General features: G+C 66.4%; 50 protein-coding genes and 1 tRNA gene (1 of these 51 running past the window's edge). 24 read left to right on the forward strand and 27 right to left on the reverse strand.

Annotated features, from left to right (window positions below; translation table 11 throughout):
* Positions 1–316: 316 nt before the first annotated feature.
* Both ACYVN4_RS00010 and ACYVN4_RS00015 read left to right on the forward strand, forming a co-directional pair.
* Positions 317–5773 carry a FliH/SctL family protein gene (locus tag ACYVN4_RS00010; protein ID WP_460717124.1) on the forward strand — a complete coding sequence of 1819 codons (5457 nt, stop codon included), beginning with the start codon at positions 317–319 and terminating at the stop codon, positions 5771–5773.
* A gap of 72 nt (positions 5774–5845) precedes the next feature.
* A complete protein-coding gene (locus ACYVN4_RS00015; protein ID WP_460717125.1) occupies positions 5846–6013 on the forward strand; it encodes a hypothetical protein in 168 nt (55 codons plus the stop codon).
* Between the two features lie 648 nt (positions 6014–6661).
* On the opposite strand, the gene ACYVN4_RS00020 is transcribed toward ACYVN4_RS00015, so the two are convergent.
* The 3 genes from ACYVN4_RS00020 to ACYVN4_RS00030 all read right to left on the reverse strand — a co-directional run bounded on the left by ACYVN4_RS00020 (position 6662) and on the right by ACYVN4_RS00030 (position 8268).
* Positions 6662–6734, reverse strand: a tRNA-Ala gene (locus ACYVN4_RS00020).
* Between the two features lie 96 nt (positions 6735–6830).
* The gene (locus ACYVN4_RS00025) at positions 6831–7445 is read right to left on the reverse strand and encodes a TetR/AcrR family transcriptional regulator (protein ID WP_460718309.1); all 615 of its coding nucleotides are present in this window, start codon (positions 7443–7445) and stop codon (positions 6831–6833) included.
* A 94-nt stretch (positions 7446–7539) separates the two neighbouring features.
* On the reverse strand, positions 7540–8268 hold the full coding sequence (locus ACYVN4_RS00030; protein ID WP_460717126.1) for a uracil-DNA glycosylase: 729 nt from the start codon (positions 8266–8268) through the stop codon (positions 7540–7542).
* Between the two features lie 121 nt (positions 8269–8389).
* On the opposite strand from ACYVN4_RS00030, the gene ACYVN4_RS00035 reads away from it, so the two are divergent.
* The 7 genes from ACYVN4_RS00035 (at position 8390) to ACYVN4_RS00065 (ending at position 16261) form a co-directional block, all read left to right on the forward strand.
* Positions 8390–9061: a trimeric intracellular cation channel family protein gene (locus ACYVN4_RS00035; protein ID WP_460717127.1), complete on the forward strand. Its 672-nt coding sequence runs from the start codon at positions 8390–8392 to the stop codon at positions 9059–9061.
* A gap of 124 nt (positions 9062–9185) precedes the next feature.
* Entirely contained in the window at positions 9186–9629 is a 444-nt protein-coding gene (locus tag ACYVN4_RS00040; protein WP_452395423.1) for a GyrI-like domain-containing protein, read from the forward strand.
* Positions 9626–10060, forward strand: a complete 435-nt coding sequence (locus tag ACYVN4_RS00045) for an effector binding domain-containing protein (protein WP_460717128.1) — start codon at positions 9626–9628, stop codon at positions 10058–10060. Before ACYVN4_RS00040 ends, ACYVN4_RS00045 begins: the two co-directional genes overlap by 4 nt.
* A 301-nt stretch (positions 10061–10361) precedes the next feature.
* Positions 10362–11060: a hypothetical protein gene (locus tag ACYVN4_RS00050; protein ID WP_460717129.1), complete on the forward strand. Its 699-nt coding sequence runs from the start codon at positions 10362–10364 to the stop codon at positions 11058–11060.
* 2 nt (positions 11061–11062) lie between these two features.
* Positions 11063–13195 (forward strand): Rv1355c family protein, encoded by a 2133-nt coding sequence (locus tag ACYVN4_RS00055; protein WP_460717131.1) that lies wholly within the window; start codon positions 11063–11065, stop codon positions 13193–13195.
* A gap of 64 nt (positions 13196–13259) precedes the next feature.
* Positions 13260–15083 (forward strand): putative bifunctional diguanylate cyclase/phosphodiesterase, encoded by a 1824-nt coding sequence (locus tag ACYVN4_RS00060; RefSeq protein WP_460718310.1) that lies wholly within the window; start codon positions 13260–13262, stop codon positions 15081–15083.
* Between the two features lie 206 nt (positions 15084–15289).
* Positions 15290–16261 (forward strand): SDR family oxidoreductase, encoded by a 972-nt coding sequence (locus ACYVN4_RS00065; RefSeq protein ID WP_460717132.1) that lies wholly within the window; start codon positions 15290–15292, stop codon positions 16259–16261.
* A 9-nt stretch (positions 16262–16270) separates the two neighbouring features.
* Here the strand turns inward: ACYVN4_RS00065 and soxR are convergent, their stop codons facing one another.
* Positions 16271–16777, reverse strand: a complete 507-nt coding sequence (soxR, locus tag ACYVN4_RS00070; protein WP_460717133.1) for a redox-sensitive transcriptional activator SoxR — start codon at positions 16775–16777, stop codon at positions 16271–16273.
* 75 nt (positions 16778–16852) lie between these two features.
* On the opposite strand from soxR, the gene arcA reads away from it, so the two are divergent.
* Positions 16853–18097, forward strand: a complete 1245-nt coding sequence (gene arcA / locus ACYVN4_RS00075) for an arginine deiminase (RefSeq protein ID WP_460717134.1) — start codon at positions 16853–16855, stop codon at positions 18095–18097.
* Positions 18098–18104: 7 nt separating this feature from the next.
* A complete protein-coding gene (locus tag ACYVN4_RS00080) occupies positions 18105–18479 on the forward strand; it encodes a GntR family transcriptional regulator (RefSeq protein ID WP_460717135.1) in 375 nt (124 codons plus the stop codon).
* A 12-nt stretch (positions 18480–18491) separates the two neighbouring features.
* Here the strand turns inward: ACYVN4_RS00080 and ACYVN4_RS00085 are convergent, their stop codons facing one another.
* Positions 18492–20099 carry a dolichyl-phosphate-mannose--protein mannosyltransferase gene (locus tag ACYVN4_RS00085; protein ID WP_460717136.1) on the reverse strand — a complete coding sequence of 536 codons (1608 nt, stop codon included), beginning with the start codon at positions 20097–20099 and terminating at the stop codon, positions 18492–18494.
* Between the two features lie 107 nt (positions 20100–20206).
* Between ACYVN4_RS00085 and rsmI the strand changes: the two genes are divergently transcribed.
* Entirely contained in the window at positions 20207–21064 is an 858-nt protein-coding gene (rsmI, locus tag ACYVN4_RS00090) for a 16S rRNA (cytidine(1402)-2'-O)-methyltransferase (protein WP_460717137.1), read from the forward strand.
* Between the two features lie 33 nt (positions 21065–21097).
* Here rsmI and ACYVN4_RS00095 read toward each other — a convergent pair whose 3' ends face one another.
* Entirely contained in the window at positions 21098–21907 is an 810-nt protein-coding gene (locus ACYVN4_RS00095; protein WP_460717138.1) for a helix-turn-helix domain-containing protein, read from the reverse strand.
* A 110-nt stretch (positions 21908–22017) separates the two neighbouring features.
* On the opposite strand from ACYVN4_RS00095, the gene ACYVN4_RS00100 reads away from it, so the two are divergent.
* A complete protein-coding gene (locus ACYVN4_RS00100; RefSeq protein WP_460717139.1) occupies positions 22018–23262 on the forward strand; it encodes a cytochrome P450 family protein in 1245 nt (414 codons plus the stop codon).
* Between the two features lie 75 nt (positions 23263–23337).
* Here ACYVN4_RS00100 and ACYVN4_RS00105 read toward each other — a convergent pair whose 3' ends face one another.
* Entirely contained in the window at positions 23338–24495 is a 1158-nt protein-coding gene (locus ACYVN4_RS00105; RefSeq protein ID WP_460717140.1) for an alpha/beta hydrolase fold domain-containing protein, read from the reverse strand.
* Between the two features lie 98 nt (positions 24496–24593).
* Between ACYVN4_RS00105 and ACYVN4_RS00110 the strand changes: the two genes are divergently transcribed.
* The 3 genes from ACYVN4_RS00110 to ACYVN4_RS00120 are packed head-to-tail and all read left to right on the forward strand — an operon-like array spanning position 24594 to position 26523.
* Positions 24594–25175 carry a dihydrofolate reductase family protein gene (locus tag ACYVN4_RS00110; RefSeq protein ID WP_460717141.1) on the forward strand — a complete coding sequence of 194 codons (582 nt, stop codon included), beginning with the start codon at positions 24594–24596 and terminating at the stop codon, positions 25173–25175.
* On the forward strand, positions 25172–25717 hold the full coding sequence (locus tag ACYVN4_RS00115) for a dihydrofolate reductase family protein (protein ID WP_460717142.1): 546 nt from the start codon (positions 25172–25174) through the stop codon (positions 25715–25717). Before ACYVN4_RS00110 ends, ACYVN4_RS00115 begins: the two co-directional genes overlap by 4 nt.
* Positions 25717–26523, forward strand: coding sequence for an alpha/beta fold hydrolase (locus ACYVN4_RS00120; protein WP_460717143.1), 807 nt, complete (start codon positions 25717–25719; stop codon positions 26521–26523). Before ACYVN4_RS00115 ends, ACYVN4_RS00120 begins: the two co-directional genes overlap by 1 nt.
* Here ACYVN4_RS00120 and ACYVN4_RS00125 read toward each other — a convergent pair.
* From ACYVN4_RS00125 to ACYVN4_RS00165, 9 genes are all read right to left on the reverse strand, one after another.
* Positions 26469–28607 (reverse strand): MMPL family transporter, encoded by a 2139-nt coding sequence (locus ACYVN4_RS00125; RefSeq protein ID WP_460718311.1) that lies wholly within the window; start codon positions 28605–28607, stop codon positions 26469–26471. The two genes, ACYVN4_RS00120 and ACYVN4_RS00125, sit on opposite strands and share 55 nt — an antisense overlap.
* 239 nt (positions 28608–28846) lie before the next feature.
* On the reverse strand, positions 28847–30031 hold the full coding sequence (locus tag ACYVN4_RS00130) for a peptide synthetase (protein ID WP_460717144.1): 1185 nt from the start codon (positions 30029–30031) through the stop codon (positions 28847–28849).
* Between the two features lie 12 nt (positions 30032–30043).
* Positions 30044–31084: an NAD-dependent epimerase/dehydratase family protein gene (locus ACYVN4_RS00135; protein ID WP_460717145.1), complete on the reverse strand. Its 1041-nt coding sequence runs from the start codon at positions 31082–31084 to the stop codon at positions 30044–30046.
* Complete coding sequence (locus ACYVN4_RS00140) at positions 31081–31350, reverse strand: hypothetical protein (RefSeq protein WP_460717146.1); 270 nt, start codon at positions 31348–31350, stop codon at positions 31081–31083. Before ACYVN4_RS00140 ends, ACYVN4_RS00135 begins: the two co-directional genes overlap by 4 nt.
* The gene (locus ACYVN4_RS00145) at positions 31347–33170 is read right to left on the reverse strand and encodes a fatty acid CoA ligase family protein (protein WP_460717147.1); all 1824 of its coding nucleotides are present in this window, start codon (positions 33168–33170) and stop codon (positions 31347–31349) included. The genes ACYVN4_RS00140 and ACYVN4_RS00145 overlap by 4 nt, the downstream gene beginning before the upstream one ends.
* Positions 33167–34078 carry a hypothetical protein gene (locus ACYVN4_RS00150; protein WP_460717148.1) on the reverse strand — a complete coding sequence of 304 codons (912 nt, stop codon included), beginning with the start codon at positions 34076–34078 and terminating at the stop codon, positions 33167–33169. Before ACYVN4_RS00150 ends, ACYVN4_RS00145 begins: the two co-directional genes overlap by 4 nt.
* Before the next feature lie 11 nt (positions 34079–34089).
* Entirely contained in the window at positions 34090–35142 is a 1053-nt protein-coding gene (locus ACYVN4_RS00155) for a 3-oxoacyl-ACP synthase III family protein (protein ID WP_460717149.1), read from the reverse strand.
* 376 nt (positions 35143–35518) lie between these two features.
* On the reverse strand, positions 35519–36211 hold the full coding sequence (locus ACYVN4_RS00160; protein ID WP_460717150.1) for a TetR/AcrR family transcriptional regulator: 693 nt from the start codon (positions 36209–36211) through the stop codon (positions 35519–35521).
* A 119-nt stretch (positions 36212–36330) separates the two neighbouring features.
* A complete protein-coding gene (locus tag ACYVN4_RS00165; protein WP_460717151.1) occupies positions 36331–36999 on the reverse strand; it encodes a TetR/AcrR family transcriptional regulator in 669 nt (222 codons plus the stop codon).
* 192 nt (positions 37000–37191) lie between these two features.
* On the opposite strand from ACYVN4_RS00165, the gene ACYVN4_RS00170 reads away from it, so the two are divergent.
* Together ACYVN4_RS00170 and ACYVN4_RS00175 are read left to right on the forward strand one after the other, a co-directional pair.
* Positions 37192–37977: a helix-turn-helix domain-containing protein gene (locus ACYVN4_RS00170; RefSeq protein WP_460717152.1), complete on the forward strand. Its 786-nt coding sequence runs from the start codon at positions 37192–37194 to the stop codon at positions 37975–37977.
* A gap of 50 nt (positions 37978–38027) precedes the next feature.
* Positions 38028–38780, forward strand: coding sequence for an MmyB family transcriptional regulator (locus tag ACYVN4_RS00175; protein WP_460717153.1), 753 nt, complete (start codon positions 38028–38030; stop codon positions 38778–38780).
* 269 nt (positions 38781–39049) lie between these two features.
* Here the strand turns inward: ACYVN4_RS00175 and metG are convergent, their stop codons facing one another.
* Positions 39050–40609 (reverse strand): methionine--tRNA ligase, encoded by a 1560-nt coding sequence (metG, locus tag ACYVN4_RS00180; protein WP_460717154.1) that lies wholly within the window; start codon positions 40607–40609, stop codon positions 39050–39052.
* 88 nt (positions 40610–40697) lie between these two features.
* Between metG and ACYVN4_RS00185 the strand changes: the two genes are divergently transcribed.
* Both ACYVN4_RS00185 and ACYVN4_RS00190 read left to right on the forward strand, forming a co-directional pair.
* Positions 40698–41525, forward strand: a complete 828-nt coding sequence (locus ACYVN4_RS00185) for a TatD family hydrolase (protein ID WP_460717155.1) — start codon at positions 40698–40700, stop codon at positions 41523–41525.
* 210 nt (positions 41526–41735) lie between these two features.
* Complete coding sequence (locus tag ACYVN4_RS00190) at positions 41736–42863, forward strand: transglycosylase family protein (protein WP_460717156.1); 1128 nt, start codon at positions 41736–41738, stop codon at positions 42861–42863.
* Here the strand turns inward: ACYVN4_RS00190 and ACYVN4_RS00195 are convergent, their stop codons facing one another.
* From ACYVN4_RS00195 to ACYVN4_RS00205, 3 genes are all read right to left on the reverse strand, one after another.
* Positions 42864–42995 (reverse strand): hypothetical protein, encoded by a 132-nt coding sequence (locus ACYVN4_RS00195; RefSeq protein WP_379359760.1) that lies wholly within the window; start codon positions 42993–42995, stop codon positions 42864–42866. It abuts the gene before it with no gap.
* Between the two features lie 87 nt (positions 42996–43082).
* Positions 43083–43964 carry a 16S rRNA (adenine(1518)-N(6)/adenine(1519)-N(6))-dimethyltransferase RsmA gene (gene rsmA, locus ACYVN4_RS00200; RefSeq protein ID WP_460717157.1) on the reverse strand — a complete coding sequence of 294 codons (882 nt, stop codon included), beginning with the start codon at positions 43962–43964 and terminating at the stop codon, positions 43083–43085.
* A 13-nt stretch (positions 43965–43977) separates the two neighbouring features.
* Positions 43978–45156, reverse strand: a complete 1179-nt coding sequence (locus tag ACYVN4_RS00205; RefSeq protein ID WP_460717158.1) for a lipase family protein — start codon at positions 45154–45156, stop codon at positions 43978–43980.
* Between the two features lie 212 nt (positions 45157–45368).
* Between ACYVN4_RS00205 and ACYVN4_RS00210 the strand changes: the two genes are divergently transcribed.
* Positions 45369–46880, forward strand: coding sequence for an alpha/beta fold hydrolase (locus ACYVN4_RS00210; protein WP_460717159.1), 1512 nt, complete (start codon positions 45369–45371; stop codon positions 46878–46880).
* Here the strand turns inward: ACYVN4_RS00210 and ACYVN4_RS00215 are convergent, their stop codons facing one another.
* Positions 46881–48038, reverse strand: coding sequence for an alpha/beta hydrolase family protein (locus ACYVN4_RS00215; protein ID WP_460717160.1), 1158 nt, complete (start codon positions 48036–48038; stop codon positions 46881–46883).
* 164 nt (positions 48039–48202) lie between these two features.
* Here ACYVN4_RS00215 and ACYVN4_RS00220 point away from each other — a divergent pair, with 164 nt between their 5' ends.
* Positions 48203–48970, forward strand: a complete 768-nt coding sequence (locus ACYVN4_RS00220; protein WP_460717161.1) for an SDR family NAD(P)-dependent oxidoreductase — start codon at positions 48203–48205, stop codon at positions 48968–48970.
* 6 nt (positions 48971–48976) lie between these two features.
* Here the strand turns inward: ACYVN4_RS00220 and ACYVN4_RS00225 are convergent, their stop codons facing one another.
* The 6 genes from ACYVN4_RS00225 to ACYVN4_RS00250 form a co-directional block, all read right to left on the reverse strand.
* Positions 48977–50314, reverse strand: a complete 1338-nt coding sequence (locus tag ACYVN4_RS00225; protein WP_460717162.1) for a 2OG-Fe(II) oxygenase — start codon at positions 50312–50314, stop codon at positions 48977–48979.
* 102 nt (positions 50315–50416) lie between these two features.
* Complete coding sequence (locus ACYVN4_RS00230) at positions 50417–50917, reverse strand: LpqN/LpqT family lipoprotein (protein ID WP_460717163.1); 501 nt, start codon at positions 50915–50917, stop codon at positions 50417–50419.
* 81 nt (positions 50918–50998) lie between these two features.
* A complete protein-coding gene (locus tag ACYVN4_RS00235) occupies positions 50999–51460 on the reverse strand; it encodes a phage tail protein (RefSeq protein ID WP_460717164.1) in 462 nt (153 codons plus the stop codon).
* 106 nt (positions 51461–51566) lie between these two features.
* Positions 51567–53807: a heavy metal translocating P-type ATPase gene (locus ACYVN4_RS00240; protein ID WP_460717165.1), complete on the reverse strand. Its 2241-nt coding sequence runs from the start codon at positions 53805–53807 to the stop codon at positions 51567–51569.
* Positions 53804–54703 (reverse strand): hypothetical protein, encoded by a 900-nt coding sequence (locus ACYVN4_RS00245; RefSeq protein ID WP_460717166.1) that lies wholly within the window; start codon positions 54701–54703, stop codon positions 53804–53806. The genes ACYVN4_RS00240 and ACYVN4_RS00245 overlap by 4 nt, the downstream gene beginning before the upstream one ends.
* Entirely contained in the window at positions 54700–54906 is a 207-nt protein-coding gene (locus tag ACYVN4_RS00250) for a heavy-metal-associated domain-containing protein (RefSeq protein WP_460717167.1), read from the reverse strand. Before ACYVN4_RS00250 ends, ACYVN4_RS00245 begins: the two co-directional genes overlap by 4 nt.
* A gap of 122 nt (positions 54907–55028) precedes the next feature.
* On the opposite strand from ACYVN4_RS00250, the gene ACYVN4_RS00255 reads away from it, so the two are divergent.
* Positions 55029–55964 carry a 4-(cytidine 5'-diphospho)-2-C-methyl-D-erythritol kinase gene (locus ACYVN4_RS00255; protein WP_460717168.1) on the forward strand — a complete coding sequence of 312 codons (936 nt, stop codon included), beginning with the start codon at positions 55029–55031 and terminating at the stop codon, positions 55962–55964.
* A 66-nt stretch (positions 55965–56030) separates the two neighbouring features.
* On the forward strand, positions 56031–57671 hold the 5' portion of the coding sequence (locus ACYVN4_RS00260; RefSeq protein WP_460717169.1) for an ABC-F family ATP-binding cassette domain-containing protein. The gene runs 156 nt beyond the window's last position; 1641 of the gene's 1797 nt are visible here — the first part of the coding sequence; the start codon lies at positions 56031–56033; the stop codon falls past the right edge of the window.

Genomic DNA, 57671 nt, shown 5'->3' on the forward strand with positions numbered 1-57671 from the left:
CCGAACGCCACCCCCACCACCCGAATACCTCCCCCCACCCCGGCATCAGTCGAACCCTTCCACGCACCTCCCCGCGACCCCAGCCCAAGCCCCACCTGAATCCACCCCCTCACCCAAATACGCAACCCCACCCAACCCCAATACCCCTGGCGCACCCCAAAATCCATCCCAGCGCCCCCAACCCCATCCCGACGACCTCGGCTACGCCCCCAGCCCCTCTGCCCTTCCCGACATAGGCCATCTCCCTTCACGCCAACTAGCCCCCCAACCCGGCCCCGCCGTCGAACCCCGCCCAATCCCGTGGACCCAGGCCACCATGGGCGGCGGCAAACGCAAGCGCAAGCGTAGGAGGATACAACCTCCCGCGCCCGCTCCAATGCCCACACCATCAAGCCCGCCACGCCCCACACCGTCGAGAGCAGATCCGCAGCCCATCTCGACCACCGCTATCCCCGGCAAGAATACTGATCCGAAGGTGCGTGCCCGCGCAGCGAAATCCCTCGGCGTTCAGCGATATCCGAAAATCATGACTCCCGGACGGGTTGCGCAAGCAGTCCGACAGGTCGCTGATCATATGCGGTCGATGGACCACGACTCTGTCTTCACCGCCGAACAGGTTTCGGACATCGCTGAGTGGATCCGGGAACGAATGAAGCTGGATCGCCGTGCGCAGAATCGCCATCTTCCGCTGGCCTCGCGGACAGCGATATACCGGGAACTCGATGAACTGGAGGAACGCCTACCGGGTATTCTCGGATTGTCGCAGAGTTCTGATCGACACATCCCTTCGGATGTTCCGGATGATCCACTTCACGAATTTCGCAGGATGGTGCGCAATCCCAACGCGCCGATGCCACTGAAGAAATTCGTCGCAAATCTCACCGAGTTTCTGGATCTCGGAAACATCGCTTCTTCCATTGAGCGTATATTCGAACCCGACCTCATGGGCGGATGGCGCATCCAGGGCGAGGTGGACGCTGCGCAGCGGATCGCATGGCGTTTGGCGGCTCGCGCCAAGGTGGAGTCCGGACTCGATCCGGAGATCGCAATACGTGCCCGCACCGGAGATTCCGATAATCCCGGCGAGCGTTTTGTGGAGCTTACCGTCTCCTACACGCGCCGGAGTTCCATGACGCATGCTCCGGAAATTATTCGACATTCTCCGGTTTTCGATGAACTGGGCATGGACACTCATGCGTATCAGATCGTCGTCGATGGAGCAGTGGAAGCCGTGAAATTCTGGTTCTTCGAGGGATTCGATATCGACGACCCATCGCGTATTGCGCCTGAATATTCCCGATGGACCGGCACGACTGTTGGCCTGGAGGAAGGTGCATCGGTTGTCCAGGGCATCATGACAAAAGGCGAATGGCTAATCGATCAGATCCGTATTGCTAATCATTTGACTGCAGACTGGGCGTCGGTTGTGATGGAACAAACCGGCGAAGGCACAGTCCAAGTTTGGGATAACGGCAACACGCTGCGTGTTGCTGTCGTTGGCGAAGTTGCCGGGATTCCCATCGGATATCCGGGAAGAGTTCACGTGACATTCCCTGATTCGAGCCATGCCGCCGAAGGGGTCAGGCAACTGGTGGAGAAGTGGGGAACCAGTGTCGACCGCGACGGCCGTCAAACCCTTTGGTTCGAGATCGAGAAGGATCATAACCCCTCGAAGTCGGACCCTTGGCTGTCCCTGATCCCCACAGAGCTCTCCGAACCCATTCGTGCACGGCTGGAAGCCGAATTCGTCGAGATGGATCCCATCATTGATGCGGGATTGCGCGGGTTTACAATGATCGGCTACGATCCGGCGCTGATTCGTCGCCAGGCCGACAAGACCGCGGCGGTAGATGAAATATATAATGAGCACCGGCGAAAGCTTGTTTGGGCTTTGCGTCGCGGAGTGCTCGATGACCTGGCGATTCGCATTATTGCAGCCTCGTTTGTTTTCAAATATCCAATGAAGATGTGGAATGATCTGCTGCCGTTCATCAATGCGACAGCAAAGCGTGCAGGTCGAATCCGGCACGGACTGTCCATACTTTCGAACAATGAGGTTCTCGATTCGCTGGGTGGAGTCAGAAACTCGCCGATCAGTACACAGTTGCAAGACGGCACCACCATCGTATTGTCGCCATTCGATGCACAGGAGGATCTACTCGGAATTCTCGCTCCAGGTATCCAGGTCGATCCAATTGGTAATAGTATTCGATACTACAAGCGTTATATCGACGCGGGAGGTCGGGTAAAGTGTAGTGAAATCACTGGATTGAGTACGGGCCGCGACGACTACCTCGATCTCACAGTTTCGCCTGTGGGTCGATATTGGACGGATTCTCTTATCGACACGCGCACGTTCGCCGAGAAGGTTCGTGAGGGCAGGGCGTCGGGCGAAACCAAGCGCGTCTTGCTCGATAGCATAGAACCTGTTCCCCGAGAGAGCCCGTTGTATGGCATCGCCGATTGGGTTGAATTGGTAACCTATAGCAATCACCTCAGGGCGATCGAATTGACGATCTACGATGAACTTCCCAAGAATGCGTTTCTCTTTGGTCTGGCCTTTGCGCGTGCATTCGGGGCATATGTTCCAGACTACTTTTTAGACGGTGACTCCAGAATTATTTTGGAGTACATCCCTGGATCTGAACAGCGCGAGCACACCACGCTTAACAACCGTCTCGGCAGGGCCGATGACGCGATGTTGTGGAACAGGATAGGAAGCCTACCGAGTGCGCAGATACAGGGGATGGTCGATGCTATCCTCGGTGTCCCTTTGCGTCCTGGCAGTGAGAATTGGGGCGATATTGATGGGGCCAAAATCTACGGTTTGTACTATCGCGATATATTTGGGGATGAATATGGTGGAGGTGGCCTCTCTTGGATCTATACTCAGATGTCGGGAGGGGAACGAACCTGGAATCAGTTCACTCATTCGCTTTCGGATTTGGAAGATCGTGAACGGCGCGTACTCGAGGCGCGAGAGGAACTCGAGCGCATCAATCCGGAATGGTATCGGCTCGCACTGCAGAATCTGACAGAGCTGAAGTCCAGGGCGACCGAGTATCCCAACTTGAATATGCTGAATATAGACGATGCCGTGCGTTTTCTATTTCGGGAGAAGAATAAGATCCTGAGAGAATTGGGGATCAACTACGTACCGAATATTTTGGAACAACGTCAGCGCGACAAATTCTTTGGTGATTTGCGAAGTATGCACGCTGGCGACCCCATCAATCTCGATTTGATTGATATTCTTGAGAATGTTGTCAATATGGAACGGGCTGGCATTGTCAGGCGGCGTACCGGCCTTTATGTAGTTCCTCATGCGCGTACCGGAGTGGGTGGTATTCCGCCCGGCCTGGATGATCAGGCCGACGTGTTGGACTTGCCGAACAGACGGCGTAGGCGGCGACAGGGCGATTCACCGATCGCGCCAATACATGGATTCGGTGTCGAGGTGCTGCCCACGGTGACCGCCTTCGGAGAGGGCAACCCGGTATCGCCCGACGGCGCACCCCATACAGAACCTCCGAAGACCGCGGAATCAGAAGGCAAAAATGAATCGACAGATCGAACGGCAGGCAATGAGTGGCCACGTACCCCGTGGTCCGATAGTCCGGTGCCTGCGCGCGACGTCCAGGTCACCGATGTTCTCGATCTGCCGAAACGAAAGTATCGGCGCCCCTGGATGCCAGGGCGCGCTCGGGGTGTGCCCGATCAATCGATGGCGCTGCACAATGATCCCGACGACCCGATCGGAACACCCTGGAGCACAAACGTTCCCGCGGTACCGGCGCCTGAGATAGTACGAGCGCTTCGACGAGCGCTGGCTGAAGCGGACGAGATGGTCGCCGCGGCCTTGGAAGCGGCCCGTGACCTGCAGGTCGATACGGACGGTCTGTTGCGCCAGGCCGTTCCCGAGATCTCGAGGGCAATTAGAAATTTGGAGGGCCGACAGCGCGACCGGTTCGAGGCGATACTCCGCCGAAGTGTCTTCGACCGACTGGCTGTCCGCGTGATTTCTGACGAGCCGATTGTCGCCGAAGTTCGCCCTCAGTTCGAGCATTTGCGGCCGCATATAAAATCGGTACGAGCATATGTATCAAAGGTTCGTAAGGCATTGGAAGTGCTGGCCGCCCAGGAGGTGATCAAAGCAAATGGTGCCGTGCCCGCGGCGCCAGGTATCGGAGTAATACCGGGTAAGCGTGTAATAGTTGTATCACCGCTGTCGGGTCAGCGTGATCTGCTGGACCGTTTGGTGCCAGGCTTGCGCCAACAGGCCGCACAGGACGGCATGTCAGTCGAATATCTCCGCCTGATGGTCGACCACAACGGGCGATTGACCGCTACACCCGTAACAGGGATTCATCATGGGAAAGAAGCTGGAATAGAATTCTATACCGACCCAGACCAGATCGCGTGGATGAAGAATCTGGTCGACGAAAGAACATTTGCCGAAAGGCTAGCCGAAGCTGAGGCGGCCGGTGAGAGAAGTCGCGAACTTCTCAAAGGTGACCTAGGCGACGGAACAATGTCCGAGCGAGTAGAGAAGATCATATACAATAACGGCTTCATTGCGGTTGAGAAAAAGGTTCGAACTGTCGAGCAAGCCCACGCGGAATGGTTAGGTCGGCGGACGCTCGCGGACGTTGGGGCACACGCGCCGAATATGATACAGCTATCAGAGCTCAGCTTTATCATGGAGTTCATTCCAGGTGTTCTGGCCAACGCCACAGCTGAATCGCGTCGTAGGGACGCGTGGCCGATATTTTTCGATACGCCGAGTGCGAAGAGGTTAGGTCTCGGCGATGCTCTTATCCGCCCATGGGATAGGCATGAGGGAGCAAACTGGATGCTTGTTGACGGATTCCGTGTGTTCGGAATCGACGGCAGCATGGCATATCAAACACTGGAACCGCCAGGTGGATTCTCCAGCCACTATGTGGAGTACATTGAAGGCGATGGGTCGAATTTTCTGCCACACACTATCCCTGCAGAAGAGCTCGATAGGATCGCCGATCGGGTAAAAGAATCCCAGTCGGAGTATCGGCGCCTGGGCGAGCTTATCTGGTTCTGTGAAGTGTGGTCCATTCTGCAACAAATCAGACAAAACGTTCCGGCTGATCTAGAAGAACGTCGCTTGACAGCCGATGGTGCGGTAGCATATCTCGAGTCGGTCCGAGACGGCCTGGCAGAAAGCTTCATGGTGGACCCGCCGCATTCGGGCCGTACCCGGGAACAATGGACAGAGCTGTTTGCTGGTCTCCGCGCAGAATACGCCGCCAGCGCCACCTCTTCCGCACGCGATTTCCGAGATCTTGATCATCTTGAGGGTGTAGTGAAGTTGCTTCGTGATGTGAGATTGAAGAACCTCGATATCGAGAATGTCGATAGATTGATGCCAGGAATCATGGAGAAATTCGGCGATGAGGCTAAGGAATCGATTGTTGCAGAGGTCGAGAAGCGAATCGATGAATATCTGTTAGCTTTGAGAGAGAGGCTTGATGATCTAAATGAGGCTGTAGGATTTACAAATCCGCAGACTGTATCGGATGAAGAATGGGATGCCCGTTTCGGGGCGGCTGTTCAGAAATATGAAGTGCCGCCCGAAACTAAAGGCGATGCACCGTCACATGGACGGGAATCCGGTGGAGACTCCGGGTCGTCCAACCCTGACCCGGGAATCGAATCCTATCATTCCTTCGATTATCGAGCGGCATTAGATCTTCCAGGCACCCCGTGGAATTCTTTGCCCAATCCCAAGGATCGGTGAACCGATTCGGAGATACCGCCGGCGGTTGGGACATCGGAAGACCTCCTGGCGCAGACTGCGCTGCGGTCGAAGATGCTGCTTGCGACGATCCAACCCGAACGTGTCATGGATTCCGCCAAACATGTTGATTCAGCCGAGCGGGCGTATCTCGATGCCGAACTGAAGGTCCGTGAAATTGCGATCCAGCTGGAACGGATGCGTGTGGACGATGCTCGGCAACAGGAGGATCCGACGATGTGACCACGCCGTCCGCGCGGTCATCGAAGACGCCGCCGACGCGCCAGACTGTGCTGGGTCCGGTTCTTACGGCTGCTGAGTTCGCGGAGGTGTCCTCCCGCCGAGGCCAGCACATCCCGTATCCGCTTGGACAGACAACCCTCCGAGAACGCTATTCGCGCGATCCGGACCTCGCCTCAGGAACCGATCCGGACCATCGCCTCAGGAACCGATCCGGACCATCGCCTCAGGAACTACGTCCAAGCCGTGGATCACTTGGCGTACATACGATTCCGGCACTTGCGTCAGCTTCGAGATGAATCCGACCGGGTGATGCTGCGCCGAGGCCACCACCGCGCGCCGCATCCGGATCGGATGCTTGCTCCGGCGCGCGGATTCAGCAACGAAATGTCCCGGCGCACGGAGAGGCCGCGGTGGGTCAGGTCAAGGACCTGATCAAGCCGAGAAGATGACAAATCTCAGATCCTGGGAGCGTGCGGTGGAGGGTGCTCCGTCCGCGTTCATAGGACACGCTGCCTGGATCACCACAACCACCGGACCATCCGAAGAATCCGATACAAACCAGAATGCAAACTGCGGGGTTCCCGTTGGGCTGAGCCAAGCAAAACAGGTCAGGATCGGTTAGAAACCGAGCCTGACCTGATAGTTTTGTGGAGCTAAGGGGAATCGAACCCCTGACCTTCTCGATGCGAACGAGACGCGCTACCAACTGCGCTATAGCCCCGCGGGGTCGTTTCCGGCCCGCGGTGGAAAACTTTAGCAGGTGGGTTGGCGTGGGGACGAATCGGCTGGTTGGGGGTGGTTTGGGTGGGGGTTGGGGTCAGGGGGTGGGCTCGCTGTAGGACTCGAGGACGCGGAGGAAGAGGTCAACTCGGTAGGTGCGGATTGCTGGGTTGTCGGGTTCCAGGAGGCATTGGGCGAGGGTGCCGTCGTGGACGGCCACCAGGGCTCGGCCCAGGGCGGTGGGGTCGGGGATGCGGCGGCCGTTGCGGCGCATGAGGGTGACCACCACGGGGGTGAGGGCTGCGGAGATGGCTTCCTCTCGGGCGACCACCACCTGTTGGAGGGCGGGGTTGCGGAGGGCGTGGGCGGTGAATTCGGAGGTGATTCGGAACCACTTGTCGTCCACGGGGACTGCGGCCAGGAGTTGTTCGACGGCTCGGCGGGGGTCGACGGCGATGCCGCCGGGGGTGTCGAGCATCGCGGTGGCTTCGGCCAGCATGCGGGCGGAGCGCTGCTCCCACATGGCGAGGAACAGTTCCTCCAGGGAGGTGAAGTTCGAGTAGAAGGCGCCGCGGGTGAATCCGGCTCGCTCACAGACCTGCTCGACCGAACAGCGGCCGAAGCCCTCCTCGGCGAACGCTTCGAACGCGGCGTCCAGCAGTCGCTGCCGGGTCTCGGCTCGCTTCGGGCGTGCGCGCACGGTTCCGGTCACCTCGTCGTCGGTGACCTCCCGCGCGGATTCATCATCAGCCCTGCTCACGACCGCATCCTATCGGTTCGGGGGTGGCTCTCGGCTCGACGCGGGATCAGGGGAGGCCCGCGGTGCGGGCGGCGGCGGTGAGGACTTGTTCGAGCATGGCGGGGGTGAGACGGCCCGTGAAGGTGTTCTGCTGGGACGGGTGATAGGTCCCGAACAGGTGCAGGGGGAAACGGTCCGGGCGCGCGGGCGCCAGTTCGACTTGCGCGCCGTGCGCGAACTTCGGTCTGGGTTTGGGTATCTCCCAGCCGGATTCGGCCAGCGCGGGCAGCAGCGCCTGCCAACCCCAGCCGCCCAGCACCACGATCGCGCGCAAAGTGGGTGCGAGCAGCCCGAGTTCGGTGATCAGCCAGCGGCGGCAGGTGTCGCGTTCGACGGGAGTGGGTTTGTTGTCGGGCGGGGCGCAGTGCACGGGGGCGGTCATACGGGTGCCGAGCAGGCGCAGACCGTCGTCGGCCGACACGCTGGTGGGCTGGTTGGCCAGCCCGGCCGCGTGCATGCACGCGATGAGAACGTCCGCACTGCGGTCGCCGGTGAACATGCGGCCGGTGCGATTGCCGCCGTGCGCGGCGGGCGCGAGCCCGACGATCAGCAGCCGGGCATCGGCGGGACCGAAGGCCGGAACCGGCTTACCCCAGTAATTTTCGTCACTGAAGGCGGCCCGTTTCTCGTGTGCGACCTGTTCACGCCACGCCACCAGGCGGGGGCAGGCACGGCACGCGGTAAGTTCCGCGTCGAGCTGGGCAATTGTGCGGCACACGAGGCGACTCAAGCACATGCCGGCTCGAACCGTGCGGCGACGCGGCGATGTCATGAACCGGGCAGGGCGGCCAACCCCGCCGGGCATACTGAGCGCCGATAGCCGAAAGTTAGCGACTGGGAAGGAAACCGGGCCCGCCATGAGCGATCTCGTCGAACTCGGCACCCCCGTGGATGCGGCGCAGAGCATCGGAAACCTGGTGGGCGTGTTCGCATTCGGCCTCTCGGGCGCACTGCTCGCGGTGCGCCGCCGATTCGATGTGGTGGGCATCGCGGTACTGGCCGTGGCGACCGCCACCGGTGGCGGCGTGATCCGCGATCTCGTCATCGGCCGCACCCCGCCGCTCGCCTTCGTGCAGGTCTCCTACGCCGGAATCGCGCTGCTGGCAGCGGTGCTCATCTTCTTCTGGCATCCTCCGGTGCGGTTGGTCCGCGTCCCGTTGAACGTCGCCGACGCGATCGGCCTGGGCATCTTCTGCGTGACCGGCACCGTCACCGCCTTCCAGTACGGCATGTCGGCCACCTCGTCGGCGGCGTTGGGCTTGGTCACCGCGGTGGGCGGCGGTGTGATCCGGGACGTGCTGGCCGGTGTCACCCCGAGCGTGCTCAGCGATGGCGAGCTCTACGCGGTCCCCGCCCTGCTCGGCTCGGCCGTCACCGCGACCCTGCTGCACTACGGCCAATACACCTATTGGACAGGCGGTTTCGCCGGTGCGGGCGCGGTGATCCTGCGCCTGATCGCGCTGCGCCGGCACTGGCATGCCCCGATGGCCCGTCCGCATCGCCGCCGCGACGACACCCCGTCCGCCTGACCGCCCTCGTCCGGCGCGCCCGGCCGCCGCTGTCGTGTCGCGGAGCACGCCCCGGAGTGATTGATAGCATGGCGAAGGCTTGGCCGACTGGCTGTGAATCACACCTCGAGAGAGTTCCTTACCAATGCAGTTCGAGATCGTCGAGCGGGACGAGACGTGGGTTGCCGGGTTGCCGGTGCGCAGCCCGAAACGTGCCCTCGGTGAACTGCGTGACCACGATCTGGAGGTGGCCTGGGCCGCCGTCCTGCATCAGGAACTCGGTGGTCCGCTGGCCTCGGCCTACACCGATTACGCGGCCGAGCTCGGCACCTACAACACCCAGATCGTCGGGTACGAGTGCGGCTCGCTCGACGAGGTGACCCGCGGCCACATCGTGGCCCGCCTGCCGCGCGGCACCTACGCCCGCTTCTCCTCGGTCGGTAACTTTCCGCAGGTGATGACGGATCTGTGGACCCAGATCGCGTACGCGGAGGAGCACAAGCAGATCAAGCGCATCCACACCGGCGACTTCGAGACCTACCCGCACGCCTACAAGATCGATCTCTATCTGGCGGTCGAGCCGTCATGACCTATTCGATCGTGGTCCGGCCCGGCGGCGTCTACGGCGGCCTGGTGGTCCCGCGGGTGCGCCCCAGCTTCAAGGTCTCCAACAGCGAGCTCATCGAGTTCCTGCGGGATCGGCTGCGCGACCGCGACGACACCGTGCGCCCGCTGGCCACCGTCTACGTCCCCGACCCGGCGGGCAACTACAACGTCGTGGTCGCCTACGAGTACCCGGGCCCCGACGACGTCCCCACCGGTGACGTCCTGATCCGAGTGCCGAAGGGCGTCTACGCCCGCTTCCGCCCGAACGGTGACTACCACGATCCGGCCGAGGACGTGTGGGCCCAGGTCGATGACGCGACCGCGTCCGCCGAGATCACCCGGGCGTACCGCGAGGAGATCGAGATCTGGTCCGGACCGGCCGAACTGGAGCTTTTCATCTCCATCCTGGTCTGATTGCCGACAGTTAACTAGTTCGGAACCAACTGGTCTTGTCGCTGAAATTCATGACTGATAGCAATGGTTTGACCTGGGGGAATTTCCGGAGGCCCGTTCGGGTTTCGGGGGATTAGCCGGATGCCTGGACAATTTCAACGGGCTGGCGGATACTCCCCTAGGCACCCACGTCCGCTGCGGTCGATACACGGCCGTATCGAGTGACGACGCGGCAATCGCGCGGGTCTGTTCTTTAGTGGAGTGGAACTGTATGGCAGTCGAACCGATCGTGCATATCCCGGCGGAAGGTCCTGGTGCAGGCATGCTCCGATTTCGGGAGGCGCAAACGGGATACGCCATCCTGGTCGGCCCGCCGGATGCGGATCCGGGTCTGTGGCGCCAGTACATGGATGGTGCGCTCGAGGCGTATCGCCGTTTCGATTCCGAGGATGCACTCGATTACGACGCCGTGATCGATGGTCGTTCCACTTCATTGTTCTTCGTCGCCCTCGACCCGGACGGCCGGGTGGTGGCGGGAGTTCGCGCCGAGGGCCCGCACAAGCACGTCGACGAAATGCGGGCCGTGGCGAGTTGGACGGGGCGGGAAGGCGGACCGTCTTTTCGCCGTCTGGTCGCGGATCAGATTCCGTACGGCGTGATCGAGTGCAAGGCGGGCTGGGCGGCGCGCGACTCCGAGCATCGGCACGCGCTCGCCGATTGGATGGCGCGCGCCTGCGTCCATGCCGCGGTGCTGTTGGGTGTCCGTTATGTCAGCAGCCATGCGCCCGAACACGCGTTGCGGCTCTATCGGAGCAGTGGGGCGAAGGTGGCCTGGTGGATTCCGCCGTCCTCCTATCCGGACGAGCGCTATCGCACCTTCGCGGTCTGGTGGGATATGGAAACCTGCGATTCGATCGCCACCGAATCGCAGGCGCGGTTACTCGCGGCCGAATTGTCGGAAATGCGGGAAAATGAACTGCTGCCAACGATTTTGTGGTCACCCACCCGGGGGTTCGCATAATCATGATCGAACCTGGTGTCGCGGGCCTCGATTATCGCCCGGTCCAACTCGATGAATTCGATCCCGCCGATGCCTCGCAGTTAGCCGCACTGCGGTCGGACGCTTCGATCGAATCCACCGACCTCCGGGATTTGCTGCGGGCCGAGTTCGCGGACCTGGTAGCCCCGCCGGAGTTGTCGGAAGGCACGGGATCGGACAGGTGGTTCTACTACCCCTGGCGACGCCGCATCCTCGCGTTACCCGGCCCGCAGCTGCTGCGCGCCGTTCGGTTGGATCGCAATCGCAACAACCTCACTCGCGCCGAGCAGGACGCCCTCGGAGCTCAGGCGATCGGTGTCGTCGGTCAGAGTGTCGGACACGCCGTTGCCCACGTGCTGGCCATGGAGGGCACCTGCGGTCTGCTGCGGCTGGCCGACTTCGACACCATCGAACTCTCGAATCTCAACCGCGTACCCGGCACGCTGTTCGATATCGGCGTGAACAAGGCCGTCGTGGCGGCCCGCCGGATCGCCGAGCTCGATCCGTATCTGCCGGTGGAGGTCTTCGCGGGCGGGCTCGATGACGACAATCTGGACGCCTTCCTGACCGGCTTGAACGTCGTTGTCGAGGAATGCGATTCGTTCGATATCAAGCTCGCGGTGCGCGAGGGCGCTCGACGGCACCGGCTGCCGGTGGTCATGCATTCCAGCGACCGCGGTCTGCTCGATGTCGAGCGTTTCGATCTGGAACCGGGGCGCGAGCCCTTCCACGGCCTGCTCGGCGGTGTCACCGCCGCTGAGCTGCGGGGACTCTCCACGCGTGAGAAGGCGCCCTATGCCATCCGGGTGCTGGACGGTCGCAATCTGTCCGCCACGCTCGCGGCGAGCATGGTCGAAATCGGCGAGACCCTCAGCAGCTGGCCGCAACTGGCGTCCGATGTACAGGGCGGCGGCGCCAATGTGGCGGCGGCGGTGCGCCGGATCGGGCTCGGACAGAAGCTCCCCTCGGGCCGTACCCGCGTCGACATCGAGAAATGTCTGGACGAGATCGTCGAGCCGGATTTGCCCGAAGATCTGGAGTGGCCGGATGAACCGGCCGCGCACCAGCCGACCTCCGATCTCGCCGCCGTACTCCACTGCGCGCAACGGGCGCCCTCCGGCGGGAATGCGCAGCCCTGGACGCTGCGGGTGGAATCGGATGAGATCGCGATCGAGCTTGCGCCCGAACGCTCTTCACTGATGGACATCGGCTACCGGGCAAGCGCGGTCGCCGTCGGAGCGGCGCTGTACAACGCTCGGGCGGCTGCCGCCGCGCACGGTTTGCTCGGTGCCACCGAACTGCGTGCGGGCGGCCCGAATCTGCTCACCGCACGGCTGCGTTCGGGGTCGGACGCCGATCCCGAACTCGCGCGGGCCTATCCGGCGCTGCTGGCCCGGCACACCAACAGGCGCGACGGGAACGGCACGGAAATACCGGCGACCGTGCTCGAGATCCTCGCAGCGACCGCCCGCCAGGCGGGTGCGGAGCTGCGCCTGGTGACGGATCGGGACGGTATGGACGCCGCGGCGCGGATTCTCGCCGAATCCGAGCGGGCCAGGTACCTGACCCCGGGTTTACATGCGGAGATGATCTCCGAACTCCGCTGGCCCGCCGATGATCTGTCCACCGGAATGGACCTGCGCACGCTGGACCTCGCGCCCGATGAAGTGGCCAAGCTCGAGATCGCCCGCCGCGCGGACGTGATGGCTCAGCTGCGCGCCTGGTCGGGCGGCCAGGCGCTGGTGCGGGCGACGTTGGAGAAGGTGCGGTCGAGCTCGGCGGTGGTAGCTCTGACCATTCCGACGCCGCCGCTGGACGACCGATCGGAACTGGTCGCGTATGCCCGGGCGGGGGAGGCGCTGCAGCGTCTCTGGATCGCCGCTGAACAGCACGGTCTGGCGGTCCAACCGGTATCGCCGATTTTCCTGTACGCCCGACGCCCCGAGGAACTACATACGGTTTCCGCGGAGTTCGCCGATACACTAACGTCACTTCAAGGAAGCTTCCTGGAGCTGTTGGAAGTGCCCGGGTACGAAACGATGGCGTCGGTACTGCGCTTCGGGTACGCGGCGGAGCCCACGGTTCGCAGCAGGCGACGGCCCGTACCGGGCGAGTGAGATCGGAGAGAACGTGCCTCGGCGAACGCTCGACTCACTGGTGACCCAGGTCGCCTCGGAGTTGATGGCGGTCGAAGCCTCGACGATAGCGGCCGCGAGTGAGCGAGTGCTGGCCTGGCTGGTGGAGCATTTCGACGTCGATTTCAGCTTTCTCCGCTTCACCGACGAGCCGCGGCAGGCATCGGTGCTCATCGCGGAGTGGCCGCGTCGGGCGGTTCCCGAAGACGGTGATCCTTTGCAGGTCGCTCATTTCGACGATCCCAACGCGGTCCTGACGCGATTCGGTGAGATCACCGAGCCGATCATCATCAGGCCGGTCTCCGAATTCGCCGATTATCAGCGGTTGATCCAGGAGGCCGCCGGTCTCGAATCCGTCTCCGCCGCCGCGGTGCCCCTGGTATCCCGCGGCCGGGCGACGGGAATGCTCGGCTTCATCAAGGAAGGCGACCGGGAGTGGAGCACCCGGGAACTCAACGTGCTCAAGGCGATCGCCGCCCTGTTCGCGCAGCTGCAGGCGCGCGTAGTGGCGGAGGAGCGGCTGCGGTATATCGCCATGCACGATGATCTGACCGGGTTGGCGAATCGGCGGGCGCTGCTCGAGCATATGGAGGACCGGCTCAGACCGGGGTGTGCGGGGCCGGTGGCGGCGTTCTTCCTGGATCTGGATCGGCTCAAGGCGCTCAACGACTTTCTCGGGCATACGGCCGGGGACAATTTCATTCGCACGCTGGCCACGCGGTTGCGCGACAACCTGGATGCCGGGGACATGATCGCGCGGCTGGGCGGGGACGAGTTCGTCATCGTGCCAGCCAAGCCGATGGATGCCGCGGCGGCCGAGCGGGAGGCCAGCCGGATCCAGCAGTTGATCGCGCGGCGGGTGACCGTCGGCGAGGAGACGGTCAGTCGTGGCGCGAGTGTCGGTGTGGCGCTGGGGATTCCGGGCGAGACCACGGTCGCCGATGTGCTGCGGCGCGCGGATCACGCACTGCTGTCGGCGAAGTCGAGCGGCGGCAATGGGGTCGCGGTGTTCACCGATGCCATGCGGGCGCAGTTCGAACTGCAGGACGACGTCGAATTGAATCTGCGTGGCGCCGTGTCGGACGGTTCGCTGCTGCTGCACTATCAGCCCGAGGTGGATCTGCGCACCGGGCGCGTGGTCGCGCTGGAAGCCCTTGTGCGCTGGCAGCATCCGACCCGTGGACTGCTGCCGCCCGGCGCGTTCGTGGGGGTCGCGGAGGCGACCAATCTGGCGGGTGAACTCGGACGTTGGGTGATCCGCACGGCCGCAGAGCAATTCGCGTCCTGGCGGCGGCGCGGGCTGGCCTCGAATGTCGTGATCCGCATCAATGTGTCTCCGGTACAGCTGGTTTCGCTGGATTTCGTGGAGACCATCGAGGGGATTCTGCGCCGCTACGGGATCGACGGTTCCTCGGTATGCCTGGAGATCACCGAACACGTGGTGGTGCAGGATCTCGCCCGCACCCAGGTGACCCTGCGCGGGCTCAAGCGGATGGGCGTGCAGATCGCCATCGACGACTTCGGGACCGGGTACTCCTCGCTGTCGCATCTCAAGGCGCTGCCGGTGGACGCGGTGAAGATCGACCGCGGTTTCGTGCAGCGGCTGGGCGCCAGTGCCGACGATCTGGCAATCGTGAAATCCATTGTGGGGCTGGCCGGTTCGTTCGGCCTCGGGGTGGTCGGCGAGGGCGTGGAGACGACGGTGGCGGCGCGCACGCTGGTGGCGCTGGGCTGCTACCGCGCGCAGGGCTTCCTGATCGCGCGGCCGATGCCGGCCGAGGAAGTCGAGGAGCATCTGGCGGCCGGGCGGATCGCGCTGGATCTGGACCTGCCGGGTACCAGCCGGTCGGTCATGCCCGGGCCTTCCTGACCCGATTCCCGGCGTGTCCGGCCCCGATTCGGGGTAGTCGTGAAACCGATCCCTTAATGTTCCCGAGCCGGGTCGTGAATCCTCGGCCCGCGGGTTCGGTGCCCAGGAAAATAGGGGCGTAACGGGTACTCACCCGACATGCGAACAACTCTGTTCGCGTAGTAGCGTGCGGTCTGACAAGGCTGTCAATCGAGGGATGGATCGACGTGCGTGGACGTGGCCTGAGTGGCAAGAAGACCCTGGTAACCGGCGCGGCGAGCGGTATCGGCCGGGCCACGGCGCTGGCCGCCGCCCGCAAGGGCGCGCGCCTGATCCTCACCGACGTGAACGCCGACGGGCTGGACGCGACGGTGGAGTCCATCCGTTCCGGGGGCGGCACGGTCGAGGTGGCGGCGGCCCTTGATATCAGCGACTACGACGCCGTCACCGCCTTCGCCGAGCAGGTGCACGAGCAGCTCGGTTCGCTGGACGTGGTGATGAACGTCGCGGGTATCTCCACCTGGGGGACGGTGGAGAACCTCGAGCATCGCCACTGGAAGCGGCTCATCGATGTGAACCTGATGGGTCCCATCCACGTCATCGAGAATTTCGTGCCGCCCATGATCGCGGCGAAACGCGGTGGCGCGCTGGTGAACGTGTCCTCGGCGGCCGGTCTGCTGGCCTTCCCGTGGCATGCGGCCTACAGCGCCAGCAAGTTCGGGCTGCGTGGTGTCTCGGAGGTGCTGCGCTTCGATCTCGAGCGGCACGACATCGCCGTGCACCTGGTGGTGCCGGGTGCGGTGGACACGCCGCTGGTGCAGACCGTCGACGTGGTGGGCGTGGATCGGGAGGATCCGCGAATCCAGGCGTGGATCAAGCGGTTCCGCCGCCACGCCAAGTCGCCCGACGAGGTGGCCGAGACCATTCTGCGCGGTGTCGAGAAGGGCACCTACCTGATTCACACCCAGTTCGACATCCGCTTCGGCTACTGGTGGGCCCGCAAGTTCGCCTGGCCGTACGAGTTCGCCATGCGGCGGGCCAACGATCTGTTCACCACGTTCCTGCCGCGGCCCGCGGTGGATTCCGGCCCCGGGCACGCGGGACTGACGGGTGTGAGCGTGGCGGCCGAAAAGACCGATGTGAGTGCGCCCGAACAAGCGAACGCGCCCGAGCACACGGCCGTGAGCGCCCCCGAATAACGGCCGGGGTCAGGCTGGTTCGGCGGGCCCGCAGATATCCGGCTTGGCGCAGTTCTCGGCCGCGTGGGTGTCGAGCACGCGTGCGCCCGGCCCTTGGTCGCCGAGGTGGTCGTGGGCATTGAAGATCTTGCAGACGCCCAGCGAGAGACAGCCGCAGCCGATGCACCCGGTGAGGTTGTCGCGCAGCCGGACCAGTTGCTCGATGCGGTCGTCGAGGTCCTCGCGCCAGGTGGTCGACAGGGTTTCCCAGTCGCGGCGGCTGGGGTTGCGGCCGTCGGGCAGGTTGTCGAGTGCGCGCCGGATTTCGGCCAGCGGGATGCCGACACGCTGTGAGATCCGGATGAAGGCGACCCGGCGCAGGGTTTCCCGGGGATAGCGGCGTTGATTGCCACTGGTTCGGCGGGCTGTGATCAAGCCCTCACGTTCGTAGAAATGCAAGGCGGACACCGAAACTCCGGCTCGCTGGGCCAGCTGACCGGGGGTCAGCTCCTTCGCCTGCCACGACGCGGTTTGCACACCTGAACATTACTCCAGGTTTTTCGCGGGTGCGAATTGCATGCCATCCGTGCCGAAGGGAACTACCGTCGTGTCATGGGAACAAAGGCCGCACCCACGGCGCGACCGTTTTCCGTGACCTCGGAGGTCGGCGCGCTGCGCACGGTGCTGTTGCACCGCCCGGGCGACGAGCTGCGCCGGCTCACCCCGCGCAATAACGACCAGTTGCTGTTCGACGCCATTCCCTGGGTCGAGCGCGCCCAGCAGGAGCACGACGCCTTCGCCGAGGTGTTGCGCGGGCGCGGGGTCGAGGTGCTGCTGCTGGCGGATCTGCTGACCGAGACCATCCAGCACAGCGGCGCGGCACGGATTCAGGGCATTTCGGGCGCGGTGGACGCGCGGCGACTCGGCCACGTGCTCGCCGACGAGCTGGCGGCGCACCTGAGAAGGGTGCCCGCACCGGAGCTGGCGCAGATTCTCATGTCGGGCATGACATTCGACGAACTGCCCTTCGGCGCGGACGCCACCTCGCTGGTGCGGCGCATGCATCACGGGCACGACTTCGTCATCGACCCGCTGCCCAATCTGCTGTTCACCCGCGATTCCTCGTTCTGGGTGGGGCGGCGGGTGGCCATCACCTCGCTGGCGCTCCCGGCGCGCGCCCGCGAAACCTCGCTCACTGACCTGATTTACGCCTTCCACCCGCGCTTTCTGGGGGTGCGGCGCGCTTACGAATCGCATCAGGCGCCTATCGAGGGCGGTGACGTGCTGCTGCTCGCACCGGGCGTGGTGGCCGTCGGGGTGGGGGAGCGCACCACCGCGGCGGGTGCGGAAGCCTTGGCACGCAGCCTCTTCGAGGACGACCTGGCGCACACCGTGCTCGTGGTGCCGATCGAGCAGACCCGTGCGACCATGCATCTCGACACCGTCTGCACCATGGTGGACGTGGACGCGGTGGTCATGTACCCGGCCATCCAGAATGAACTGTGCGCCTTCACCATTCGCAGGGAGGACGGCGGTGCGGGCGAGAAGCTCGGGGTGAGTATCGCCGGGCCGGATCCGTTCCTGCGGGTGGCGGCCGAGGCCATGGGCATCGGGAAGCTACGGGTGGTCGACACCGGTCTGGACGGCGTCACCGCCGAACGTGAACAGTGGGACGACGGCAACAACACCCTCGCCCTGGCCCCGGGGGTGGTGGTGGCCTACGAACGCAATGAGAACACCAATGCGCGGCTCGAAGACGCCGGAATCGAGGTGCTGCGCATTCCCGGCTCCGAGTTGGGTTCCGGCCGTGGCGGTCCGCGCTGCCTGTCCTGCCCGTTGTCGCGTGACGAGGTGTGATGAAGCCATGCTGGACATCCCGGTCGACCACCACTCGACGGTCCCGCCCTACGAGCAGTTGCGCCAGGGCATCATCGCCCGGGTGCGCTCCGGGGAACTGGCCGCCGGGACCAAGATCCCCACTGTCCGGGCCTTGGCGGCGACGCTGAAGCTGGCTCCGAACACGGTGGCGCGGGCCTACCGTGAGCTGGAGCAGGACGGCGTCCTCGAAACCCGGGGGCGGCTCGGCTCTTTCATCGCCTCGTCGGGAGATCCGACGCGGGACCTGGCGGGCCGGGCGGCGACGGAATACGTCGCGGTGATCCGCCGCCTGGGCCTGGGCGACGAGGCGGCCGTGCGCTACCTGCACGCGGCGCTCGGCGAAACCCGAACGATCAGTTAGCGGTTCGGGTTCTCAGCGCCAGCTGGGCAGCCACAAGTGTTCGTGCCAGCTGCTCGGCGTGATCGGCATGCCGGTCAGGATCGGCCAGAGCCAGATGAAGTTGGCGATGACCAGCGCCAGATAGACGCAGACCAGCAAGAGCCCCAAGCCTTGTCGCTCGCTCTGCGGCGCGAAGTACTGCCATCCGGGTGCGCCCGAGAGCCGTCGCCCGCTGGGTGGGGCGTGCCCGAGGATGTCGCCCAGCGCCAGCGCCACACCCATGGCCAGGAACGGCGCGAGCGGGACGGCGTAGAAGTAGTACATCTGCCGGTCCAGATCCAGGAACCAGGGCAGGATGCCAGCGCCGTAGCCGACCAGGACGGCGGCATAGCGCCAATCCCGCCGCACCGCGCTGCGCCAGATGGCCCAGCCGAGCACGGGGAAGCAGATCCACCACAGCGCCGGGGTGCCGATCGCCATGACGGCCTTCACGCAGGTGGCCTGGCCGCAGCCGCTCACATTGGTGTCGGCGTAGTAGTAGAGCATCGGCCGCAACCCCATGAACCAGGTCCACGGCTTGGATTCCCACGGATGGTGATTGCCCGCGGAGTTGGTGAGTCCCTGGTGGAAGGTGAGCACCTCGCCGCCGTAGTACCAGAGTCCGCGCAGGGCGCTCGGCACCCAGGAGAAGTCGCCGCCGCGCCCGACCCGGACCCCGACCGCGTAGCGGTCGTAGCTGGTCTCGCTGGCGAACCAGCCCCAGAAGGAGGCCAGGTACACGAAGAGCGGGATGACGCACAGTGCGTAGATGGTGGGCCCGAGGTCGCGGACCGCGACGCCCGCCCAAGGGCGCCGTACCCGGTAGCCGCGCCGGGCCGAAAGGTCGAAGGCCAGGCTCAAGGCCGCGAAGCCGATGATCCAGTACGCGCCGGACCATTTGGTGCCGCAGGCCAATCCGAGCATGAGGCCCGCGCCGAACCGCCACCAGCGCACCCCGAATCGAGGTCCGTAGTCGCTGTCGTCGATGCGGCCTTCGGCGGCGACGAGCGCGATCCGGGTCCGGATATCGTCGCGATCCACTACCAGGCAGCCGAAGGCGGCGACGACGAACAGGGCTTGGAAGATGTCGAGCATGCCGATGCGCGAGGACACGAAGGTGAGTCCGTCGCAGATCAGCAGGATGCCCGCGAATGCGCCGATCAGGGTGGACCGGGTCATGCGCCGCACGATGCGAATCGTCAACAGCACGATCAGGGTTCCGGAGATCGCGGCGGTGAAGCGCCACCCCCACGGCGAATACCCGAAGATCGCCTCCCCGATCGCGATCATCTGCTTGCCGACCGGTGGATGCACCACCAGCCCGTAGCCCGGATTGTCCTCCACCCCGCCGCCGGTGAGCACCTGCCAGCCCTGCGGCGCGTAATGCTTCTCGTCGAAGACGGGTGTGTGCAGATCCGTCGGATAGTTGAGGAACAGGAACCGGGTGATGGCGGTGATAACCGTCAGAAACAGCGTGACCGCCCACCCCCGGGCCCAATCCGTGGGCCCGAAATCGGGAGAGGGCAGCAGCGGAGCCGGACTCGACAGCCCCGCCGTCTCAGCCCCCACCGCTGCCGGTCGCACGTCGGTCACCTGGGTCACGCCGTCGATCGTAAGCGCAACCGGCCTCCGAGTCCCGCCCCGGTGAGCCGTGCGGGCGTGGATAGAGTCGGTGGCAGGTTCTCCGACCATCGACGAAAAGGAGCGCAATGAGCGCGGATCCCACCTCCTCCCGGGGGCGGCTGGTGCTGGCGGCGACGCCGATGGGGGATGTCGGGGATGCTTCGCAGCGGTTGCGGGAGGCGTTGGGGGCTGCGGAGGTGGTGGCCGCGGAGGACACTCGGCGGACGAAGTCGTTGGCCAAGGCGATGGGGGTGGAGATCGCCGGGCGGGTGGTGAGTTTTTACGACCATGTCGAGACGGCTCGGATTCCGATGCTGCTGGAGGAGATTCGGGGCGGGAAGACCGTGCTGCTGGTGACCGACGCGGGGATGCCGTCGGTGAGTGATCCGGGGTATCGGATGGTGGCGGCGTGTGTTGAGGCCGGGTTGCCGATCACATGTCTGCCGGGGCCGTCGGCGGTGACGACGGCGTTGGCGTTGTCGGGGCTGCCGGTGGAGCGGTTCGCATTCGACGGGTTTCCGCCGCGCAAGGGTGGGCAGCGCAAGGAGTGGTTGCGGTCGTTGACGTCCGAGGCGCGGGCGGTGGTGTTCTTCGAGGCTCCGCATCGGCTGGCGGATTGCCTGGCCGACGCGGTCGAGGTGCTCGGTCCGGATCGGCGCGCGGCGGTGTGCCGGGAGCTGACCAAGACCTATGAGGAGGTGGTGCGTGGCACGCTCGCCGAGCTGGCCGCCTGGGCGGTCGAGGGTGCGCGCGGCGAGATCACCGTGGTACTGGAAGGCGCGCAACCGGTTTCGGAGGCACCTGCCGATCTGGTCGGACAGGTGGAGGCGCTGATCGGGTCGGGGCTGCGGCTCAAGGACGCGTGCGCGGAGGTGTCCGCGGCCACCGGGGCGTCCCGGCGGGAGCTGTACGACGCGGTGCTGGCGGCTCGCTCCGGCGAGTAGCACCGCGCCGAATCCCGCACGGGCAGGCCGGGATTACGCGCAGCGCTCCAGGCGGCCACGGGAACGCGTGATGGGCAGGTGATGCTGCAACTGCCAGTTCTCCATGATCATGATGAATTCGCCGTCGGCCCGGCGAACCCGGGTTTCGGCGCTGAGCGCACGGGAGTACGCGACCTCCACGTTCTGCCACTTGTGCCGGAATTCGGGGAACTCCCACAGCCTGCGGTGCTGCTCCTGCGCCCAGTCGGTGTGCCCGTAGCGGCCGATGATGCCGCGGTGCCAGGCAACCCCGACATCGGCCTGATCATCCCAGTTGATCATGACCTGCTTGGCCTCGTCGGTGAACGACCACTCCAGTAGGTACATCCCCGGCCGATGCGTGGGGAAGGTGTCGTAATAGGCGGCGTTGGCGGCGAGCAGTCGCCGCTGCGGCGTGTAGAACGACACCAGATCACCGGTGGCCTCGGCCATTTCGGTGTGCATGATCGGGGTCAGCGCCGCCTGGAAGACCTCCAGAGCCGGCATGTGCTGGGTGGTATCGAGGCCCGGCCAGGCCGGATAGGGCGAGGCGTACCCGGCGAGATCGCAGGCGTAGCGCCACTGCTCGTCATCGGCGCGATAGGTGTCGGTGAGCTGACGCAGGATCCCGATATCGACCCGCCCGACCTCGTCCCGCTCCAGCTTGGTCAGGTAGCTGGCGGTGATGTGGGCTTCGCCCGCGGCCTTCTCGCGGCTGAGTTTTCGATTCGGCGGCAGGGTACCGGCGTCGTGACGCCGCTGCTCCTCACGCTGTCGCAGCAAGGTGAAAAACTGTCCCAGCGTGGGGTTTTCGGGTTCGTGCATGGTGTAGCGGGTTCTCGATCCTTCGGGGTGTATGCACTGCGAGTGTATGCAGTGGCGAGGGAGGTCGATGGCCGGGCCGCTAACGCCGGGCACTGTTAGAGTCCCCGATCATGGGGCACGAGACCGCTGTCGCGGCAGGCGAATCGGCGCTCGAGCCGTTCGAACTGACCGAGGACTTCTACCAGCACCCGCACGCCGCCTACGACCGGCTGCGCGCGCACGGTCCGGCGCATCTGGTGCGTTTCCCCGACGGCGGAACCGGTTGGCTGATCACCGATTACGACGCGGCCAAGGCGACCTTCCTGGATCCCACCATCAGCAAGGTGCTCAAGTCCGAGGGCGCGCGTGCCGCGCTGTCGGGGGAGGGTGCGGGCGCGCAGATCTCCGCCGCCATGTTCGGCGACATGATGGTCTTCTACGACCCGCCGCAGCACACCCGGCTGCGTACCCTGGTCAACCGGGCCTTCAGCGGCCGCGCGGTGCGCGAAATGGCCCCGCGCATCACCGAGTTGGCCGATACCCTGCTGGCTGGTCTGGCCGCGTATTCGGCCGTCGATCAGGATCTGCTGGACGACTACGCTTTTCCGCTGCCCATGCTCGTCATCTGCGAGCTGCTGGGTGTGCCCAACGAGGAGCGCGACAACTTCCGAGCCTGGTCGACCACCCTCGTGTCCAACGACGAGACCATGGAGGCCCGCGGCGCGGCCGTACAGCAGTTCGTCGCCTACATCGACGCGCTGATTCGCGCCAAGCGGGACGCGCCCGCCGACGACCTGCTCTCCGAACTCATCACGGTCAGCGAGGACGGCGACCGGCTCTCGCATCGCGAGCTGATCAGCATGGTGTTCCTGCTGCTGGTCGCCGGTTTCGAGACCACGGTCAACCTCATCTCGAACGCGGTCGCGATTCTGCTGTCGGACAAGACCCTTCGGGACACTCTCGTCGAAGACCCGGAACGGATACCGGATTTCGTAGAGGAGGTGCTGCGCTACGAGTCCCCGGCGAGCGAGGCCACCTTCCGCTACACCACGGTCCCGGTCACCCTCGGCAGCGTCGAAATCCCGGCCGGGCAGCGCATTCTGGTGTCGATGGCCGCCGCCGACCGCGACCCGGCCCGCTTCACCGACCCGCATCGGGTGGACCTGGATCGCGCCGACAAGAACCATCTCGCCTTCGGCTACGGCATTCACCGCTGTGTCGGTGCGCCGCTGGCGCGCACGGAGGGCACGGTCGCGCTGACCCGCCTGCTGGCCGCCTACCCGGACCTGGAATTGGCCGCCGGGGCCGAATTGTCCTGGCGCAAATCCCTGATCGTGCGCGGTCTGACCGGTCTGCCGGTACGTCTGCGCCCCTGAGCCGGGCGTCGGCCCGTCGAGATGTGCGCACGACGAAGGGGGTTGTGCGCGCATCTCCGCGGGCCGAGGCAGGGCTCAGGGCGTGACCGGGGCCGGTTTCTGCAGAAAGTCGCCGACCTGCTGGACGGCCTCGGCCGCCTCGGGGTGGAACGACCAATAGATCTGGAAGGCGTGCCCCTCGACCGGGAAACTGGTGTGCCGCAGCGCATTCCCGTGCTCCTGTAGCCGTGCGACGAGCAGGTTCGTATGGCGTCCCAGCGCGTCGAACTCGCCGTACTGCACCAGGGTCGGCGGCAGGCCGCGCAGATCCGCGCACATCGGGTTGGCCTCCGGATCGGTGGCCGGGATCCCCGCCAGGTAGGCGTTCTGAAATCGCATGTGCTGCTCGATATCCGCGGGCGGATCGTCCTCCGGCGCGTAGAAATCGACGGCGGGACACATCAGGACGGTCGCGCGCGGCATCGGCAGCCCGTCGTCGCGAGCCCGTACCAGCGCCGCCAGCAGGAGCATCGCTCCGGTCGAATCACCCACCAGCGCAATCTGTTCCGGTCCTCGACCGGTGTTCAGCAGCCACCGGTAGGCGGTGAGCATGTCGTCGCGCGCGGCCGGGAAGGGATGTTCCGGCGCGAGCCGGTATTCGGGCACCAGCACCCGGGTCCGCCCGGCCTGCGCGACCGCGCCCGCCATGCCGCGGTAGCCGTAGGCCGACCCCATCATGAAGCCGCCGCCGTGTGCGTAGACCGCCACCGTGTCGGCGTCCCCGGCCGGAATCAGCTGAATGCCCGGCACTCCGCCGGCGTTCACCGGCTCGAGCGTGACGCCTTCGGGCAGCGGGAACTCCGCGTGCATGGCCTCGAAGGCCGATCGCATGGGCGCGAGGTCGCCGTTGAAGGTGTCCTCCACCGGACTCCACAGCCGGTCCATGCGCGCGGTGAGTTCCCCGCCCGCCGCGCGGGCCGCCATCAGCGCACCGTCCAGGTCGGCGAGCACGTCGCGGGTCCGATCCAGGAGCGCCGCGCCCGCCGGGGTGAGGCCCACGCTGCGGGTATTGCGATGGAACAGATCGCAGCCCACCAGCTTCTCGAACGAGCGGATGGTCCGGCTCAGCGCGGGCTGGGTGACATACAGCCGCTGCGCCGCGCGGCCGAAGTTCAGTTCCTCGGCGACCGCGACGAAGGCGCGCAGGTGCCGGAGTTCCACGCCCTCGGGGGTCTGAGGTAGCGGCTCGACCATGGCCCGAGTATGCCCCTCCCGCATTCATGCCGCAGCGGCATCGCTGTCTTGCTGACCCGGCAATTCCTTGGGCTTCTCAAAACTGCGACCGTAGACGCATGGGAAAAATTGTTGCAGGGCAGTACCTTTCACTCGACGGCGTGACGGAGAGCGGCTGGACCGGTCTCAGCCCGTCGATCTCACCGACCGACCCCCACACCGGGGCCTATTTCAACGACGCGCAGGTACAGCAGGCGGTCGGCGAGCTGATGGCGGGCAATGACGCCATGCTGCTGGGCCGCACCACCTACGAGAACCTGAAGATGTTCTTCACCACCCAGTCCGGCCCGTACTTCGACGCGGTGAACGCCATGCCCAAGTACGTCGTCTCCACCACCCTGGAGTCCTCGGACTGGAACAACACCACGATCCTGCGGGACAACCTGGTCAAGGAGATGACCGCGCTCAAGGACCGGCACAGCCAGATCGGCATCGGCGGCAGCGGCACCCTGATCCGCTGGCTGATCGCCGAGGACCTGCTCGATGAGCTGCTGTTGCTGGTGTTCCCGCTCATCCTGGGCGGTCCGGGAGCGCGGTTGTTCACCGCGGATCAGCTGCCCGCCACCTTCACCCTCACCGATTCCCGCCCGCTGGACTGCGGTGTGGTGGCGCTGACCTACTCGCGGCAGGCGCAGGCATGACCCGCCGCGTCACCGCCAACGTCTACGTCTCCCTCGACGGCGTGGTGGAAGCGCCGGAGAACTGGCACTTTCCGTACCACGACGAGGCCACTCAGGAGGCGGTGATGGCCGGTCTGCGTGCCGCCGACACCCTGCTGCTGGGCCGCAAGACCTACGACATTTTTGCGGGGGCCTGGCCGGACCGCGACGGCGAGATGGCCGACTGGTTCAACCTGACGCCGCGGCTGGTGGTGTCCTCGACGCTGCGGGATCCGGACTGGAAGGGCACCACGGTGCTCGCTCCGGAGCGGCTGGTCGAGGAGCTCACCGAGCTCCAGGCTGCACCGGGTCTCGCGATCGCGGTGCACGGCAGCATCAGCCTGGTGCGGACACTGCTCGAGCATCGACTGCTCGACGATCTCACCCTCATGGTGCACCCCCTCGTGGTGGGCTCGGGCGAGCGGCTGTTCGCCGACATCGGCCCCCGCATTCCGTTACGCCTCTCCGCCGCAACCACTTTCGGTAGCGGTATCCAATCCCTGACTTACACGAAGGACATCTGATGGAACCCACCAAAGGCATCGTCGACTCCAAGGACGGCACCGCCATCGCCTACACCCGCTACGGTTCGGGCCCGGTCGTGGTACTCGTCGACGGCGGGCTGGCCGCGCAGGAATTCGGGCCGAACAAGTCACTGGCCGAGGAACTTTCGAGCAAGTACACCGTCTACACCTACGACCGCCGGGGCCGCGGTGACAGCGGCGAAACGCTGCCGGTCGACATCGAGCGCGAATACGAGGATCTCGATGCCGTCGTCGACCTGGCCGGGGAACCGGTGATGCTGTACGGCATCTCGTCCGGTGCCGGCATGATCCTGGACTACCTGCGCAGCGGGCGGACGGCTCGCAAGGTCGCGCTCTACGAGGTCCCGTTCGTGGTCGACGCCACCCGCCCGCCGCTGCCCGACGATTACATCGAGCATCTGCATGCGCTGCTGGCGCAGGGCAAGAACGGCGACGCGATCAAGTACTTCATGCGCCAGGGTGTGCGCCTGCCCGCGCTGCTGGTGGCCGCGTTCCCGCTCTTCCCGGGCTGGAGCCACCTCAAGACGGTGGCCCCGACCATGGCATACGACATCCAGTACGTGGAGCAGTTCCAGCGCGGGCACAAGCTGCCCGCGGATCGCTGGACCCAGCTCGGGGCTCCGGTCATCGTGATCGCGGGCAGCAAGAGCCCGGCCTGGATGCGCAATGCCAATGAGGCACTGGCCCAGGCGATTCCGGGTGCGAAGCACCAGGTGCTGCCCGGCCAGACTCACCTGGTCAAGGCTCCGGTTCTGGCGCCCGCACTGATCGAATTCTTCGGCTGACCCTTACTCCGATTACCCGGGGCCCACCAGTTGGCGGGCCCCATCAGCTTGACCAGGGCCGGTACCAGCAGCATGCGGACCAGGGTGGCGTCGATGATCAACGCGATCACCATGCCCAGGCCGAGGAACCGCATCGGGGTGAGCGGCGAGAGCGTGAACGCCCCGGTAATCAGCACGAGAAGCGTTGCGGCGGCGGTGATCACGCGCGCCGTCTGGACGGTTCCGACACGAACGGATTCCTCGGTGTCCGCCCCGGCGTCGTGCGCCTCCACCATGCGCGAGAGCAGGAACACCTCGTAGTCGGTGGACAGGCCGAACACCACGGCGATGATCAACACCATCATGCCCGCCGACAGCGGACCGACGCTGATGTGCAGCACGCCCGCCAGGTGTCCCTGATCGAAGATCCAGGTCAGCACCCCGAAGGTGGCCGTCAGGCTCAGGAACGCCATCAGTACGGCCTTGAGCGGCAGCACGATCGAGCGGAACGCCAGGGCCAGCATGAGCAGCGTGACCGCGACCATGACCGCGATCATGAGCGGCAGCCGGTCCAGGACGGCGGCGATGCTGTCGACGGTACTGGCGCTCTCCCCGCCGACGCGCAGGTCCAGCCCGTCCGGGTGCAGTGCGCGCAGGTCGCGCACGATGTCCTGGGCGCGCGGCGAGCGGTCCGGGGCGGCGAGCGCGGCGTGGATGACGGTGGTGTTGTCACGCGTGTCCAGCGCCGTGGCCTGCCGGACGCCCTTCACACCGCTGATCTCGCGCAAAGCCGTGCTGATGGCCGCCGGAGTCGGTGTGCTGCCGTCGGCTTGGCGCAGCAGGACGGTCGCGCCGCTGTTGGCGGACGGGAAGTGCGCGCTCAATTCGTCGACGGCGGTGCGGGTTTCATTGCCCGCGGGCAATGCGGTGTGGTCGATGTCGCCGAGCCGGACGCCGGTCAGCGGTGCGGCGAGGACCAGCAGGATCGCGCCGACCGCGATGGCCACGGTGCCGGGACGCCGCATGACAGCGGTGACGACCCGTCCCCAGAAGCGTTGTGCGCGTTCCTCGGATCGATCGAAGGCGTCCGCGCGCCAACTCCACTTGCCGATGCGCGGGCCCAACAGGGCCAGAATCGCGGGCAGCGCGGTCACCGAGAGCAGAGCGGCCAGACCGACCGCCGCGATCGCGCCGATGCCGAGCGAGCGCAGAACTGCGAGCGGGAAGACGAAGGTGCCCGCGAAGGCGCACATGAGCAGCAGCGCCGAGAACAGCACCGTGCGCCCGGCGGTGCGCAGACTCGCGGTCACCGCCTCCTCGGTCGAGCCGCCCTGCCGCAACTCCTCGCGGAACCGGCCGACAATGAAAAGCCCGTAGTCGATGGCCAATCCGAGCCCCAGCAGCGACACCACGTTCATGGCGAACACGCTGACCTCGGTCAGCCGCGCCGTGATCCCGACCGCGCCCAGCGCGCCCACCACCGACAGCGTGCCGATGAGCACCGGCAGCGAGGCGGCCACCACGCCGCCGAACACCAGCACCAGCACCAAGGCGGTCAACGGAATCGAGATCGATTCGGCCAGTACCAGATCGTGCCGCGACTGATCGCTGATGGTGTCGGCGAGCGCGCTGTACCCGGTCAACTTGGTGTCGAGCCCCGGAACCCGCAGCGCAGCAGCAATTTTCGGATACTCCGCGACCCGCTGATTGTCATTGCCCGCCGAGAACACCACGGCGACCGCCTGCCGGCCATCCGTCGACCGCAGGTACGAGGATCGTGGACTGTTCCAGAAGCTTTCGACCGGCCGATCCAGCAGCGCCGGATCGATCTTCCCGATCGCGGCCGTCACCTGCGGCCCGATATCGGCCAGCGACTGCCCCTCCGGCGCGGTGTAAATGGCGATCACATCCGGGTTCTGCGGCCCCAGCCGTTCGGTCACCCATGCGTCCACCGACGCGGCTTCCCCCTTCGGCACCACGAACCCGGCCGAACTCACCCGCTGCTGCAACCCGGCCGCGAACAGCCCGAGTCCCAGCGCGAACAACACGGCGACCACCAATACGGTCTTGGGCCGAGCCACCACAACCCGAGCCCAGGCGGCAATAGGCCCACCCGGCTCAACGGCCGCGGCGACCTCCGGCGAACTGTCGACGACGGTCATGAGGCACTCCGATCCTGTGGAAGATGCAGCTGCTCTTCGTCATTCCGGCGTGCTTGTGGCCGGAATCCACTCGAGCCGGTGGTGTCGTTGCGGGTGTGGATCCCGGCCAAGGGCACGCCGGGATGACGGTGGTGGCTGCCCGGCCCAGCGGGCCGAGGGCCAGCCGACAGCGGGTCGGCCGGTCAGCGGGTTGTCGTCGAATTGGTCGGCGTCAGTTCGCTTTCCAAGGTGCGGACGATGCGGTCGAGCAGGGCGTCGAGGCGTTCGGGGATGCCGCGGCCGTTGCGGACGGAGACGGTGAGTTCGGTGCGGCCGCCGCATTCGGTCATACCCATGAGCAGGGGCATGGCGACGCTGTGCTGGGGCATGACCTTGATGGCGGTGGGGGCGAAGCCGGGGACCGCGAGCGCGTCGAGGTCGTAGCGACCCATGTGGGAGACGGTGGCCGACGCCAGGTTCCGGCCGGTGCGCGCGCCCAGGACGTTGAGGGTGCGCAGCAGGCCGCGACCGGCCGCCTGGGGCAGGTACTTCAGGCCGCCGTTGTCCATCTGGTTGAGCTCGAGGTTGCCCTTCAGCCCCGCGCGCTTGATCTCGTTGAGCTGCTTCCAGTCCATGCCGGGCCGCACATCCAGGAACAGCGGCAGCGCGAGATTGGCGGTGGAGCGCAGCGCCGGATCGTGGCGGCGGATATCGACGGGGATCATGATGCGCGAGAGCGGCCCGCCCTCGTCGGCCAGCAGCGCCGCCACCCGCATGAGCGCGCCGGACCCGGTGGCGTGAATGGTGCGGGTGCGCAACAGATGCCGGTGCTCACCCGGATCCTGGCGGCCGTGCCCGAGCGCCGAACGGAACTTCGGCAGCATGAGCGTGGGCCGACCCGGAGCGCCGACCTTGCGCACCAGTTCGGCATCCGCGATCGGGTCCGGTGCGCCGAGAGGCTCCTCGCCGCGCAGCACCCGCAGCACGTCGGTGGCCCACATGACCATGCCCATGCCGTCCATGACGCCGTGGAAGACCCGGAACACCAGGGTGGTGGGAGCGCCGGTGAGCAGCAGCACCTCCACCGTGGATTCCGGGGTTGGCCCGATCGGGCTGGTGAGCACCGGATCCGCTTCCAGCGCCGGGTATTGCAGCGCGTGATCGACGACGCGCACGTCCGGCGCGACACCGCTGTCGACCCACTCCTTCCCGGCGCGGACCAGGCGCGCACCGGGATTCGCGGCGGCCGCGGTGGCGACCGCGGCCCGCAACGCCTCCGGTTCGATGCTGCCCTCGCCCTCCACCACCAGCTGCATCAGAAACGGCGGAGCCAGGTCCCGCATGGGGAAGTAGATGAGTTCGGTGGGGGAGATGGGACGGCGGAACATGTGCCTACCTGCCTAGATCTTCTCGTTGAGAGCCACTACGCCGCCCTGGGTTTCGAGCCACGCCAGGAAATCGGCGAGCCCGGTGTCGCGGTCCACGATCGCCCGGTAGCCGAAATCGTGTGCGGCGGCGGTGGTGTCGTAGGTAGCGGTGCGGGTCATCAAGGCCACCACATAGCGCGACAGCGGCGGTGACCAGCGGGTGGCGACGAACGGTATGCGCCACACCGTTTCGATGGCGGCCACGATCGCGTTCAGCACGCGCGGATTCGGCTGCCGGGTCGGCTTCGGATAGCCCAGACCGGTGGCGACCTCACCGAGGAAGCCCCACACGTCGGTCTGCTCGGCATCGGCGATGAAATACGGCTTGCCGCCGACATTCTCGGACCGCGCGGCCAGCACGCACGCCTCGACGATGTTCTCCACGTGGCACAGCGAGGCTTCGACCTGCTTGCCGTAGGACAGATCTGGCAGCGTGCCCTCCGCCGCGCGCCCCAGCAGCCGCACGATCGGGCCGGACCGGTCGCCCGCACCCCAGATGGCCCGCGGACGCAGGGCACAGGTGGCGAATTCCGCTGTGTTGGAAGCCAACACGAGGCGTTCGGCCTCGGCCTTGGTCTCCGAGTACAGGTTCAGGTACCGCTGCGGGTACGGCACCGATTCGTCGATGTTCACCTGGTCGCCGCCGTCGCGGTCCATCAACGCACTGGGGCTGGAGATGAATACGAATCGCGAGGTCCCGCTGCGCTTGGCTGCGCGCACCAGATTCTCGGTGGCCGTGACATTCTCGGCCACGAACTGCGCGCGGGTGCCGCGATCGTCCACCCGGGCGGCGCTGTGGAAGACCACATCCACGCCCTTGGTGGCGCGTTCCAGCGAGACCTGGTCGGTGAGGTCACCGGTGATGATCTCGATCTGGTCGATCACCTCGTAGAGGTCGCGCAGATTGCTGGTGGCCCGGGCCAGAATGGCCACCTCGTAGTCGCCGTCGCGGACCAGGCGGCGCACCAGCGCCCCGCCCAGGAATCCGGACGCACCCGTCACCAGTGCCTTCACGCCGCCTCCTGAGTTTTCCACCACGTGATTCCGAAGATCTGCGTCATGGCCGCCGTCTTCACCGGCGAATGATCCGTTCCCGCCGTGGCTTTCAGCGCCGCCGGGATCTGCGCCGCGTGCACCACGATGCTGAGGAACGCGTCGATCCAGAACACCGCCCGCAGCAGCCGATTGGCGGGTGCGCGATCGCCCGCCGCCAGCAGTAGACCCAGGGCCAGGTACAGCCACCCCAGTACCGGAATCGCCCGCAGCACAGTCACCTTCATCGTCCATCCACCTTCCCGAGCTGCTCCGCCGCCCAGACCGCGAGTTGTTCGCGGCCGATCTTGGCATTGTGGCGGATGTCGACCGGGAACTTCGGGTGGAACAGGAAGGTGGAAACCGGTGCGGTGACCTCGAATTCGGCCGCGCGCTTGCGCAGTTCGGCGATCAGCACGGTGTGATCCGCGCCCGGCAGCGCCTCGACGCAGAGCACCGGCAGCTGGGTGCCGCGCGTGCCCACACCCACCAGCGCGGTGCGCGCGATGCCCGGCAGCGGATTGAAGACCTGCTCGACCTGCACCGAGAACATCGGCCCGTCGGCGGTCGAGAGCCGCTGACTCTTGCGGCCGCAGAACCAGATCCGGCCCTCGCCGTCGATCCAGGCCAGGTCGCCGGTGCGATGCCACACCACGTCGCCGTCGCGGATCTTGCCCGCCAGGTTCGCCGCTTCCGGCCAGTAGTAGCGGGTGCTCACATTCGGCCCGGAGACCACCAGCTCGCCGATCCCGCGGGTGCCCACCAGTTCGGTCTCACGGGCCTGGACCTGCGCCCAGGTGGGCAGCGGATCGTCGGTGATGGCGACCAGTTGCGCCCGCACGCCCTCGGCGGGCTGTCCCACACAGGTGCCGTCGCCCAGCTGGGCGCGCTCGGCCAAACCGTCCAGGAGTTCCCGGGATTCGATGGTGGACATGGGCAGCGCCTCGGTGGAGCCGTAGCCCGCGTACACCTCCGCGTCCTCGGCCAGCACCCGGCGCAGCCCGGCAATGCACCAGTCCGGGACGGGCGCGCCGCCGGAGAAGATGCTGTGCAGGGTCGGGATGGGCGTGTGGTGCTGTTCGAGATGACGCAGCAGCGGGATCAGGACCGCAGGGGAGGCGAACATGGTCCGCACACCGAACCGGTTCACCGCGTCGACCACGTGCGCCGGGTCGGTGGAACCGACCTTACTGGGCACCAACGGCGGTAGCACGCACCGGGATCCGAGCAGCATGTCGAGAATCCCGACCAACGGCAGCGTGATCAGCGAGGTGCCCGGTTCCACCCGGCCGCGCGCGGCATGCACCTGCTCGACCATCGAGCTGAGGTTGCCGTGCGTCATCTCCACGGCCTTGGCGGGCCCGGTGCTGCCGGTCGTGTAGGCGATGAGCAGCAGTTCCTCATCAGGTGCCGGGACCCGCTCGCGCAGGGTGAAGGCGTCGAACGGGGCGCGATGCTCAGCGCTCGATCCGGCGGTCTTCAAGGTGGCCAGCAGTTCGTCCAGGCGCGCAGCGACTTTGGCGCTGCGCGGCCCGGCCGCTTCCAGCTCGGACCGGAGCCGGTCGCCGAGGCGGCCCGTGGTCACCGGTGCGTCCCAGTCGCGCAGGGTCGGGCCGCCCCAGAACCAGCGCGGGCCGACGGTGAGAGTCACCCGCACCTTCCGGAAGTACTTGCCGAACAGCACCCGCGCCGCGTGCGCCTGCGGAATCCCGATGAAGGCTTCGGCGTCGGCGGCGCGCAGGCAATTGAGCATCTTGCGCAGGCCCATGCCGGGATCGATGACCACCGGGACGGCGCCGATCTTCAACAGCCCCAGCATGATCGCGTACAGCTCCGGGCTGGGCAGCACCAGCACGATGGTGCGGGTGCCGCGGCCCACCCCGGCGGCGGCCAGGTGCAGGCCGATGGTGTCGGACCACTCGTCGAGCTCACGGTAGGTGAGGTGGCGGTAGTCCGGGAGGCCGGAGGCGGTCTTCCCCGCGGGGTAGATCACCGCCTCACGGTCCGGATCGGCGGCCGCGACCGCGCGGAAGCGGTCGATGGCCCGCCAATAGGTTGCGGATCTCACGCCGCGGCCCCCGCGAGGGCCGGGAGGCGGTAGACGACGGCGGCGGCCGAGGGACCGGCACCGGCCGCGACGAACAGCACGTCGCGGTAGGCCCCGAGCGAATCCGCCGAGACGGCAGCGTCATACGCCAGCGGCAGCGACGCGGTGTGCGGGTCACCCTGCGACAGGTCCGGGGTGAAGACCGCATCCGGCGCGATGCCGAGTTCGGCGGCCAACAGCGCCGGGAACTCGCCGCTGGGCGTGGACGCGATGAGCGCCGTGGTGGTCTCGTCGATATCGCTGCCCGCCAGTGCGGCCCGGGCAGCCTCGGCGGCGACTGCCAGCAGCCGCTCCAGGTAGTCCGGCTCCCGCTCCACGGTCATCAGCCCGCGACCGCGGTCGCCCATGGTCTCGGCGTCCACGTAGGACTCCAGTCCGGGCGTGCCCGCGGCGGCGCGGGTGTGCACCCGGCCGAAGCCCTCGGGCTCGTCGGTCTGCTCCAGCAGCAGCGCGGCACCGGCGGTGGCGTAAGGGAATTCGTCGTCGGCGGCGGAACGGGTGAGCGACGGATGGGTGTCGCCCGACACGACCAGCACGTGCTCGGCGCTACCGGTGGCCAGCACCGCCTGCGCCACCTGCACCGCGTTGAGCACGCCCGTGCCAGCGTTCATCAGATCGAAGGAGAACGAACGCGGGTCCTCCTTCACGTAGTCCAGCCCGATGCCCGCGGCCTTCTGGATGAGCGCCGACACGGCGGGCTCGACGGTATTGCTGTCGCGGAAGATGCCCGCGTTGATCATGACGCCGACCTGCCCGGGCTCGATGCCCGCGCTTTCCATGGCCCGCTTCGCGGCCCGGCCGCTGAGCTCCACGATGCTGAAAGTGTCGGTGTCCCGGCTGATTCCGGTGGATTTGATGCGCACGCCCATGTTCGTAGACCTCAGACCTTCAGCGACGAGATGGTGGTGGACAGGAAGCCGCCGACCACGCCGGAGGCGGCCGGGATCATCAGGATCTTGGACCCGCTGGTAATGGCCTGCTGGCTCAACTGATCGTGCAGCACGATGAAATGCGAAGTGCTGGAAGTGTTTCCGTACTTCTCGATGACATTCAGGTCCGGCGGCATGGGGTGGCCGAACTCGCGCTCGGCGATGGCGTTCATGTAGGGAATCGCCGCCGCACCGAACTGGTGGTGAATGATGTAGTCGAAATCCTCGTCGGCGAAGGTGATCCCGCGCTCTTCCATGAAGTTGCGCTGGGTGTCGGTCCACAGCAGGAACCGCGCCTCGTTGTGCATCTTGCGGTTGTCGGTGTAGAGCGCCACGCCGTTGGTCTTGTCGCTGGGCATGCCCAGGCACAGGTGCGAGAACTCCGACGCGGTGGTCAGTTCGATGTAGTGGATCTTGTCGTTGTCGTCGACGGCCTCGTCGAGCACCACGCACGCGCCGGAATCGCCGACGGTCAAAGACGCGAATTGCAAATCGTATTTACTGGAAATCTCATTCACGGCCGTTTCCGCAATGGGAGTAATGGCCTCGCCGCTCACCACGATGCCGCGTTTCACGGCACCGCTGCGAATCATGCGGTCGAGAATGTAGACGCCACTCATCATGCCCGCGCAGGCATTCGAGAGATCGAAGGCGATGACATCCTCGCGGGCCCCGATGGCCCGCCCGATCGCGCCGGCGAAGGACGGCTCCATGTACATCTTGGTGCCGTGCTTGCTGCGCGTGATGGAGGTGGAGATGATGACGTCGAGATCGCCTGCGGCATAGGATGACCTGGACAGACTGTCCTCGACGGCCTTCATGGCCAGCACGAAGGAGTCTTCCCGGCTCTCCGGCCGGTTGTCGCGGAAACGCCGTTCCTTGACGCCCGTGATTCGTTCGAGATCGAACTCGGGGACTTCCTTCAATTGCGAAAGCAATTCGGCTGTGGTGACACGCTTCTCGGGCAGATAAGCGCCGATGGACTCGAATCGAGATTGCGGCACAGGGGACTCCTGGAACTAGGAAGAAAAGTGAACGTCAAGCTCGGATGAAATGAGGCTACCCGAGAGTAACTAACCCTGGGAACTCGGGCGTTCCGTGTATCTGTCTGAGACGAATGATGAACGCGCGCTTAGTGTTACCGCCGGTGCCGCACAGATTTTCGGCCCAGCCGCCGCGGTCATCCGGGCGCTGATATGGGCATAAGGCATCCGCCGGGCGCGGTGGGCAACACCTGGCTATCTGACGTTATGTGTCATCGATATGGCACGGGCGTGACGAACCGGGGGTTTCGCTGTGAGTGACTTCACCCCGGTACGCCGAAGTACTGCCCCGCCTGCGTTGTGGTGCGCAAACTGTCTGAGCGACAGTGCATTTCGCTCAGTCGCGGGGCGGTAATCCCAGCACCGCGACAACGAACTCGACGAACAGCGGGGCCAGTTCGGGCACCCGGTGCGCACCGTCGGCCACGATCACCCGGCGGGTGCGTTCCCCGATGGCGTCGGGAATCAGTTGGAAGAGTGCATCGGTGATCAACGGCAGGCTCGGATCCGTCGCCCGCGCCTGGGCGTAGAACACCCGGTACAGATCGGCGAAGCGATCCACCGCCAGATCGCGCAGCGCCACCGACTCCTGATCCACCTTGAACGCGTCGACCAGCATCAGGCGCGCGAAATCCGGTTCGGAGGCCACGGTTTCGCAGAAGGTCACCACGATCGACTCGATGCGCTCGTGCGCCCCGGCGTCGGTCGGCAGCTGCCCGAGCTCCTCGGCGATGCGGGTCGCGATGATGTCGGATCCGGTGCGCACCGCCTCCACGAAGCAGTGCTCCTTGTTGCTGAAGTGCTCGTAGAAGGTGCTGCGCGAAACCCGGGCGCGGGCCACGATGTCCGACAGCGTGGTGGCGCCGTAGCCCTTGGCCTCCACACATTCCACCATCGCCTCGAGCAGTCGCCCGCGCTGGGAGGTGAGCACCGCGTTGCGGGCGGCCCGATGTCGTTCCTCGAAATGTGTGCGCTGCAGGGTGGTTCCATTCGGTTCGTGAGCCGTCGTCCAAGCCTGCTTGTCGCGCATTCATTCCTCCGTTACTGAACCGCGTCCCCTTCAGATCGTCATTATCGTCAGGTCGCGGGTGTGCCGCCGGGGCGGCATTGCGGGCAGGTGACCTCAGTCGTGCCGGCCGGGGTGTTCGTTTACCGCTGCGGCAGCCGCAGCACCGCGAAGGCGAAGTCTCGCAGATCCGGAATATGTTGCGGCAGTTGGTCTATCTCGCCGCGCTCCACCAGCCGCCGGGTGCGTTCGGCAATGGCGTCGACGATCAGCGCCAGCTGCGCGTCGCTCACCCGCGGCACCACACCGGATTCCGCGCGGGCCCGCTGCTGAAAGTCGCTGTAGAGCGCGGCGAACATATCCAGCGACGCGTCGTGCCGCGTCACCGCCGCCCCGCCCGCCTTGATCGCCTCGACCAGTACCAGCCGCGACAGCTGTGGCTCCGCCACGATCACCTCGCAGTAGGTGATCAGCGAATTCTCCACCAGCCCGCGCACATCCGGATGCTCGAGCCGCGCCATCTCCTCGCACAGCCGCGTGTACAGCAACTCCGCCCCCGCCTCCACCGCCGCCACGAAGCACTCCTCCTTGCTGCCGAAATGCTCGTAGAACGTGCTCCGAGAAACCCGAGCTCGCCCCACGATGTCGGTCAAGGTGGTCGCGCTGTACCCCTTCACCTCCACACACTCGCTGATCCCCTCCAACAGCCGCCCCCGCTGCGAGATCAACAGCGCCTCCCGGGTCGCCCGATGCCGATCGGAACACCCGTCCCCGTGCGGTGCCGACTCGTCCTCCATCTCGATAGCGCCCATAGGCACATCGTTGCATTGCCACTGCAACTTGCCCGCATCGGGCCGGTCCGCCTCGAAGAGGGCGCGAGTTCTGCCCCCGCCGTAGGCTGACGTCGGCGGGGAGTTGGATCTCGACCGCCGCTTCGGTAGAAATTGCGGAGAGATTGCTGGATCCGCGAGGGGCAGCGTGAGTCAGGAGGAAACCGACACGTGGTGACCGGTGAGATCGCACCCGTCCCGGAACAGCCCCTGCTCGGATTGTTCATGCGCTACCGCCGCGAGAGCCTGGGGCTCACGCAGGAGGAGGTCGCGCGCCGCATGTTCGTCAGCGTCTCGCTGTATCGCAAGCTGGAGAGCGGCGAGCGCCCCATGTCCACGGACCGCCTGGCCGACTGGAGCGTCGCGATGGAGGCGCCGGAGTGGTTGCTGCGCAAGATGGTCTCGGTGGCGCTGCCGAAGCTGACCTCCGTCGAAGCGGGGGTGTGGCCACCGGCGTTGCGCGCCGAAGACATCGAACACCTGGAGTCGTTTCCCTTCCCGGCCTTCTATCACCGCGTGCCCGAGTACGAGGTGCTGGCGGCGAACGAGGCCGCGCGCCAAGTCTTTCCGTGGCTGCTGCCCACCGCCGAGGACGCCGATCGGCCCACCAATGTCATCGTGCAGATGATGACCACCCCGATCGCCCGCGAGGTGCTGATCAACTGGGAGTTGATCGTGCACCGCCTGCTGTTCGTGCTGCGGGTCAATGCTCCCGGCAGTGTCGCCCCGGAACGCCTCGCCCAGATCGTCGACGCCTGCCGGAGCAACCCGGACTTCGAGCGCTTCTGGAACACCGATATGAGGGAGGAGGATTGGAACGACTCCCTGGTGCGGGTGCGCGACCCGAAGACCGGCGGTGAGCTGCACCTGACCATGCGCTCCTACAACGCCTGGCATCCCGATAACTGTCCCTACCAGCTGTTCATGCTCACGCCGCGCGCACAGAGCCGGGACGCATGATGTCCGGAGCCTGGGAGCTGCCGCCCGACCAGCCGATGGTCGGGACGTATATGCGGTATCGGCGCGAGACGCTCGGCATCACGCAGGAGGAAGTCGCGCGGCGGATGTTCATCAGCGTGTCCCTCTACCGGAAGCTGGAGAACGGGGAGCGCGTCGTGTCGGCCGAGCGGCTGGGGGACTGGTGCGCCGCCATGGACGCGCCGCTGTGGCTGCTCGAGAAGATGGTCTCGCTCGCCATGCCCAAGGCTTCGCGCCTGTCCGTCGGCAGCTGGCCGCCGGATCTGCGGCAGGAGGACCTCGACCACCTCGAAGCGCTGCCGGTCCCCGCCTTCTTCCACCGGTTCCCGGAGCAGGAGGTGCTCGCGGCCAACAGCGTTGCGCTCGCGGGCTTTCCGTGGCTGGCGCCGGCGAGTCCGGATGCCGAGCGGCCGGTGAATGTCATCGAGCAGTTCATGACCATCCCCGAGGCCCGCGAGCTGATCGTCAACTGGGAGACCGTCGTTCGCCGACTGCTGTTCGGCCTGCGCGTCATGTCGCCGGGGGTGGTCGATCCGGTGCGGCTCGCGCAGATCCTGGATACCTGCGGGACCAACCCGGACTTCGATCGGCTCTGGAGCTCCGGTATGAGCGAGGAGCTGTTCAACGATTCGCTGGTGCAGGTCCGCTTTCCCGGGATGGACGCGCCCGTGAGCTTTACGATGCGCTTCTACAACGCCTTTCACCCGCGGTGCGGCTACCAGCTGTTCGTGCTCACGCCGCGTGCGCCCGGCACTCCCACCGTGGATCCGCTCGCCGTCCACTGACTGTGACACCCGTCGCCGACCAGGCCCCCCGGTCAGCGCGAGTGCCCCAATTCGTGCCGCCTCCGCGGGTTGACCGGCACCGCAATCGGCCAGGATGCTGATTCGGCGAGATCAACTCCTGCCCGATCCGATTCCGCGGATCGGGCAGTCGTGTGTTCGACGCGGCATTCCCATTCCGGTGTGGAGTTCGGAGGGGAATCTCCACCCGTAGCGACGGGTGTCTCGGTGGCCGCCCGCCGAAGGGGGGCGGGCGGCACCGGAATCCTCTTCTAGGCCTTGGGCACGACGTACTTCGGGAAGACCACCTCGGGTTCCGGCAGTGCGGTGCCGGGGTTGAGCGGGGTGGTGATATCCGCGAAGGTCCGATCGGTGGCGCCCAGCAGGTCCAGGATCTTGCCCGCCGAGGCGGGAATCACCGGCTGCACCAGAATCGAGACCATGCGCAGCACCTCCATCGTCACGTACAGGATGGTGCCCTCACGAGCGACATCCTCCGGGGTGCCCGACTTGGCCAGCGTCCACGGGGCCTGCGCCGAGAAGTAGCGGTTGGTCTCACCGAGGGTGAGCCACAGCTGCTCGAGGCCGAGATGGATCTGCTGCACGTCGAATTCGGCACGCACGGCCGCCGCCAGACCGTTGGCACGATCCAGCAGGGCGCGGTCGTCCTCGGTGAACTCGCCGGGAGTCGGTACGACACCGCCGAAGTCGCGGGCCACCATCTTCAGGCAGCGCTGCGCGAGGTTGCCGTACTCGTTGGCCAGATCGGAGTTGATCCGGCCGATGATCGACTCCTCGCTGTAGGAACCGTCCTGACCGTAGGAGATCTCGCGCAGCAGGAAGAAGCGCACCGCGTCCACGCCGAAGGTCTCGACGAGCTCCAGCGGGTCGACCACATTGCCGACCGACTTGGACATCTTCTCGCCCTTGTAGTTGACGAAGCCGTGCACGAAAACTCGCTTGGGGAGCTCGATTCCGGCGCTCATCAGGAACGCGGGCCAGTACACGGTGTGGAACCGCGAGATGTCCTTGCCGATGATGTGCAGGTCCGCGGGCCAATACCGCTGGAACGAGGCCGATTCCGTGTTCGGGAAGCCCGCGCCGGTGAGGTAGTTGGTGAGCGCGTCCACCCACACGTACATGACGTGATCGGGATGGCCGGGCACCGGCACACCCCAGTCGAAGGTGGTGCGGGAGATCGACAGATCCTTCAGCCCGGCCTTCACATAGGAGACGATCTCGTTGCGCCGGGTCGCGGGCGCGATGAATTCCGGGTGGGTTTCGTACAGTTCGAGCAGCTTGTCCTGGTACTTGGACAGGCGGAAGAAGTAGTTCGACTCCTCGGTCCACTCCACCGGGGTCTTGGTGTCGGTGGAGATGCGGGTGCCGTCCTCGAGGAGGGTGGTCTCCTCGTCGGTGTAGAAGGCCTCGTCGCGCACCGAGTACCAGCCGTTGTAGGTGTCGAGGTAGATGTCGCCCGCGGCGACCATCCGCTCCCAGATGGCGACCGATGCGGCCAGGTGGTCCTCGTCGGTGGTGCGGATGAACCGGTCGAAGGAGATATCGAGCGTCTTGTCCATGGCCTCGAACACATCGGAGTTGCGGGAGGCGTACTCCTGCTCCGTGAGTCCGGCGGCCTTGGCGGCCTGCTGCACCTTCTGGCCGTGCTCGTCGGTACCCGTCATATAGAACACATCGAAGCCGTCGAGCCGTTTGAAGCGAGCCAGGGCATCGGAGGAGATGTACTCGTAGGCGTGCCCGATGTGGGGAGTGCCGTTCGGGTACGCGATGGCCGTGGTGAGGTAAAAGGCGGGGCGTTCGGATGCGCTCATGGTGCTGACTACTCTATCTTCGTGTCCTTCGTCGCTCGCGTGAATATCCCTGTGGCTGGTGTCGCCCGCTCTGTTCGGAGCTGTGGGCATGCGTAACAGCCGACCTGCGCCCGAACCGCCGGAGCCGTTGTCGCCGCTCATCGACGCGCACACGCATATCGACGCCTGCGGGGCGACCACGCCGGAATCGGTTGCGGCGCTGGTCGACCGGGCTCGCGCGGTGGGGGTGCGGGAGCTGGTCACCGTGGCCGACGATCTCGAGGCCGCGCGCTTCGCGGTGCGGGCCGCGAACTGGGACGACCGGGTGTACGCGGCGGTCGCGCTGCATCCCACGCGCGCCAACCATCTCGACGACGCCGCCAAGGCCGAGCTGGAACAGCTGGCCGCGGATCCGCGCGTGGTCGCGGTGGGGGAGACCGGGCTCGACTACTACTGGCCCGGCAAGCTCGACGGCTGCGCGGACATCGAGGATCAGGTCGAGGGTTTTCGCTGGCACATCGATCTCGCCAAGCGGCTGGACAAGGCCCTCATGATCCACAATCGTGAGGCCGATCACGACCTGCTCACCGTGCTGCTGGACGAGGGCGCGCCGGAAACCGTGATCTTCCACTGCTTCTCCTCCGACGCGAACATGGCGACGGCCTGCGTGGAGGAGGGCTACGTGCTGAGTTTCTCCGGCACGGTCAGTTTCAAGAATGCGCACGAATTGCGCGAGGCCGCGAAACTCGTTCCGGACGAACTGATTCTGGTCGAAACCGATGCCCCGTTCCTGACCCCGCACCCGTTCCGCGGCGCACCCAACGAGTCGTACATGCTGCCCTACACGCTGCGGGCGCTGGCCGAAATTCGTGGGCAGGATCCGGTGCAGTTGGCCAAGATCACCACGGCAAACGCCCGGCGGGTATACGGAATCTGAGCCGCCGCACCTTTTTTCGTGTTCGCACGATTCCTGTGTGTTCGCGACACGAGTTGTGGCGATGTGGCACGGCTCACTATGATCTGCCGCGATCGTGATTTACCAGCGGTTCGATATCGGGTCGTAATTTTCGTCCCCGCAGTTCCGCCGGTAATGGTTGTGAATCCCTGACCCCCTCGTTATCGTACTGTGACCATGCCGGGATTTCCGATGCACGCTATGGCGAAGCTGAACTCGTCGCGTTCCCCGATGTTGTACGGGGCGATCGCGGCGATGCTCGTCACGCTCATTGTCGGTGCGGGCGTGGCCATCATGGCGAAGAAGCAGGTCACCGTCGTCGTCGACGGCAAGGAGTTCGTCGAGAGCACCATGCGCGGCGACGTCCGCGGTGCGCTCAAGGACGCCGGGTACGGCCTGACCTCGCGCGACGATGTATCTCCTTCGGCCGGAGCGCATATCGGCGACGGGGCCACCATCACGCTGAACCGGGCCCGCGAGGTCGCGCTCATCGTCGACGGCACCCCGTCCAAGGCGTGGACCACCGCACTCACCGTGGCCGAGGCCATCACCAAACTGAACCTGCCCGGCGACGTCTTCACCTCGCCCGCGCGCCCCAGCCCGCTGCCGCTCGAGGGGGCGCAGTTGCTGGTCACCAATCCGCGCACGGTCGAGTTGTCCGACAACGGAGTTCCCGCGTCGCTGGTGCGCCTGGCCGCCCCGACCATCGGTGAACTGCTCGAGGCGCAGGGTCGCCCGCTGGTCAATCAGGACTTCGTGGTGCCGCCCGCGAGCACCCCGCTCACCGAGGGCATGAAGATCACCGTCACTCGCAAGGTGGTGCAGAACCGCACCGAGCGGGTGCCGCTGGATCCGCCGGAGAACATCATCGAGGATCAGACGCTCAATATGAGCCGCACGATCGTCGAGAATCCGGGCGTACCCGGCACCCAGGACGTCACCTTCGCGGTCTCGATCATCAACGGCCAAGAGGCGGGCAAGGATCCGATCAAGGCGAACGTGATCGTGCCCGCCCAGCCCAAGACCATCCGCAAGGGCGCCAAGCCCGGCACCGAGGTGCCCGACGTGCAGAACGGCAACACCTGGGACGCCCTGGCCAAGTGCGAGTCCGGCGGCAACTGGGCCATCAATACCGGCAACGGGTTCTTCGGTGGCATCCAGTTCGACCAGAACACCTGGGAACGCCAGGGCGGCACCCGCTACGCGCCGCGGGCGGATATGGCGACCCGCGAGGAGCAGATCGCCATCGCGGAGGTCACGCGCGCCCGTCAGGGTTGGGGCGCGTGGCCGGCCTGCACCTCGCGGCTGGGTATCAGCTAGCTAGAAGCCGTGCCCGGTGAGCAACTGGAACGGCATGCTGAGGAACATCAGCGCGACGAACAGTGAGGACCGGACCGGATCCCCGTTCAGATAGCCGTCTCGCAGCCAGGTCGTTGCTTCCGCCGAACCCATGTCATCTCCCATTCGATTGCGAACACTGCCGTACAGCATGTCGATCTCGCGAATCCGGTTGTTACCGAATGGAAGTTGCTGCCCGTGTCAGGACTGCTGGGCCAGGCGGACGTAGGCGGCGGTGTCGAGGGTTTCGCCACGGGCCGCAGGGTCGATTCCGGCGGCCACGAGGCGCTTCTCGGCCTCGGGGGCGGAACCGGCCCAGCTCGCCAGGGCCGCGCGCAGCGTCTTGCGGCGTTGCGCGAAGGCGGCATCGGCGACGGCGAAGACCTTCTGACGGAAGGCTTCGTCCTGCGGCCACGGTGCTTCGGTGAAGCGATCGATGCGAACCAGCCCGGATTCGACCTGCGGCACCGGCCAGAAGATCTGGCGGCCAACGGTTCCCGCGCGCCGCACGGTGCCGTAGAAGCCCGCCTTCACACTCGGCACGCCGTAGATGCGCCCGCCGGGGGTGGCCGCCAGCCGGTCGGCGACCTCCAACTGCACCATGACGAGAGTGGTTCGGATGCTGGGGAATTCGGCCAGCAGGCTCAGCAGCACCGGCACGGCCACGTTGTACGGGAGATTGGCCACCAGCGCGGTCGGCTCGGCGGGCAGGTCGGCGTGGGTGACCTTCATGGCGTCCATGGGCACCACCGTGAGCCGCTCCGCCAACTCCGGTGCGCGGACCCCGACGGTCTCGGGCAGATGGCCCGCCAGCGTCGGGTCGATCTCGACGGCAATCACCCGATCGACCACATCGAGCAGGGCCAGGGTCAGGGAGCCCAGCCCCGGCCCGACCTCGAGCACGGTGTCGTCGCGGCTGACGCCCGCGGTGGCCACGATGCGGCGCATGGTGTTCGCGTCGTGGACGAAGTTCTGCCCGAGCTGCTTGGTCGGGCGGACGCCGAAACGCTCCGCCAGCTCACGCACTTCGACGGGGCCCAGCAGGGCTGCTTTTCCACGACCGGCGACAACGGGTTCGGACATTCTGGAAAACCTATCAAGACACCGTGGGAGCGGCGAAGATGCGGTCGGTGAAGGCGTCCATCGCCGCCCACATCGCCGGATTGACTTCGGTGTGGCCGCCGGTCCCGAGCACCGAACTGAAATCCACGCCGTTCGCGGCGAACTGGGCCATCAGGGCGGCGTGCAGCGGGGACGGGACGGTGGTGTCGGTCGCGTTGATCAGCAACAGGATCGGGGCGTCGTAGCCGCGGGTGGCCACGGTCATGTAGTCGCGCAGCACCGCCTGGAACGGGCCCTCCGACAGCGAGCGGGACAGGATGGCGCCGGTGTCCACGCCCGCCATGCGGTCGGTGAGCTCGCCGAGGCAGTCGTACTGGATGCTGTCGAGCAGCTGCCGGCCGTAATCGCTGAGGTAGCTGTCGACCTGCGCGTCGGGCCGGGTCGCGCGCATGCCGACCAGAATCGAGACGAAGAAGGCATTGGTGTCCTGGCCCGACGGTCCGGGCAGTGCGGGCACCCACGGCCCGGCGATGGGCAGCACCTTCTCCACGTCCGAGGCCGGGTCCAGGGCGATGGTGCCGCGGAAGTCCAGCTCCGGCGCGGTGCGCACCTGATAGCTCGAACTGCCCAGCGCCGCATGCCCGCCCTGTGAGGCGCCGCTCACCGCCCAAGTGCGCGAGAGTTCGGGCCGGGCCGCGCGCGCCGCCTTCACCATGTCGATGGTCGCGCCCGCCTCGGTGCTGATCTCCAGGTACGGGTGCGGGCCGGTATCGAACAGGCCCAGGCCGATGTAGTCGGGCGCGACCACCGCGTAACCCTTGTTCAGGAAGAACCGCATGATGAGTTCTTCCTCGCGGCGGCGGTAGGGCAGCACCTCCCGCTCCGGATCGGCCTGGCAGCCGCAACCCGGGCCCAGGCCGGTGGTGCCGTGATCCCAGGCCATGATGGGCCACCCCCCGGCGGGCGGCTGACCGGCGGGCACGAACAGCGCGCCGCTGGCCTTGACCGGTTCGCCGTTGGAGCGGCTGGTCCAGTACTCCACCGCCGAACCGCCCCACAGGTTGTGCCAGCCGTCGGGTTGTGCGGTGGCATTGATCAGAGTGCCCGCGCCCGAACCGGATTCGGCCGACACCCCAGTTTCGGGGGGTGCGGTGTGCGCTGCCGGAATGCTGACCAGTGCGCCAATGGCGAGCGTCGCAGCCAGGGTTCGCATGAACGCGCTTGTAATCGGCATTCTTCCTCCAGCGGCGGGGCGGTGGGACGGATCGCCGCAGTCTATCGAGTCATTCGCTAGAGATTTGCCCAGCGGTAGGGCGTGGGCGTGGCGGTCACCGGTGCCCGACCAAATCCGCCAGCTGACACCGTTTTTCACCGCGCATCCGGGTAGCGTCCCCACTCGGGAACTCTGACCTCGAAGGAGAGTGCATGCCCGCTCAGCGGATTCGACGGCTCGTCCTGGGAGCGACACTGCTCACCGCCGCCGTCGCGCTACCGGCGGGACCGGCGAACGCTGACGCTGCCGCGCTACCGGACCGCTTCACCCAGCAGACACTGGACTGGAAACCGTGCGATGACGCGGTTCTGGATCCCGCCGGTGCGCTGTGCGCGGGCGTGCTGGTGCCGCTGGACTATTCGAATCCGGGCGGCCGCACGCTGACCATCGCCATCTCCCGATTCGCGGCCACCGATCCGTCGCGTCGCCGCGGCATCCTGATGACCAATCCGGGCGGTCCGGGTGGCGCGGGGCTGCGCATGCCCGCCAACTATCTGACGAATCTGTCCGATGACGTGCGCGCTCAGTACGACATCATCGGCATGGACCCGCGCGGCATCGGGCGGTCCGAGAAGGTCGATTGCACGATTCCCATTCCCACCATGCTGTTCTCGGCAGGCTTCGACCTGTTCGGCTTCGCTCGCGACACCACGATCGCCGCGGGTCTGGCGAGCGCCTGCGTGGGCACCGATCCGGTCAAGGCGCGCCAGATCACGACCCGCAATACCGCGCGCGATATGGATCTCATCCGGGGGGTGCTCGGTGAGGCGAAGCTCAATTTCTTCGGGGCGTCCTACGGAACCTACCTGGGCACGGTCTATTCGCAGATGTTCGGCGACCACACCGACCGGATGGTCTTCGACAGTCCGATCGACCCGGCGCGCTACTACATCGGGCTCTACCAGGACATGGGTCCGATCAACGAGTACGCCCTGGACGACTGGGCCACATGGGCTGCCCGCCATGACGATCTCTACCACTTCGGCGCTACCCCCGAGGCGGTCCGCGCCTGGGTCGAGGACCTGATCCGGCGCTCCGCGGGCCACGAGATCTACGGCAGCGGATTCCTGGTGGACGAGCACACCATCCCCATGCTGATCCTCGCGCTGCTGCCGAACCCGCAGTTCAATCCCAACCTCGCCGAGGTGCTCACCATGGTGGCCAGCGGCGTGGCGGGCGGGCCGATTGATATGGATGCGCTCAAGTCCAAGATCTTCTCGGTGGTGCCGCTGGACGCCTCGGCCATGGCCGCGGTCATGTGCGGTGACAAGGCCGCGCCCCGCGATCCCGCCTGGTACTACAAGAATGTCGACGCGGCACGGGCGACCCAGCCGGTGTTCGGCGCGTTCGCCAACAACATCACCGCCTGCGCGTACTGGCCCGACCCGGTCGAGCCGCCGACCGAGATCACCGACAACAACACGCCCGTGCTGATCGTCGCCAATGTCCACGACACCCGCACCGCCTACGCGGAAGGGCTTGCGCTGCACGCGGATCTGCCGCAGTCCCGCCTGGTCACGCTGGCGGACACCAGGATTCACGCGTCGTTCCGGCCGGACCTGAGCCCGTGCCTGAACGACATCGTGAACACCTACCTGGCGACCGGGGTACGCCCGGCCCAGGACGTCACCTGCGAGCCCGACTTCTCCTGGTTCCCGCAGTAATTACTTCGCGGGCGTGGCCAGGATTCGATCGCTGAACGCGCCGATGGCATCCCACATCTGGGGGTTCAACTGGGTGTGGGAGCCGGTGCCGACCACGGTCTGGAAGTCGACGCGATTGGCGGCGAACTGCGCGGCCAGCGCGGCATGCAGCGGGGACGGCACGGTGGTGTCGGTCGCGTTGAGCAGCAGCAGGATCGGGGCGTCGTAGCCGTTGACGGGGACCTGCATGTAGTCGGTCATCGCCGCCTGGAATTCCGGGGTGTTCAGCGGCCGCGAGAGCATGTCACCGATGCCTATGCCGTCGACCACCTTCATGATGTCGAGGAAGCACAGGCTCTGCGAGTCGTCCACCACCTGCTTGCCGCGCGGGGTCAGGTAGCTGTCGACATCGACCTCGGGGTGGGTGGCGCGCAGCCCGGCCAGCATGCTGACCACGAAACCGTTCACCGCGGTCCCGGCCTGGCCCGGGATCTCCGGCACCCAGGGGCCGACGAAGGGCGTGATCTTCTCCAGATCCGACTCCGGATCGACGGCGATGGTGCCGCGGAAGTCCATGTCCGGCAGGGCACTGGCCTGCAAGTGCGCGGTGCCCAGGGCAGCCTGGCCGCCCTGCGAGAACCCGGTGACCGCCCAGGTCCGCCCCAGCGCCGGATTCACCGCGCGGGCCGCCTTCACCAGGTCGACGGTGGATCCGGCCTCGGTGCTGATCTCCAGGTACGGGTGCGGGCCGGTGTCGAAGCGGCCCAGGCCCAGGTAGTCGGGGGCGACCACGGCGAAGCCCTTGTTCACGAAGTACTGGATGACCTGATCTTCCTTGGGGCGGCTCAGCTTCGAGGTGTCGGTCTGTCCGCCGCAGCCCGGTCCCATGCCGGAGGTGCCGTGGTCGTAGGCCATGATCGGCCAGCCGCCCGCGGGCGCGGGGCCGGACGGAACGAACAGTGCGCCACTGGCTTTCACCGGTTCGCCATTCGAGCGGGTGGTCCAGTAGTCGATGATGGTGCCGTTGGGCAGGCCCCGGAAGCCGTCGGGTGCGGCGGCGGTGGCGATGATCGCGCCCGCGGGATCGGCGTGCGCGGGAGCGCCCGGCAGAACCAGCAAAGTACCCGCAGACGCTACGGCCGCAGTGAAAATCCGCGTCCGCCAAGCCACCAACCGCATGAATCCTCCATCAGGGTTTCCCGACCCAATTGCCAGTCGTATACGGGGGATGAGTTTATCGATTTGAACAACGGTCCAGTATGAGAACACTCTGGCAATTAGCTACCTATGGGTAGAACCGGCCACCCATTGACTGGACTTGAAACTTGTTCTAATTTCTCGCCATGACGCGCAGATACGACGGTCGTCGGGTAATTGTCACCGGAGCGGGATCGGGCATCGGGCAGGGCGTGGCCCTGCGATTGCTCGAAGAAGGCGCGCGACTCGTCGCCGCCGATGTGAACCCGGCCGGTCTGGCCGCCACCATCGACGCCGTTCCGGCCGACCAGCGCGACCGCGTGCGCACCCTGGTGCTGGACATCGCCGATCCGGAGGCGGTCCGCACCGTCACCGCCGAGGCGCACGAATTCCTCGGCGGCCTCGACGTTCTCGTCAATGCCGCGGGCATCCTGCGCGCCGCGCACACCCACGACATGCCGTTGGAAGACTGGAATCAGGTCATCGGGATCAACCTGACCGGCACCTTCCTGATGATCCAGGCCAATCTGCCCGCCCTCATCGAATCCGGGCACGGCGTCATCGTGAACTTCTCCTCCACCTCGGCCTTCGGCTCCAACCCGTACATGGCCGCCTACTCCGCCTCCAAGGCCGGGGTCAACGCGCTCACCCACTCGATCGCCCTCGAATACGTGAAAAAGGGCCTGCGCGCGGTGAATATCGTCCCCGGCGGCATCAGCACCGGCATCACCTCCGGCCTCGCGCTGCCCCCCGACGCCGACTGGTCGCTCATGGCCCGGCTGCCCGGCTGGATCGAGGGTGGCGCGCTCGGCAAGCCCGAGGACATCGCGGGAGTCGTCGCCATGGCCGCCTCCGACGACGGCCGCTACATGACCGGCACCGAACTCCGCGTCGACGGCGGCGCGCTCATGTAGCGGTCCTCACGCGGGACAGATCATGATCGCCGCGCGGCGATACCAGTGATCCACGGTGTTTCCCTCATTGCCCATGTAGCCCTCGGATTCCATCGCGAACGGCTGCATGGGCGATTCCATTGGGTCGGTACACAATTCGTCGTTCGCGATATGCGTGCTGACGGACACCCCGGGATTCCCGGACCGATCGAGCTGCCAGGTCAGTGTGATCGCGGACCAGCTCGCCTCGCCCAATTCCTCCGGCTCGATCCGGTCGGGATGATCGGCAGGCTCACCGTGCCCGCCCGGCGCATCGTCGAAGGGCTCGTCCTCCCCATCGATCGACTCCCACTCCTCGTCGGTGAGCTGCCATGCGCCCTCGACGAACTCCCACCGCCGATGCCGCCCACACATCCACTCCTCGTCCTCGAACCGCTCGTAGGCGTGCGACCGGCGAATCTCGGCCAGCACCAACGCCGTAGCGCACCCGGCGTCCACGGCCGCCGCGACCAGCGTCGCGACCCGCGACGCATCCCCGCCCTTGAGCCGATCCCACGCCAGCCCCCGCTGCGAGTACTGATGATCCAGGAAGTAGACAAGCCGTTGCGGCAGTGCACTTTCCGGCCCACCATTGCGCCGCCAACTCGGCACCGGCACCGGGGTAGCAAAGTGCTCCCGTAACTGCCCGGCCAGCGCACCCACCGCCGCATCCGATCCATCGACGCGCGGCGCGGTGCTCCCCTTCGCAATCAGGTTGTAGGTCAAAGCGATTCGATAGCCATCGACAACCGGCCGCACCTCATGCGCGCAATCCGCATAGAACGCAACAAACCCGAGCCCATCCGTCGCCCCCTCATCGCTCACCTGCTCCCCGCGATGCTCGACAACCAATTCCCCACCACTGAACTCCGACGGCAACGTCACCACCAACGTGCCGATCATCCCGTCGGCCTTCTCCGAATCCTGATGCCGCACAAAGAATTGCCCAGCCTCATACACGAGCATCGAATGCAACTCCGCCGACAACTCACAATGCGCCGGCAACCCCAGATCCGCCCGCACCGCCTCCACCATCGGCCCCAACGTCCGCCCCCACCGCACCTGATCGATAGCGACCAGCCCCCGCGAAACCTCCCACGTATCCCGCACATTCGGATCCACCAACGTCTGCTCCCGCAACCCGTACCGAGCCGGATCCGCAACCGCACACAGCGCCCGCGCTTGCTCCGCCGACACCGGCCAAGCCAGCGCCCCCACCCCATCCACCGCAATCGACAGATCCTCCGCCGCAACACTTCCCCGCGTAGCGAAAGCCCCTGCCCCGGCGAGCAATTCCCCGATCGCCCGCACAGTCTGGTCGCTCATTCAGTTCTCCCCACTCCACGTCGTCGCCCTTCGCCGCGCAACCTACCAACCCCAACCGACACACGAATGTCGGCTGGAAGCAGGGTTCGGGGGGCGCTGGCGTCAGGCGGAGATGGACAAGCCCTCGAGGATGGTGGTGGGGGCGGCGCCGTCGGCGTCGGTGCGGGTGGTGATCGTCAGCTGGACCAGGTACTGGGCCTGCTCGGTGGTGACGATGATGTAGCGGTTGTACGCCCAGAGGGTGAGGTGTTCGACGGTGTAGGTGCCGGTGATGCCCGCCGACGGGTAGCCGTCGAAGTCTTCGGTGTCGTTGTCGAGGTCTTGCCAGCCGGGGAGTTGGCGGGCGTCGGTGAAAGCGTTGGTGAGGAGTTCGCGGGCGTCGACGGCCGGGGTGAAGGTGGCGACGAGGAGCACCGCGTTGTCGGCCCAGCCGTTGACGGGGGGCTGGGTCCAGACGCCGTAGGAGCCGGGGAACATGCCGGCGGGGACCTGCTGCCAGCCTTCGGGGACGCCCACGGTGACCTTCGGTGCGCCGGGGGCCTCGGGATCGACCGGGGCGGCTTGGACTCCGGCGGCGGCCAGGTATTCGGCGATGGTGGTCAACGGGACTCCTCGCGGGGGACGGCGGTTGTCACCCGACATTCAACACGATGCCGCCCCCGCTGGGCCGCGGGTGTCGGTGACTCAGTGCTCACCTTTGATGACGAAGTAGGAGCCGCGAATGGTCCCGGCCAGCTTCGACTTCTGCCGCGCGAACTTGAAATCCGACAGCTCCTCGGGGACTTCCATGCCGTCGGAGAGCTTGAAGCCGACGGCCCGCTTTCCGGCGTCAGCGAGGGTGTACATCACGTTGATCGACAGGCCGCTCCGGTAGAAGACGTACGCCATCCGAATGCCCTCGACCTCGAATTCCGTGGCCTCGAGCGCAGGGGATGCGATCACGATGGAGCGTTCGTCCGCGAGGATCTTCGTCACCCAGTCGACGGCGGCCTTGGCCTTGCTCGCGGGCTCCACGGTGAAGGTGTGGTCGTACTTGTTCTTGAAGTACCGGGCCTCGTTGGCCCGCAATCCCGCGAGAGCGTCCGCGACCGGCGATGATTCCAGTCCGACGGTCGAGACATCCTTGAAGTCGACGACATAACCCATGACGAACTCCTGACCGCGTCTCTAGTTGTGATCTACGAGCGTTCCTGAATCCGACGCAATCGTAGCCCGACCCATGGAACGGATCGGGCTACGACATCGACTCCTGTCATCCCTGGAACCGGCGCAACCGCAGGCTGTTGCTGACCACGAACACACTCGACAGCGCCATGGCGGCGCCCGCGAGCATCGGATTCAACAGCCCCGCCGCGGCCAGCGGAATGGCCGCCACGTTGTAACCGAAGGCCCAGAACAGATTTCCCTTGATGGTCCGCAGTGTCGCCCGCGACAGCTTGATCGAGGTCGGCACCGCGCGCAGGTCATCACGCACCAGGGTGAGGTCGGCGGCCTGGATGGCCACGTCGGTCCCGGTCCCCATGGCCAGCCCGAGATCGGCCTGGGCCAGTGCGGCCGCGTCGTTGACGCCGTCGCCGACCATGGCGACCACCTTGCCCTCACTCTGCAGTCGCTTGACCACGTCGAGCTTTTCGCTGGGCAGCACCTCGGCGATCACCTCGGTGATCCCGACCTGATCCGCGACGGTGCGGGCGGTGGCCGCATTGTCGCCGGTCAGCAGCACCGGGGTGAGCCCCAGCGCATTCATCTCCGAGATCGCCTGGGCGCTGGTCGGTTTCACGGCATCGGCGATGACAAGCACACCGCGCGCCTGCCCGTCCCAGGCCACCACGACGGCCGTATTGCCCGCCTGCTCGGCCCGAGTCTTGGCGTCCGCCAAGGCTTCCGGCAGCGTGATGGACCAATCCTGCAGCAGCTCGGTGCGTCCGATGACCACCGCGCGCTCGCCGACCAGACCCTGTACGCCCTTACCGCCGTGGCTGACGAACTGCTCCACCTGCTCGGTGTCGAGACCGCGCTCGGCCACCCCGGCGACCACGGCCTTCGCGACCGGGTGCTCGGAGCCGTGCTCGACGGCGGCAGCGACCGACAGCAACTCGTCGACCTCGACACCGCTCGCCGGAATCGCTTCCGCCAGCGTCATTTTGCCGGTGGTGACCGTGCCGGTCTTGTCCAGCACGACCGTGTCGATCCGACGCGTCGACTCCAGCACCTGCGGGCCCTTGATCAGGATGCCCAGCTGCGCACCGCGACCGGTGCCCACCAGAAGTGCTGTGGGAGTGGCCAATCCGAGCGCACAGGGGCAGGCGATGATCAGGACGGCGACAGCCGCGCCGAACGCCGTCGAGACAGCCGCGCCGGTGCCGAGCCAGAAGCCCAGCGCCGCCACCGCGATCGCGATGACGATCGGCACGAACACGCCCGCCACTCGATCGGCCAGCCGCTGCACTGGCGCCTTGCCGTTCTGCGCGTCCTCCACCAGCGCGGCCATCTGCGCGAGCTGGGTGTCCGCGCCGACCCGGGTGGCGCGCACGGTCAGCAGGCCGCCCGCGTTCACGGTCGCGCCGACCACCTGATCGCCGGGCCCCGCCTCGACGGGCACCGATTCACCGGTCAGCATGCTCATGTCCAACGCCGAATTGCCGTTCACGACAACACCGTCGGTGGCGACCTTCTCGCCGGGCCGGACCAGGAACTCCTCGCCGACTCGCAATTCACCGATGGGAATGCGGGTTTCGACGCCGTCACGCAGCACCGCCACATCCTTGGCACCCAGTTCCAGCAGTGCCCGCAGCGCGGATCCAGCCTTCTCCTTGGACCGGACCTCGAAGTAGCGGCCCGCGAGAATAGCCGTGACCAGTGTGGCCGCAACCTCGAAGTACAGCGCCGACGACGAATCACCGCGCTCGATGGCAAAACTGAACGGATGCTTCATGCCGGGCATTCCGGCATTGCCCCAGAACAGCGCGTACACCGACCAGCCGAACGCGGCCAGCGTGCCCAGCGAGATCAACGTATCCATGGTCGCCGCACCGTGTTTGGCGTTCACCCACGCGGCTCGGTGGAACTGCGAACCACTCCAGAACACGATGGGCGCGGTCAGGGTCAGCGACAGCCACTGCCAGTTGGTGAACTGCAGGGCGGGAGCCATACCCATGGCGACCACGGGCACGGCCAGCGCGAGCGTCACCAACAGCTTGTGGCGCAGTCGATCTGCGGCCGAGGGACCGGAATCAGTATCGGCGGCATCGGTTTTCACCGGTTCGGTGTGGTGCACGCTGGCGCTGTAGCCGGTGTCGACCACCTTGGCGATCAGATCATCCGTGGTCACCGACTCCGGGAAACTGACCTTCGCCTTCTCGGTGGCGTAGTTGACCGAGGCGCTCACACCGTCCATCCGGTTGAGCTTCTTCTCGATGCGGGAAGCGCACGACGCGCAGGTCATCCCACCGATATCGAGTTCGATCGAACGCTCGGGAGCCGGGGCGCTCATTGATGACCTCCTTCGTGGTGGGCGGGCGCGGCGGCATCGGCCGCGCCGGTGGCTGTCTGGGTGAACTCCGCGGTGCGGACCACGCCGCCGTGCTCGAAGTCCAGATATAGGCGGTAGTTACCGTCGCTCGGCGCTTGCGCGTGGAAGACGACGTCGGGGCCGGGTGCGGTTTTGCCGACCTCGCCCTCGGGGTGCACGTGCAGGTAGGCCAGGTCGGTCGCCCGCAGTGCGACGAGGTGAGCGTACGCGCCCAGGTAGGGCTGCAGATCGGTCACCGGTTTGCCGTCGCGGGTGACGGTGAAGGTGAGTTCACTGCCCGCGGTGGTCAGGTCGCCGGTCAGGGTGACGCGGTAGCCGTCCACCTCGGCGGTTCGGGACGGCGCGGGCAGGGGCGTGGCGTTCACGTTTCCCGCGACCGCGATGGTGCGGCTGAGCACGATCTCGCCGGGCCCGCCCGCCGGGGAGAAGTCGGCGAACACCCGGTAGCTGCCGGGCACGGCCCACTTCCAGTCGATGGACCAGGTGCCGTCCGCGGCCCGCGTCGGGTGCACGTGCCGGAACTGGCTCGCATCCGTACGGACCACGATCAGGTGCAGGTCCTTCTCGTGCAGATCGTTGTACTTCGTGACGGCGCCCTGCGGTCCGGTGATCCGGAACTGCAGTGCCCCTTGCTGATTCGGGATGACGGGGGCGGTGATGTCGCTGAGCGTGTAGCCGTCGCGGTCGGCCCGCAGGCCGGTGGCCTCCGCCGTCTGGGTGGTCTGGTGAGCGCTGTGATCATCCCCGGCCGGGGCCGCGCCGGATCGGTCCCCGACCAGGGCACCGACACCGAGCGCGGCTCCGAACAAGACGACCAAGCCGCCGCCGAAGGCGGCGAACCTCAGTCGATCGTTCACCTGGCCACCTCGTAACCCGCTTCGTCGACGGCGGCGATCACATCGGTGTCGGCGAGCGGGGCGTCGGATTCGACGGTGACCAGGCCGCTGGCGAGATCCACGTCCACGCTGGTGACGCCGTCGATCTTGCCGACCTCCTTGCGCACCGAACCGACGCAGTGGCCGCAGGTCATGCCGGTGACGGTGTAGGTGCTGGTGGCCATGGTGGTCTCCTTCGCTCATTCATCCATACGGTGTGGGGGTATCCCCGACATCTCGAAACATACCCCCCATGGGTACCTCGCGCAAGTACTCGAACGGGAAATCTGTGCACTAGGCTGTGCGCGTGCTCTCAGTTGTGCCCAGCCCCGTTGTCGTGCGCGCGCCCGCGAAGGTGAACCTGCACCTCGGAGTCGGCGACCTGCGCGAGGACGGCTACCACGACCTCACCACCGTGTTCCAGGCGTTGTCGCTGAGCGACGACGTCCAGATCGCGCCGTCGTCGGCGCTACGCGTGAAGGTTGTCGGTGAGGGGGCCGACGAAGTTCCCACCGATCGCGGCAACCTGGTGTGGCAGGCCGCCGTGAAACTGGCCGACCTGGGCGGACGTGCCCCACTCGTGGAATTCGCCATCACCAAGGGCATTCCGGTGGCGGGCGGCATGGCCGGCGGCAGCGCGGACGCCGCGGCGGCCCTGATCGGCCTGAACGACCTGTGGGAGCTCGGCCTCGGCCGGACCGAATTGTCCGATATCGCAGCCGAACTCGGCAGCGACGTCCCCTTCTCCCTGCACGGCGGCACCGCGCTCGGCCGCGGCCGTGGCGAGGAACTGCTGCCCGTCTTGTCGCGCAACACCTTTCACTGGGTGCTGGCGCTGGCCAAGGACGGCCTGTCAACCCCGGCCGTGTTCCGGGAACTCGACCGGCTGCGCGAGGTCGGCGACCCGCCCCGGCTCGGCAACCCGGAGGAACTGCTGCAGGCATTGGCCTCGGGTGAGGCCAAACAGCTCGCCCCACTGCTCGGCAACGACCTGCAGGCCGCGGCGCTCTCGTTGAAACCCGAGCTGCGCCGCACCCTGCGCGGAGGCGTCACCGCGGGAGCTCTCGCGGGCATCGTCTCCGGCTCCGGCCCGACCTGCGCCTTCCTCTGCGAGAACGAGGAGGCCGCCGTCGCCGTGGCCGCCGAACTCGCGGGGGCGGGGGTATGCCGCAGCGTCCGCACCGCCTACGGCCCGGTCCCGGGCGCCCGGCGGATCACCGATACGCAGGATGCCAAGCGCTGATATGAGGTCGGTCCTCGCTGCTCGGTAGGCTTGCCCGGGGCAAGTATCGACGACATTGAGGATCCTGTGGCCAACCTGATCAACCTCGAAGCGGTCTCCAAGAGCTTCGGCATCGCGCCGTTGCTCGACAATGTGTCCCTCGGGGTGCAGGAGGGGGAGCGGATCGGTGTCGTCGGCCTCAACGGTGGCGGTAAGACCACGCTGCTGGAAGTCCTGACCGGACTGGAGCAGCCGGACTCGGGGCGCGTGAGCCGCCGCGGTGACCTGCGTATCGCCGTAGTCACCCAGCGCGGTGTGCTGCCCGAGGGCTCGACCGTCGGCGAGGTCGTGCTCGCGGGCCTGGCCGAGGACCAGCGCACCGACGGTGTCGCCGAACACGAATGGGCCTCCAACCCGCGCATTCGCAATGTCGTCGAGGGCATCGGCATCGCCGACCTCGGCATGGACGCCCTGGTCGCCAACCTCTCCGGTGGCGAGCGCCGCCGCACCGCGCTGGCCGCCGCCCTGGTCCGCGACCTGGACCTGCTCGTCCTCGATGAGCCCACCAACCACCTCGACGTCGAGGGCGTGCAGTGGCTGGCCGAGCATCTGGTGAACCGGCGCAGCGCGTTGGTGGTCGTCACCCACGATCGCTGGTTCCTCGACACCATCGCCACTCGCACCTGGGAGGTGCAGGGCGGCAAGGTGGAAAGCTACGAGGGCGGCTACAACGACTGGATCTTCGCCCGCGCCGAGCGCTCCCGGCAGGCCGACGCCATGGAAGCCCGCCGCCAGAACCTGGCCCGCAAGGAACTGGCGTGGCTGCGGCGGGGCGCACCCGCGCGCACCTCGAAGCCGAAGTACCGCATCGAGGCCGCCGAGGCGCTGATCGCCAATGTGCCTGCGCCGCGCGACACAGTCGAGCTGGCGTCCTTCGCGCGAAAGCGCCTGGGCCGCGTCGTGATCGAACTCGAGAACGCCACCCTCGCCACCCCCGACGGCCGGGAACTGGTGACCGACCTGACCTGGCGGCTCGCGCCCGGCGAGCGCGTCGGTCTGGTCGGCGTGAACGGCTCCGGCAAGACCACGCTGCTGCGCGCGCTCGCCGGTGACGCGGGCCTGCAGTCCGGCAAGCGGATTCAGGGCCAGACCGTCAAGATCGGCTGGCTGCGCCAGGAACTCGACGATCTGCCGCTGAACATGCGCGTGCTGGAAGCGGTCCAGGACGTGGCACAGCGAATGATGCTGGGCGACAAGGAGATCTCCGCCGGCCAGCTCGCCGAGCGCCTCGGCTTCACTCCCGCCAAGCAGCGCACCCCCGTCGGCGACCTCTCCGGTGGCGAACGCCGCCGCCTGCAGCTGACCCGAATCCTCATGGCAGAGCCCAACGTCCTACTGCTCGACGAGCCCACCAACGACCTCGACATCGACACCCTCCAGGGCCTCGAAGACATGCTCGACGGCTGGGCAGGCACCATGGTCGTCATCTCCCACGACCGCTACCTGATCGAGCGCATCTGCGACACCACCTGGGCATTGTTCGGCGACCGCAAACTCACCAACCTCCCCGGCGGCATCGAGGAATACTTGCGTAGACGCGCCGCCCTCGTCGCACCCCCGACCAAGGCGACCGCGGCAGCCGCCGCGAATACCACCGCCCCCGCGACGGATTCGGCCACCTACCGCGCCGCCCGCAAGGAACTCGCGAAGCTGGAACGCGCCTTGGAA

The organism is Nocardia heshunensis (genome assembly GCF_054782115.1).

Excerpts from the sequence above, each read along its gene's own strand:
- ACYVN4_RS00250 (WP_460717167.1), bottom strand. The coding sequence starts at position 54,906 with ATGGCCACCAGCACCTACACCGTCACCGGCATGACCTGCGGCCACTGC.
- rsmI (WP_460717137.1), top strand. The coding sequence starts at position 20,207 with ATGAGCGCGGATCCCACCTCCTCCCGGGGGCGGCTGGTGCTGGCGGCG.
- ACYVN4_RS00115 (WP_460717142.1), top strand. The coding sequence starts at position 25,172 with ATGACCCGCCGCGTCACCGCCAACGTCTACGTCTCCCTCGACGGCGTG.
- ACYVN4_RS00140 (WP_460717146.1), bottom strand. The coding sequence starts at position 31,350 with ATGAAGGTGACTGTGCTGCGGGCGATTCCGGTACTGGGGTGGCTGTAC.
- ACYVN4_RS00190 (WP_460717156.1), top strand. The coding sequence starts at position 41,736 with ATGCACGCTATGGCGAAGCTGAACTCGTCGCGTTCCCCGATGTTGTAC.
- ACYVN4_RS00040 (WP_452395423.1), top strand. The coding sequence starts at position 9,186 with ATGCAGTTCGAGATCGTCGAGCGGGACGAGACGTGGGTTGCCGGGTTG.
- ACYVN4_RS00080 (WP_460717135.1), top strand. The coding sequence starts at position 18,105 with ATGCTGGACATCCCGGTCGACCACCACTCGACGGTCCCGCCCTACGAG.
- arcA (WP_460717134.1), top strand. The coding sequence starts at position 16,853 with ATGGGAACAAAGGCCGCACCCACGGCGCGACCGTTTTCCGTGACCTCG.
- ACYVN4_RS00120 (WP_460717143.1), top strand. The coding sequence starts at position 25,717 with ATGGAACCCACCAAAGGCATCGTCGACTCCAAGGACGGCACCGCCATC.
- ACYVN4_RS00110 (WP_460717141.1), top strand. The coding sequence starts at position 24,594 with ATGGGAAAAATTGTTGCAGGGCAGTACCTTTCACTCGACGGCGTGACG.
- ACYVN4_RS00015 (WP_460717125.1), top strand. The coding sequence starts at position 5,846 with ATGCTGCTTGCGACGATCCAACCCGAACGTGTCATGGATTCCGCCAAA.
- ACYVN4_RS00225 (WP_460717162.1), bottom strand. The coding sequence starts at position 50,314 with ATGAGCGACCAGACTGTGCGGGCGATCGGGGAATTGCTCGCCGGGGCA.
- ACYVN4_RS00095 (WP_460717138.1), bottom strand. The coding sequence starts at position 21,907 with ATGCACGAACCCGAAAACCCCACGCTGGGACAGTTTTTCACCTTGCTG.
- ACYVN4_RS00175 (WP_460717153.1), top strand. The coding sequence starts at position 38,028 with ATGCGGTATCGGCGCGAGACGCTCGGCATCACGCAGGAGGAAGTCGCG.
- rsmA (WP_460717157.1), bottom strand. The coding sequence starts at position 43,964 with ATGTCCGAACCCGTTGTCGCCGGTCGTGGAAAAGCAGCCCTGCTGGGC.
- ACYVN4_RS00160 (WP_460717150.1), bottom strand. The coding sequence starts at position 36,211 with ATGCGCGACAAGCAGGCTTGGACGACGGCTCACGAACCGAATGGAACC.
- ACYVN4_RS00105 (WP_460717140.1), bottom strand. The coding sequence starts at position 24,495 with ATGGTCGAGCCGCTACCTCAGACCCCCGAGGGCGTGGAACTCCGGCAC.
- ACYVN4_RS00195 (WP_379359760.1), bottom strand. The coding sequence starts at position 42,995 with ATGGGTTCGGCGGAAGCAACGACCTGGCTGCGAGACGGCTATCTGAAC.
- ACYVN4_RS00050 (WP_460717129.1), top strand. The coding sequence starts at position 10,362 with ATGCTCCGATTTCGGGAGGCGCAAACGGGATACGCCATCCTGGTCGGC.
- ACYVN4_RS00035 (WP_460717127.1), top strand. The coding sequence starts at position 8,390 with ATGAGCGATCTCGTCGAACTCGGCACCCCCGTGGATGCGGCGCAGAGC.
- ACYVN4_RS00045 (WP_460717128.1), top strand. The coding sequence starts at position 9,626 with ATGACCTATTCGATCGTGGTCCGGCCCGGCGGCGTCTACGGCGGCCTG.
- metG (WP_460717154.1), bottom strand. The coding sequence starts at position 40,609 with ATGAGCGCATCCGAACGCCCCGCCTTTTACCTCACCACGGCCATCGCG.
- ACYVN4_RS00030 (WP_460717126.1), bottom strand. The coding sequence starts at position 8,268 with ATGTGCTTGAGTCGCCTCGTGTGCCGCACAATTGCCCAGCTCGACGCG.
- ACYVN4_RS00165 (WP_460717151.1), bottom strand. The coding sequence starts at position 36,999 with ATGGGCGCTATCGAGATGGAGGACGAGTCGGCACCGCACGGGGACGGG.
- ACYVN4_RS00100 (WP_460717139.1), top strand. The coding sequence starts at position 22,018 with ATGGGGCACGAGACCGCTGTCGCGGCAGGCGAATCGGCGCTCGAGCCG.
- ACYVN4_RS00185 (WP_460717155.1), top strand. The coding sequence starts at position 40,698 with ATGCGTAACAGCCGACCTGCGCCCGAACCGCCGGAGCCGTTGTCGCCG.
- ACYVN4_RS00205 (WP_460717158.1), bottom strand. The coding sequence starts at position 45,156 with ATGCGAACCCTGGCTGCGACGCTCGCCATTGGCGCACTGGTCAGCATT.
- ACYVN4_RS00130 (WP_460717144.1), bottom strand. The coding sequence starts at position 30,031 with ATGTTCCGCCGTCCCATCTCCCCCACCGAACTCATCTACTTCCCCATG.
- ACYVN4_RS00150 (WP_460717148.1), bottom strand. The coding sequence starts at position 34,078 with ATGGGCGTGCGCATCAAATCCACCGGAATCAGCCGGGACACCGACACT.
- ACYVN4_RS00055 (WP_460717131.1), top strand. The coding sequence starts at position 11,063 with ATGATCGAACCTGGTGTCGCGGGCCTCGATTATCGCCCGGTCCAACTC.
- ACYVN4_RS00240 (WP_460717165.1), bottom strand. The coding sequence starts at position 53,807 with ATGAGCGCCCCGGCTCCCGAGCGTTCGATCGAACTCGATATCGGTGGG.
- ACYVN4_RS00215 (WP_460717160.1), bottom strand. The coding sequence starts at position 48,038 with ATGCGGTTGGTGGCTTGGCGGACGCGGATTTTCACTGCGGCCGTAGCG.
- ACYVN4_RS00060 (WP_460718310.1), top strand. The coding sequence starts at position 13,260 with ATGGCGGTCGAAGCCTCGACGATAGCGGCCGCGAGTGAGCGAGTGCTG.
- ACYVN4_RS00210 (WP_460717159.1), top strand. The coding sequence starts at position 45,369 with ATGCCCGCTCAGCGGATTCGACGGCTCGTCCTGGGAGCGACACTGCTC.
- ACYVN4_RS00010 (WP_460717124.1), top strand. The coding sequence starts at position 317 with ATGGGCGGCGGCAAACGCAAGCGCAAGCGTAGGAGGATACAACCTCCC.
- ACYVN4_RS00235 (WP_460717164.1), bottom strand. The coding sequence starts at position 51,460 with ATGGGTTATGTCGTCGACTTCAAGGATGTCTCGACCGTCGGACTGGAA.
- ACYVN4_RS00220 (WP_460717161.1), top strand. The coding sequence starts at position 48,203 with ATGACGCGCAGATACGACGGTCGTCGGGTAATTGTCACCGGAGCGGGA.